A 56,487-nucleotide genomic window follows, 5' to 3' on the forward strand; every position below is an offset into this window, starting at 1 on the left:
TGGGTGTCACCAAACACCCGTCTGAAGCCCTCGAGCACCGGGTTCGCCTGGATCGTCGCGTTGCCAAGGTCTCCGGCCGCCAGCAGGGCGTTGACCAGTGATATTCCCGCGGAGAGCGTGTACTCGTGGTCGTCGCCGAACCACATCGCCGCGTCGTGTTGGTTCTCCCACGCCGTCGAGACCGCCTCGGTGGTCTGCCCGAGCTTGCGCATTGCCATGACCTGGACGCGAATGGCGAGCAGCACCTGTGAGTGCTTGTCGCCGACCACCTCGCGATAGCTGGGCAGCGTCGCGCCGAGCACGTCGAGGGTGTCGCGGTACCGGCCCAACCCGTACAGGTCCCTGGCGAGGTTGCAGCGGGCGAGCAATGCCCTCGGGTAGCGGTCACGTCCCTCCTGCTCCCACTCCGCGACGATGTCCTGGTCGATCCTGTGGGCCTCGGTGAAGCGTCCCAGCAGGCGGTGGGTCACCGCGATGTTGTTGCGGTTGATGCGTGACGTCTCGCGGTCGTCGGGATCACTGCGCTCGAGGTTGTCGGCCTCGATGGCGAGCGCCTCGTCGTACCTACCATCGATGCGCAGATCATGGGCCCGGCGGTTGCGGAGCGTGGTGCGGTACTCGTGGTCCTCGCCGAACACCGGGTGGCGGTCCATGTAGGCCATCGACTCGATGGTCAGCCGTTGGGCCTCGGCGTACTTCCCGAGTGCGCGCAACGCGTTCGCGAGATGGTCATTGGCCAGGACGGTGAACTCGTGGTCCATCTGGTCGTTGCGCTCCAGGGAGTCGGCGGCGAGTTGCCGGCTCAGGGCCATGCTCTCGTCGTAGTGGCCGACCTTGTACAGGTAGCGCGCCTGGTCCAGTACCACGCGCCGGGCCTCGGAGTCGCTGGCGACGGCCAGGTCGGCGCGGTGGATGTGGGGGCCGACGTCGTGGTAGTGCGGCCAGAACCGTGGGTCGTCCGGCTCGCCGGGGTTCGCGGCGGCCAGGATGGCTCTCAGGTTGTCCCGGCCGCGGGTCAGTCTGTCCTTGTCCAGCCAGTCGCGCAGGACGCTCTGGAAGACTCGGTGCATCTGCATGCGTTCGGTGGATGCGTTGAGGACGTCGATCAGGCCGTGGCGTCGTAGTTCGCGCACCGCCTTGTTCATGACCGGTTCCTGGCGGAGGGCGGTGCGCAGTGGTTCGGTCGCCTGGCCGTGTCTGCCTCGGCGGAGCAGCGCCAGCGACACCGGTTCCGACCCCAGCCAGGCGAACAGTTCCAGCAGTTGGGCCGCCGTCGCGGTCAGTTGGGCGAAGGCCACCGTCAGGGCGCTTGCCAGCGTCACCGGGTAGCCGGCCGCCGTCGCCCTGGGGTCGGACAGGATCTCCCGGGACTGTTCGTCCAGGCGGCTGATGAGGGTGGACACCGAGGTTCCCGTGGCCACGTGCCAGTTCGCCACCTGGTCGACGGCCAGTGGCAGGTCGCCCACCTTCTCGGCGACCTTGTTCGCTTCGGTGGTCGCCATGTTCGCGGCTCTGAGGCGTAGCAGGTCGATGCTCTCGGTGCGTTCGAACACCCCGATGTCGAGGGTCGGGCCGTGTTGGTGCCAGTCGGGGTCCCGGGACGTGATCAGCATCTTGCCGGTGCCGATGGGACGGATCAGCTGCTGCCGGTCCGGTGACCGCGCGTTGTCGAAGACCAGCAGCCAGAACTGGGTGCTCCTCCGCAGCTCGTCCAGCACCTGCGCTGCGGGGTGCTGCATCGTGTCGCTGCGCGGGAGGTTCAGGCGGGTGCCCAGTTCCGCCAGTGACGCGCGCAGTGGCGGCGTGTGCTCGGCCGGCACCCACCAGATCACGTCGTACTCGTCGCGGAAGCGGTACACGTACTCGGCGGCCAGCTGTGTCTTGCCGGCGCCGCCTATACCGGTCAGCGTCAGGAGTGGGGCGCCGGTGCGGAGGATCTCGTGGATCGCGCGGAGTTGGTGTTCCCGGCCCACGAACCGGGTGTTCCTGGGTGGTGGGTCGCCGCCCACCTCGTCGCTCACCGGTTGTCTGGTGGGCTCCGGGGGTGCGGGTTCCGGTGCGCGTTCGGGGGTTGTCCCACCGCCTTCGCAGGCCAGCCACAGGCGTTGGAAGCGGGCCAGCACCGTGGGGAGGTCCGGGGCCGGTTCGTCCGGTTGGTAGACCGCGAACTCGGTCAGGTAGCGGACCACGGTCTCGTACTTGAGCCAGCTCGGTCGGGTGGTGCCGCGCAGCATGGCGCTCACCGTTTCGTGGCTCACGGTGTCGCGCAGGTCGTGGCGCTGGCGGATGTCGTGGCTTATCTTTCTCCGGCTCGGCAGGCCGGCGCGGGCGTGTAGTTCGCGTAGTGAGTCGACCAGTTCGCGGGTTGGCGGCTCGGGTTCTTTGCTGTCGGCCACTCGCCACCCCTCGACGGTCCCGGCGTCATGTGTCAGGGACTGTCAAATTGTGTCAGGTGGGTTGGTGCGGTCACAACGGTTGACGCCAGTAGCTGTCAAGTTTTCGCCCTGTTCTGACCGGTAATCGTCCGCCTCTCATGGTTGTCGGAAGAATTGGTGGTGGGCATCGAGGGGAGTGGTCGAGGATGCGGGTCTTCGTTTCCTACGCGCGGCGGTCCGGACGGCACCTACGCCAGGTTCGGGAATTCTGTGAGTTTCTGCTGACGCTGCACATCGATATTCGGTTCGACGAGTTCGCGGGGCTCGAGCGGCGGGACTGGTCTTTGTGGAGCATTCGGGAGGTGCTCGCCGCGGATTTCGTTCTGGTCATCGCGTCGACGGCTTATCGGGCGCGTGCCGAGGAGGTGCTGCCGGCCGGTTCGGGGGACGGGGTGCCCGGCGAGGCCGCCTTCCTGCGTGACCGCCTCGCCTACGACCGGGCTACCTGGCAGCGGAAGATCCTGCCGGTCGTGCTGCCCGGCGGGCGGGTCGACGAGATACCGCTGTTCCTCACGCCCTACTCCAGCACCCGCTACGAGGTCACGGCCTTCACGCCCGACGGGGCGGCGCTGCTGCTGGCGGCGCTGGGGCTGGTGACCGGCTCGACATGACCGCGGCCGACAGCCAGACCAGCGACCCGCCCGCCGCCAGGTGGACGGCGCTCGTCAACGGGGTGTCGGGGAGCTTCGCGGCGATGGCCAGCACCGGGAACGCCACCAGGTACGCCACGGCCGGGACCGTGGGGTGGACCCTCGCGCGGAGCATGGCCGTGCCGAACAGGACCGTACCCGCCGCGAAGATCAGGGCGCTGGCCAGCAACGCCGCACCGGTCGGGCCCTTCAGCAGGTCCTTCACCACCGCGTCGTCCAGGAAGAACAGGGTCGTGTTCAGGGTGAACGCGGCGCCGCCGAACAGGCCGAGGCCCACGGCATTGGCCGTGAACGCGACCGCGCCGAAGGTGCCCGCCGCCGCGCTCTGCCGCAGGTGCAGGACGACGAGCAGCGGGACGGCCAGTGCCGGGGACAGCGCCAGGACGAAACTCGTCGGGGCGGTCTCGCCGGTCACGGCCTCCACCGCGGAGGGCAGCGCGACACACAGGCCGGCGGCCACGCCGCACCACGCACCCAGTCTGGTCAGCATGTGGAACTCCTTGGGGGACAACGGGATACCGCGGCAAACGGTAGGAACCGGGAGGCGTGTGCCGACAGTGCCGGGTGGGCACAGTCCGGTTGGCCGGACGGCACGTGTCGTTGGGCCCGACTTCCGGTCGGTCGCGGTGAACCGCCGTAGGCTCGGGGGATGGTTACGCGGGTCGTGCCGTGGGTGTCCGGCGCGGTGTACGGGATCGTGTTGCTCGCCGGGCTCTACTACGCCCTCGGCGGCCTCGGCGCGGCCGACCCCTTGCGGTTGCTCGGGTTCGTCGCCGCGATCGCGGCCTTGTTCGTCGTCGAGGCGCTCGACCGGACCGGGCCGCGGGCGCTCCTGATCCTCGTGCGGCTCGCGTTGTTCATCGTCGTCGTCGCGTTCGACGAGTCGGGGCTGTCGCGGGTGTTGTTCGTGCTCGTGCCCTTCGCCGCCTACCTGGCCTTCGGGCGGACGGTCGGGCTCGTGCTCGGCGGGGTGTGCCTGGCGCTTCTCGTCGGCGGATTCGCGGTCCGGGTGCCCGGCTGGTACCGCGACGCCAACTACGTCTCCGACGTGCTCATGTTCAGCATGGGGCTCGTCCTGGCGCTCGCCATGGCCGGCGTCGCCGACCGGGAGCGGCGTGGCGCCGCGCGCATCGCCGAGCTGTCCGCCGCGGCCGAGCGGAACCGGCTGGCCCGCGACCTCCACGACAGCCTCGGCCACCACCTCACCGCGATCTCGATCCAGTTGGCGAAGGCCGACGCCTTCGCCTCGCGGGACCCGGCCGTCGCCGGGCAGGCCCTGGCCGACGCGCGGCGCTCGGTCGGGCTCGCGCTCGACGACGTCCGGGCGTCGGTCGGCACGTTGCGGGCCGAGCCGGTACGGCTGGTCGACGCGCTCGCCGGGCTCGCGGACGTCACGCTGCGGGTGGAAGGGGAGGAGCGGGACCTCGACCAGGCCGCGGTCACCGCCCTGCACCGGGCCGCGCAGGAGGCGGTCACCAACGCGCGGCGGCACGGGCGGGCCACGCTGGTGACCGTGACCGTCACGTTCGGTGCCGAGGACACCCGGTTGGTGGTCACCGACGACGGGCGCGGGTTCGCGCCGGACGCACCGCACAGCGGGTTCGGGTTGCTCGGGTTACGCGAACGGGCGGCCTTGCTGGGCGGCACGTCGACGGTCGACAGCTCGCCGGGCACCGGCACGCGGGTGACGGTGACCGTGCCGCGGACGGCGATACTTCACTCATGACCGTGCGGGTGCTCGTCGTGGACGACCAGCGGCTGGTGCGGGAGGGCATCGCGTCGCTGCTCGGCATCCAGCCGGGGATCGAGGTGGTCGGCATGGCGGCCGACGGCAGGGACGCGGTGGAGCAGACCCTCGCGCTGGGCCCGGACGTCGTGCTGATGGACGTGCGGATGCCGGAGATGGACGGGGTGGACGCGGTCGCCGTGCTGCGCCGCCGGGCACCCGGCTGCCGCGTGGTGATGCTGACGACGTTCGACGACGAGGAGTACGTCGTGCAGGCGCTGCGGGCCGGGGCCGCCGGGTACCTGCTGAAGGACCTGCCCGCCGCGGAGCTGGCCGAGGCCGTGCGGCTGGCGCACGCCGGGGTGAACCAGCTCGACCACGCGGCCGCCCGGCACGTCGCGGCGGCGCTCTCGGCGCGCTCGGCGGACGTGCTGACCAGCAGGGAGGTCGACGTGCTGCGGATGGTCGCGGCCGGTGCCACCAACCGGGAGATCGCGGCGCGCCTGTACCTGTCCGAGGGCACCGTGAAGAACCACATCTCGCGCATCCTCGGCCGGCTCGGCCTGCGGCACCGCACGCAGGCCGCGATCTACGCCCGCGACAACGGCCTGTGCTAACGGCCGAGCGGGTTCGCCTCGACGAGCTCCTCGGGGGCGGACAGGCGCCAGGCCTCGTAGACCAGCTCGGTCAGCTCGTCCAGGTCGATCTTCTGGAGGTAGACGACCACCCAGCCGAAGCCGCCCGCGGTGAACTGGATCTCGAAGACGTCCGGGCGCTCGGCGACCAGTGCCAGCTGCTCGGACAGGGTCTGCTTGAGGCCCACCGTCCTGGTGCGAGGCCAGTAGTAGCCGAACCGCCTGCCGCACACGCTGTACGACGTGTAGTCGCGTGCCTGGGCACTCGTGACCTCGGCGAGGTCGTCCACCATACGAAGGAACACACGATCGGGCACACCCACGCCGTCATTCTGGCGTACGGGCCGGGCGCGGCACACGCCCCACGCGGCATGTGGCAGCGTCCACAGCCAGCGAGAAACCCTCATCCGGGGAGGTGGCCGCGCGGCCTGCCGTTTAGGCTCGGCACGCCGAACCGTACGAAGGGGAGTGTGCGTGCAGGAGATCGCGGTCTTCAGTGGCAGTGCCCATCCCGAGCTGGCCGAGGAGATCTGCGAGCACCTGAGGGTCCCGCTGCTGCCGGTGCGGACCACGCGCTTCGCCAACGACTGTCTGGAGGTCCAGCTCCAGGCCAACTGCCGGGAGCGGGACGTCTTCCTCATCCAACCGCTGGTCAAGCCGGTTCAGGAGAACCTCGTCGAGCTGTTGCTCATGATCGACGCAGCGCGGGGCGCCTCCGCCGCGCGGACCACGGTCGTCATGCCGCACTACTCCTACGCACGGTCGGACAAGAAGGACGCGCCACGCATCTCCATCGGCGGGCGCCTCGTCGCGGACCTGCTCGTCGCGGCGGGCGCGAGCCGGGTGCTGGCGATGACGTTGCACTCCCCGCAGGTGCACGGGTTCTTCAGCGTCCCCGTCGACCACCTGCACGCCCTGCGTGAGCTGGCTCTCTACTTCCGCCGCTACGACCTGTCCAACACGATCGTGGTGTCGCCCGACCTGGGCAACGCGAAGGCGGCGTCGCACTTCGCGCGGTTCCTGGACGTGCCGGTCGCGGCCGGCGCCAAGCAGCGGTTCAGCGACGACCGCGTCGAGATCACGTCGATCATCGGCGAGGTGAGCGGCCGGGACGTCATCGTGCTCGACGACGAGATCGCCCGCGGCAGCACGGTCGTCGAGCTGCTGGCCAAGCTGGCCGAGCGCAGGGTGCGGTCGGTTCGCGTGGCCTGCACGCACGGGCTGTTCGCCGACGGAGCGCTCGGCCGGATCGGCGGCCGGTCGGAGGTCGTCGAGATCGTCTGCACCAACACCGTCCCGATCACCGAGCGCTCCACGAAGCTGACGGTGCTCTCCATCGCCCCCGCGCTCGCGGAGGCCATGCGCCGCATCCACGACGGCGAGTCCGTCAGCGCCCTGTTCGACGCGGCTATCGTTGCGGGTTCTGGTTCTGCCGGTTGACGATCGCGGTCGCGCTCTCGCCGGTGTAGGCGGGGCTCTCGACCGGCTCGTGGCTGGCCTGCACCCGCACGCTTGGGGACTCCATCGCCGCCTGGTTCGCGGCCCGGCGTGCCTCCCGCTCGACGCTGACCTGCTCGTACTCCTCGCGGTCGCGGATCCTGGCCAGCGTCGACACCGCGATCCAGTGCGCGACGCCGAGCAGTATCAGGATGATGCCGAGTCGCAGCACGACGCCCTTGACCTGGTCGTCCGTCGGCATTCCGATCGTCGACACCAGCGCCAGCACGCCCAGCGTGCCCAGGTGGAACACCACGGTCACGAGCGTCGTCAACGACGCCGCCGACGCCTTGGGGGTGGCCTGCTGGAGGAACTGGCGGCCGTTGCGGTAGATGATCTGCCCGTCGATCAGGACCAGCACGGTGCCGATGACGAGGAATGCCACATAACTGTTGCTGTTCATGGCTTACGCACCTTCTCGTCCGGTGAGTGGACCTGTGGGTACCCGCCCGTCGTGCGAGGAAACCGTTCAACCGCCGTGTTTATCGCCGGCGTGCCCGGGTAGCCGAGGTCGGGGCACTTTGGAAGAACAGAAAGGCGCGATTGATGCTTCCCCTGCTTTTGGTCCTGTTATTGGTTCTCGTCCTGTTCGGTGTCGGCTTCGCCGTGAAGGCCCTGTGGATCGTCGCAGGCATCCTGCTCGTCGCCTGGCTCCTCGGGTTCGTGTTCCGGTCGCCGGCCGGTACGGGTAGCGGTCGCTGGTACCGCTGGTAGGACGGTTTCACCGCACCGGCGGTCGGGTCCTCGTGACCCGGCCGCCGGTGCCATGTTTGGACTCGCGCGTGGCCGGGGTAATCCGTAGCCGCCCGAGAAACTCTCAGGAGGGTGTGTCATGCGCGAGGACCACGAACCCCAGGCCACCGCTCACCAGCTGGTGAACTGCGTGCTCGAGGCCGACTCCGACGGCCTGACCGAGACGCTGGAGACGGTCATGGACCAGCCGAGCGATGAGCTGCGTCCCTACATTCGCGAGGTCGTCGCGGAGCTGATCAGCGTGGCCACCGCGGCCGTGCGTGGCAGCACCCAGCATGTCCCGGGTACCGCGGCGTTCGCGGTGGACCTGCGGGACGACGCCAACGACCAGGTGGGCATCGACGACCTCGACCCGCCCGTGCGCGCCACGATCCGGGCGATGCTCGCCGAGCTGAACGGCAGCCCGGAGGACGCCTCGTTCCAGCTGGACCTGGCCGTGCACGGCATAGACCGGCGGACCGGCGTCGACACCGTGCGGCGGGCGCTGACGATGACCATCGGGCTACTGCACTGGAGCGAGCAGCCGGAGCGAGTGGAGGCGGTCATGAACCCCGAACCGACCGCCGACGAGGACGACGACCGCTGACGGTCACCAGACGTCCCCGGCCCGCCAGTCGCAGGTGAGGTCCGCGGTCAGCTCGACCGGCCGCACCGGCAGGACGTACACACCGTCGTCGTCATCGGGTGTTCTGGTGATCCCGTTCGGGGTCAACGCCCAGGTTCGGCCCTGCCACCGCCGCCAGCCGCGGGCCAGGTAGAACGGGACGCCCATCTCGGAGCTGCCCAGCGCGCCGAGCTCGTACGCGCCGCGGATGATCCGTTCCACCGGCGCCATCACGGCCGCACCGATGCCGCGGCGTCGCCGGTCGGCCCGCACGGCGACGCCTTCCACGTAACCGGCGCGCAGCGCCCTGCCCTGGTGCAGAAGGCGGCGCTGGACGACGGCCGCGTGACCGACCAGCTCGTCACCGTCCCACGCCATGGCGTGCATGCCGCCGAGTGAGTGATCCCAGTCGGCGTCGCCGAAGCCGTTGTCGAACGCGGTGTCGAGCAACGCGCGAACGGCGGTCAGCGTGGCGGGGGCCAGGTCGGCGGTGTGGGCCACGACGACGTTCACGACCAGACCTCGAACGGTTCCTCGACACGCTCGCCCGCGAGGAAGGCCGCCAGCAGCTCCGGCAGCCGGCCGGGGTAGCAACGTTGTTCCATGGCAAGGACTTCCGCCTGCGGCCACCAGCGGCTGTCGACGTAGGAGGCCCGCTCGTAGTCCAGCTGGCCGCCCACGTCGACCGGCGGCGCGACCCCCGCGACCCGCGCGGTGACCACGACCTCGTCCTGTATCCGGCGACCGTCCCGGAAACGGAAGGTGGCCGTCCTGGTCCAGTTCGGCGGACCGAACCGCAGCGCGGTCAGCCCGGTCTCCTCCCGCAGCTCGCGGACGGCGGTGTCCAGATAGGACTCACCGGGGTCGATGCCGCCGCCGGGCAGCTCCCACCACGTGCCGAGCGCCGGGAGGTGCGGGCTGCGGGTGTGGAACAGCAGGATCTGGCCGAGCTCGTCGAGGACGACCAGCCGGACCGCGGCACGTCGTTCGACAGGCAGGTCGTCCGGCAGCTCCACTGGTCAGCCTCCCCGGAGTCGGCGTCCTCGTGCGTGCGGGCGACCCGGATCCACCGACCCGACCACCGCGTCCCCGGCACGCAAAGCTAGTGTCCCGCGCCGGAAATCAGGCAACTAATTCGGCGGCCCAGCTTCCCGCTGGCGGCGTTGCCGGTTCGCCCAGGTACGACCCAGTACGAGGGCGAACCGGCGTCTTGCCAGCAGAAACCCGGATCCACCGACTTAATCACCGCATTCCCGGCGCGGGACACTAGCCGATGTCCTTGACGCGTTGGGTGAGCGCCATGCGGGTGGCGGCCCAGCGCTCGTTCTCGGCGACCTGCTGGGTGGCGTGGAAGTCCATGGGCCGCAACGGAATGCCCAACGAGTCACGCTTGTAATTGGCGAGCTGGCAGGTGTAGACGGTGAAGTGCTCGTGCTCCTCGGTGTCGCGGACCCGCAGCTTGGCGTAGTGCGCGGCGGCCCCGTCGGCGGCGATCAGGGTCGCGATGCCGTTGCGGGCGAGGTTGGCGCGTGAGTTGACGCTGGCGACCGCGACGAGGATCGCGGCGCGGTCGTTGGTGGCGAGCAGTTCGGCGGTGCACAGCAACATCACGTGCGGGTACCCGTCCTCGTCGACCGTGACGAAGGGGAAGGCCTGCTCGTCCTGGTCCGGCCGCGGCCAGGTCTCCAGCAGCAGGGCCAGCTCCGCGGGCACGCTCATTCCGTCCACACCGGAACTCTAGCGGCAACTTCGGCGAAGTCGATCACCCGCTTACCGTGGGTGGACACGGCTCAGCAGGCTGTCGACAAGTTCCGGCAGGGACCGCTCGCCCGAGCTCTCCAACCACAGCGCGCCCGCGGTGCGGATGGTCGCCAGGTAGTTCGCGGCCATCAGTCGCGCGAGCTCGTCGTCCGCGCCCCGGTCCGTCAGCGCCGCCGCCAGGTCGCGCTCGCGGGCCATCTGGTCGGTCGCCTGGCGTGCCAGCAGCGACGGGTGGCGCCGCAGCAGCCGCAGCTGCTCCACCCACTCCGGGGACGGCACGGCCTGGCCGAGGAACTGGTCGGCCGCCGCGCGGCGCAGTGCCTCCCACGGCCGCTCGTCCGCGGGGCGGGCGCGGAGCAGCGACAGGAGCAGCTCGGTACGCTCGCGGTCCGCGTGGAGGATCGCGTCCTCCTTGTTCGCGAAGTAGTTCGAGAACGTCCGCCGGGACACGCCGGCCTCGTCCGCGATGTCCTCGACCGTCACGCCGTCCAGCCCGCACGCCATCGCCAGGCGCAGTGCGGCCTCGTGCAGCGACTGGCGGGTAGCGGCCTTCTTCCTGGTCCGCAGTGTGTCGACGGCCTCCACGCCGTCCAGCCTAGCGAGGGAATACCCTGCTCATTGCGCAAGTTTGCACATTGCGCAAGAATTAACCCGAACGGAGGGGTCACATGGTGTCGTCCGACGTGGCGGCCGAGCACCGGCGCAGGCTCGAGTCGCTGTCCGGGCTGCTGCTCGCGCTGTTCGTGGCCATGATCAGCTCGACGGTCGTGTCGATCGCGCTGCCGCGGATCATCGGCGAGCTGAACGGCACGCAGACGCAGTACACGTGGGTGGTCACGGCGACGCTGCTGACGGCGACGGCCACCACGCCGATCTGGGGCAAGCTCGCCGACCTGTTCAACAAGAAGACGCTGCTCCAGACCGCGATCGTGATCTTCGTGGTCGGCTCGGTGATCAGCGGGTTCAGCCAGGACACCACCCAGCTCATCGCCGCCCGCGCGTTCCAGGGCATCGGCATGGGCGGCGTGCAGGCACTCGCCCAGGTCGTGATGGCGGCGATCATCCCGCCCCGCGAGCGCGGGCGCTACAACGGCTACCTCGGCGCGGTCATGGCCGTCGCGACCGTCGGCGGGCCGCTGCTCGGCGGCCTGATCGTGGACGTGTCGTGGCTCGGCTGGCGGTGGTGCTTCTTCGTCGGCGTGCCGATCGCGGCCGCGGCGTTCGCCGTGCTGCAGCGGACGCTGAAGCTGGAGACCCTGCGCCGCGAGAACGTCCAGGTCGACTACCTCGGCGCGACCCTGATCGCCGCCGGCGTGAGCGTCCTGCTGATCTGGGTGTCCTTCGTCGACAACTCGTTCGGCTGGCTGTCCTGGGAGACCGCGGCGATGGTGGGCGGCGGCGTCGTGCTGCTCGCGCTGGCCGTGCTGGTCGAGTCGCGGGTGCGCGAACCCGTCGTGCCACTGCGGATCATCGTCCGGCGCCAGCCCGCGCTGGCCATCGTCGCCAGCGTCTCGGCCGGGCTCGCCATGTACGGGGGCGCGGTGTTCCTCGGCCAGTACTTCCAGATCGGCCGCGGCTACACGCCGACGGAGGCCGGCCTGCTGACGATCCCGCTGATGGCCGGCGTGCTGCTCGCCTCGACCCTGAGCGGCCGGCTGATCAGCCGCACGGGCACGGTCAAGCCCTACATCGTCGCCGGTTCGGTCCTGCTGGCGCTCGGGTTCCTCGGGCTCGGCCTGATGGACCACGGCACGCCGCTGTGGATGGTGGACGCCGCGATGGCGGTCGCCGGTATCGGCGTCGGCATGACCATGCAGAACCTGGTGCTGGCGGTGCAGAACGACGTCGCACTGCGGGATCTGGGCGCGGCGACCGGCGCGGTGACGTTCTTCCGCTCGCTCGGCGGCACGATCGGGGTGTCCGTGCTGGGCGCGGTGCTCGCCAACCGGGTCACCGCCGACCTCTCGACGGCTCTGCACGTGCCGGCCGGCACGTCCTCGACGGGTGAGGTCAGCGCGCTGAACCTGACCGCGCTGCCGCCGGGGGTGCAGCAGGTCGTGCACACGGTCTACGGCGACGCGACGGCACACGTCTTCCTGCTGTCCGCGGCGGTGGCCGTGGTCGGCGTGCTCGCGGCGCTCCTGTTGAAGCCGATCACGTTGCGTACCACCATCGACCTGGAGAAGAAGGAAGAGAAGCCCGTTTCGGACCCCGTCGTGGGATAGGGAGGCGAGATGAGCGGCAGCGCGGCCGCCTTCGGTTCCACAGTGGAGCACTTCGGTCCCCGGCCGGAGCCGTCGGCGCGGGCCATCCTGGTCGGCGTCGACGGCTCCGACACGGCGATGCGCGCGGCGGCGTTCGCCGTCGGCCTGGCCAGGCGGCAGGGGTACCGGCTGATCGTCGCGTTCGTCGCGACCCACTCGGCGCTGGCCGCCATGGGCCCGGCCGTCGCGGCGGCCCAGGAGGCGGTCGAGGAGCTCGACTCGGAGCTGCGGTCGACCGCCCGCCGCGCGGCCGAGGAGCTGGACATCCCGATCATGTTCCTGAAGGCCTACGGCGACCCGTTCACCCGGCTGCGCGACGCGGCCGACCAGTGCCAGGTCGACACGGTGGTGGTGGGGGCCTCGATGAGCGCGGGACACCGCTTCGCCGGCTCGGTCGCGACCAAGCTCATCCGCGCCGGCCACTGGCCCGTGCTCGTGGTGCCCTAGAACGAGAGGCTGTCGGCGTCGTCGCTCAGCACCGAGAGGACGCCGTCGATGTCGGCGAGCGCGGCGGTGAGGTCGTTGACCGAGCCCGCGCCCTGGACGTTGAGCCACACGGTCACCGCGCCGGCCTCGTCGTGCTGGTCGATGTCCAGCTCGCCGACGGTGAAGTTCCGTTTCGTGCACGCGGCGAGCACCAGCCGGAGCACGCCGCGGCCGTCCGCGTAGGTCAGGCGCAGGCGGGTCTGGGCGTACCTGGACCGGGGGAGCCGGGCGGCGAGCGGCGTGAAGGCGAAGACCACGAGGAAGTGCGCGGCGGCGACGACGATCGCCAGCAACCACAGGCCGGCGCCGGCGGCCATGCCGACCGCCGTGGTCAGCCAGACGACCGCCGCGGTGGTCAGGCCGCGGACGGCGTCGCGGCGCACGAAGATCAGCCCGCCGCCGATGAACCCGATGCCCGACACGATCTGCGCCGCGATCCGCGACGGGTCGAGGGTGACGTGGTCGCCGAGCACGTCGAAGAAGCCGTACTTGGAGACGAGCATCATCAGCGCGGCGGCGATGCCGACGAGCGTGTGCGTGCGCAGGCCGGCGCTCTTCTGCCGGATCTCACGCTCCAGCCCGATCGCGGCGGACAGCACCAGCGCGAGGCCGAGGTCGAACATCTGCGTCCAACCCTGGCCCATGGCCTCGGTGGGGGAGGGCAGTGCCATCGGTTCAGGCTAAGCCAGTCCGCCCCGCCCCGGACAGTTCTCACCCGCGGCGACCTCGGGATCGGGGGCTGTCACTCTGCGTTAGACTTGACCCACCCTGTGTTGATGGAGGTCCTCATGCGGCGTCGGCGGTTGGTCGCGGGACTGGTCGGCCTGGCACTCGCCGGCGCCACGCTCACCGGCACGGCCGGCGCGGACGAGCGTCTCGTCGCGTACGCGCAGCGGGCGGCCGGACAGCGCGTCGTCTACTCCTACCCGGGGCTGACCCCGCCGGAGAGCCTGCTCGCCCGCATCCGCGCCGGCGAGGCGGCCGGGGTGATCTTCTTCGGCGAGAACATCGCCAGCCGCGCGCAGATCAGCGGGGTGGTGGGGCAGCTGCGTGCCGCCGCCGCGCAGAGTCCCGACCCGTACCCGCTCCTGCTGATGACCGACCAGGAAGGTGGCCTGGTCCGCCGCCTCCCCGGCGAGCCCGCCTTGTCCCACAAGGACATCGGGCAGTCCGCCGACCCGGGCTCCGCCGCGACCGCCGCCGGCCGCGGCGCGGGGCAGAACCTGGCCGGCGTCGGCATGAACGTCAACCTCGCACCCGTGCTCGACGTCTTCCACGCGCCGGGCGACCTGATGGACTCCTACGAGCGGTCGTTCAGCGGCACCGCCTCGGTGGCCGGGACCCTCGGCGCCGACTACGTCACCGCGGAGCAGGCGGTGGGGGTCGCCGCGACCGTGAAGCACTTTCCCGGGCTGGGCAAGGCGAACGCGGACGAGAACACCGACACCCGGCCGGTGACCCTGAACGTGCCGCTGTCCACGCTGCGCGGCGTCGACGAGGCGCCGTACCAGCGGGCCATCGCGGCCGGGGCGAAGCTCGTCATGCTCTCGTGGGCCGTCTACCCGGCGCTCGACGCCGGCCGGCCCGCGGGACTCTCGGCGACGGTCGTGCGGGAACTGCGGTCCCGCACCGGGTTCACGGGCGTCACGTGCACGGACGCGCTGGAGGCCGGTGCACTGCGCGACTACGGCTCGACCGGCGACCGGGCGGTGCTCGCCGCCCAGGCCGGCGACGACCTCGTCCTCGCGTCCGCACGGGACGTGAGCCAGGGCGCCGCGGCGGCGGACGCCCTGGCCGGCGCCCTCACCGACGGCACGCTCGACAGCGGTGCCTTCGGCGAGGCGCTGGCCAGGGTCAACGCGTTGCGTGCCAGCCTGGGCTAGACGCCCACCGGCACCCGCTCGCGGGGCGGCTCGCCGCCGTCACCCGACGAGACCGCGTCCAGGCTGGTGCCCTCGACGTCCACGTTCGGCAGGATCCGGTCCAGCCAGCGCGGTAGCCACCACGCCCGCCTGCCGAGCATCCACATCAGCGCCGGCACGATCGTCATCCGCACGACGAACGCGTCCACCGCGACACCGACCGCCAGCGCGAAGCCGATCGACTGGATCAGCGAGTCCTCCGCGAACACGAAGCCCGCGAACACGCTCGTCATGATCAACGCCGCCGCCACGACCACCCGGGCGCCGTGTGCGAAGCCGGACACGACCGCCTCACGTGGTTCGGTGCCGTGGACGTAGTCCTCGCGCATCCTGGTCACCAGGAACACCTGGTAGTCCATCGCGAGTCCGAAGAGGACGCCGATCAGCAGGACCGGCAGCATGCTCATGATCGGCCCGGTCGACTCGACACCGAGCAGGTCGGTCAGCCAGCCCCACTGGAACACCGCGACCACCGCGCCGAACGTCGCCGCCACCGACGCCAGGAACCCGAGCGTCGCCTTCAGCGGCACGATCACCGACCGGAACACCAGCATCAGCAACAGGAACGCGAGCCCGACGATCAGCGCGAGGTACGGGATCATCGCGTCGGCCAGCTTCTGCGACACGTCGATGTTCGCCGCCGTCTGGCCGGTCACCGAGACCTTCGCGCCGGTGTCGTCACCGACCTTGGCCGCCGCGCCACGGATGTCCGCGACGAGGCCCTCGGTCGCGGCGTCGCTCGGACCGGTCCTCGGGATCACGTTGATGATCATCGTGTCGCCGGCGCGGTTGGGCCGCGGCGGGAGCACGGCCGCGACGCCGAGCTCGTTGATCCGCTTGGTCGTGTCGGCCACGGCGCCCTGGGGGTCACGCGCGCCCGCGGTGTCCACGACGACGATCAGCGGGCCGTTCGCGCCCGGTCCGAAGCCCTTGGTCACCAGCTCGTACGCCTTGTGCTGCGAGCTTTCCGGTGCCGCGGTCGCGTCGTTGGGCAGGCCGAGCTGCATGCTGGCGGCCGGGATGGCGACCACGGCCAGGCCGAGGACCGCGATGCCCAGCACCGCGCCCCGGTGTCGCCCGACGAAGCGGGCCCACCGCTCGCCCATGCTGGCGCTGCCGGGCTTCGGGCCGCCCCGCAGGCCCCGGAGCCGGCCGCGGATCTTGTCACCCGTGAAGCCGAGGATCGCCGGCAGCAGCGTGAGCGCGATGAGCACGGCGATGACCACCGTGGCCGCGGCCGCGAGACCCATCTCGCCGAGGAACGGGATGCCGACGACGGTCAGCCCGCCGAGCGCGACGATCACCGTCAGGCCCGCGAACACCACGGCCGACCCGGCGGTGCCGGCCGCGCGGCCGGCGGCCTGCTCGTGGTCGAGACCACTGGCCAGCTCGGTGCGGTAGCGGGACACGATGAACAGCGCGTAGTCGATGCCGACCGCGAGGCCGATCATCAGCGCGAGCACCGGCGTGTTGTTGTTCAGCTCGGTGAGGCCGGACAGCGTCAGCAGCCCGCTCAGACCGATCCCGACGCCGATGAGCGCGGTGAGCAGCGGCAGGCCGGCGGCCAGCAGCGACCCGAAGGTGATCACGAGGACGATGGCCGCGACGACGACCCCCAGACCCTCGGTGGCGCCCGTCTCGGGCGCGCCACGCACGGCGTCACCGCCGATCTTGGCGTGCAGGCCGGAGGAATGTGCGGCGGCGAGGAGTGCCTCGCGGTCGGCGTCGGTCAGCTCGACCGCCTGTTTGGGGTAGCTGACCTGGATGAGCGCGAGGGTACCGTCACGGGAGAAGGACTGCGCCTGGAACGGGTCGACCGCGTTCGCCACCTCCGGCGCGTTCCGCAGCGCCGTGTAGACCTCGCGCAGCTCGGCCTGGTTGGCCGGGTACTTGACGAAGTTCTGGCCCTCGGGCGCCTGCAGCACGACGCGGGCGGTGCCGCCGCCGATGTGCGCCTCGGGGAAGGTCTTCTTCAGATGGTCGATCGCCTGCTGGGACTCGGTGCCCGGGATCGAGACCGAGTTGGACATCGTGCCGGAGAACCCGACCGCGCCGATGCCGATGCCGATGAGCACCGCCGCCCAGACACCGGTGACGAGCCACCGTCGCCTGAAGGACGCGCGCCCGAGCCGGTAAAGGAATGTGGCCACCCCTGGACCCCCACTCAATCTTTCGTCGTCGTTCGTTACGGTTACCGAAGCTAGCCGATCGGCAAGTAGAGGCCAAGCCGATCGGCAAGTATGTGACTAGCCGAACAGCAAGCAGTGAGCTTGCCGAACGGTAAACTGAGGAGGTACCGTTGAACTCTCAGCGACTCATCGAGGAGGGCGCGATGACGGCCGTGAGAGGTGAGACCCGCGCGCGGCTGCTGGACACCGCACTCGGGTTGTTCACCGTGCACGGCGTCGAGGGCACCTCGCTGCAGATGATCGCCGACGTGCTCGGGGTCACGAAGGCCGCGGTCTACTACCACTTCAAGACGAAGGACGAGATCACCGAGGCGGTCGCGCAGCCCGCGCTGGACGAGCTGGTGGCGATCCTCGACCACGCGGCCACGATGAGCCGCCCCGGCCCGCGCACCGACTACGTGATCGACGAGTTCGTGGACCTGGTCGTGCGCAACAGGGTGCTCGTGGCCGTGCTGTGCAGCGACCCGGGGATCATCCGCGCGACCGACCGGATCCTGGTCGGCGAGGAGAGCATCCTGAGCCGTCTGCAGGCCATGCTGACCGGCCCGAGCGCGGACGAGGGTGCCCAGGTCGCGTGCCAGGTGGCGCTCGCAGGCGTCGCGATGGTCGGCGGCTCGCCGATCCTCGTGGACATGGACGACGAGACCCTCCGCCACCACCTCGTCGACGCCATGCGCCGCCAGGTGGGCCGCCCGCGCAAGCGGGACTAGTGTCCCGCGCCGGGAATGCGGTGATTGAGTCGGTGGATCCGGGTTTCTGCTGGCAAGGCGCCGGTTCGTCCTCGTACTGGGTGGTACTTGGGCGGACCGGCAACGCCGCCAGCGGGAAGCTGGGCCGCTGAATTAGTTGCCTGATTTCCGGCGCGGGACACTAGCTGCGCTTCGACACGCGGCGGAACACCAGCACCAGCGCGACCACGGCCAGCAGCGGGATCAACGGCCGGTGCACCGCCGTCGCCGCCGCCGGGCGGACCCGTTCCGGCAGTCGCTGCGTCAGCTCGTCCGCACGGTGGCGCAGGGCCTCGACCTTGTCGTGGGCGCGGGCCTTGATGTCCACCTTGTCACCGAGCGCGGCCACGGTCCGCGCCAGCTCCTGGCGGGTGAGCTCCGCGTCCATCCGCAGGTCCTCGTCGGTGGGAGGCTGGCCGGGCATCGTCAGCCGCTCCTGTTCGTCGGTCACCGGTGGGCCTCCTTCGCCGCCTGGATGTCGTGCTTGACCGCCTGGATGTCTTCCTTCGCGCTCTCCAGCGCGGGCGAGGGCACCGGAGCGCTCTGCCGCAGCTGCTTGCGGGCGAGCAGGATCGCCACGCCGGCCACGGCGAACAGCGCCCCGGCGACGATCAGCGCCGCACCCCACGCCGGCAGGACCAGCGCCAGCAGCAACACCGCGGCGGCGACCAGGACCGCGCCGCCGTAGAAGGCGAACAGCCCACCCGCACCCGCGATGCCGATGCCCAGGCCGGCGTGCTTCGCCTTGCCCTTCAGCTCCCGGACGGCGAGGGTGGCCTCGGTCCGCGCCAGGTGCTTCAACTGCTCGGTCAGCTCGCGAACCAGCTCGGCCGTCGATTTCTCCGTCGTCGCGGTCATGAACTCCCACCTCCTGCCCGGGTGGCTACCCGCGCGTGTGACCTGCAAACACAGGGGGTACCCGGGCCCCGTGCGAGCACTGATACCGAACGGAACAGGGGACCCGGTCCCGGCCCCGACCACGGCGACACCGATCATGGACGCGAGTGGTCGGCGAAGCGAGTGGTCGGCGAAGACCGTGGTGACGATGGCGGCGAACCTGCACGCGGTCGCGACGGCGCTCACCCGGCAGCCGATTCCGGCCTGACAGAGGAGAAAGCGAGTGAACGTCAACAAGATCATCTACAAACCGGTCGGCATGCTGGTCGGGGTGCTCGGCGGGCTGGCCGCCAACATCGTGTTCAACAAGGTGTGGGCCAAGGTCGCCGGCGGCGACGAGGCCCCGGACGCCACCGACAAGAAGGCGACCTGGGGACAGGTGCTGCTCGCGGCGACCATCCAGGGAGCGATCTTCGGCGTGGTGAAGGCCGCGATCGACCGCGGCGGCGCGGAGGGCTACCGCAAGGTCACCGGCGAATGGCCGGACGACTGAGACTCTCGGCGGAGCGACCCGTTACGGCGGGACGCACGGGCAGCGGAGCGGACGGCCGGCGGCACCTCGACACCGCCGGCCGCGCCCGCTCCGAGGAAAGCCAGGAGGCGTGGACCTGACCGCGGTGCGCATCGCCGGGCCGGAGCCGCACAGCGTCGACTGGCCGTTGCCGGTGACCGCCGGCGCCGCGCTCGACCCCTGGCACCGCCCGGGTTCGGCGGGGCGTGGTTCCCGACCTTTCCGCCGAAGTCTCGGGCGGCGCCGCGGGACGCGGCCCCTCTGTCCTATGTGTACATACGGCCGCGTGGGCTGATCGGGTCACGGCTTGAGCAGGATCTTGATCGCGCCGTCCTGCTTCTTCTGGAAGATCTCGTAGGCATGCGGGGCGTCGGCCAACGGAAGCTGGTGGGTCGCGAGGTCCTCGGTGCCCAGCGGGTCGTCGTCGCCGGCGAGCAGGGGCAGGATGTCGTCGGTCCACCGGTGGACGTTCGCCTGGCCCATGCGCAGCTGGATCTGCTTGTCGAACATGTCCATCATCGGCATCGGGTCGAGCATGCCTCCGTAGACGCCGGACAGCGACACCGTGCCGCCGCGCCGGACCGTCTCGATCGCCGCGAGGATCGCGGCCATCCGGTCGACGCCGGCCTTCTCCGTCACCTTCGCCGCGATCGGCTTGGGCAGCAACGACGTCAGGTCCTGCGCGATCTTGCCGACCCACGAGCCGTGTGCCTCCATGCCCACCGCGTCGATCACCGAGTCCGGGCCGCGGCCCGCCGTGCGGGCCCGGATGGCCTCCACCGTGCCGGGCTTGTCGAGATCGACCGTGGCCACGCCGTACTTCCTCGCCAGGGCAAGACGTTCCGGCACCCGGTCGACGCCGATCACCAGCCCGGCGCCGAGGTGCCTGGCGATCCGGCAGCTCATCTGCCCGATCGGGCCCAACCCGAACACCGCGACGCTGCCACCCTCGGGAACCGAGGCGTACCGCACGGCCTGCCACGCCGTCGGCAGCACGTCGGACAGGTACACGAACCGCTCGTCCGGTGGTCCCTCCGGCACCAGGATCGGGCCGTACTGGGCCTGCGGCACCCGCAGGTACTCCGCCTGCCCACCCGGCACCTGGCCGTACAGCTTGGTGTAGCCGAACAGCGCCGCGCCCTTGCCGGCATCCCGCACCTGCGTGGTCTCGCACTGCGACTGCAGGCCCTGCCGGCACATGAAGCAGTGCCCGCACGAGATGTTGAACGGCACCACCACGCGGTCGCCCGGCTTGAGGTTGGCGACCTCGGTGCCGACCTCCTCGACCACGCCCATCGGCTCGTGGCCGAGCACGTCGCCGGGGTCGATGAACGACCCGAGCACCTCGTACAGGTGCAGGTCCGACCCGCAGATCCCGGACGAGGTCACCCGGATGATCGCGTCGGTCGGCTCACGGATCTCCGGGTCCGGCACGGTCTCGACGCGCACATCCCGTTTTCCTTGCCAGGTAACGGCTCTCACAGCTCCTCCTCGGCCCGCACGGGTCTCGGCGCCGAGGCGGCCAGGACCTCGCCGGTTGGTTCGACGACGGTCGGCTCGCGCGAGGAGAAGGTATGGCGGGGTCAGCTCGACCGGCCCTCGGTCGCGACGTTCGTTCACGTTGCCGAGCCCATGCCGGTCACCACCGGTGAGCAGGACCCGCCTGTGCCGCGACAGCCATGTGCTCCTCCCACGAGTGGATCTCGTCGGACTACCCGAACGCTCCGGCCTCAATCGCTCACCAAGAGTGATAACCCGGATGGGTGGAGGTCATTCGACGAGCCAGCCGTTGCGTGCCGCGAGCACGCCGGCGTGGAAGCGGGTCCGCGCGCCGAGCTGGTCGAGCAGCTCGGCCACCCGCCGGGTCACCGTGCGTGGGCTGATCCCCAGCTGCCGCGCGATGGTCTCGTCCTTCGCGCCCGCCGCCAGCAGTGTCAGCAGCCCCACGTCCGGCTGCGCGGCGACCGGGCCGGGCACCACCGGCGACGACTGCTCCCACAGCAGCTCGAACAGCACGACCAACGCGTCCAGCAACGCGCACTTCCGTACCACCAAAGCGTTTTCCACCATGTCGTCGAGCATCAGCGGCAGCAGCGCGACCGAGCGGTCCGCGATCGCGAGCTTCATCGGCAGCTTCGGGTGCAGCCGCGACTGCTCGCCCTTCTCGATCGCCCGCTGCACCGCCTCCAGCGCGCCGGGCGGTTCCAGCGACTCCGGCGCGTACAAGCCGCGCACCACCACGTCGTCGGACAGCCGCGTCGTGACCTCCTCCTCGGCCGGCTCGACCGGCGCGGCGTACGGTGGCCGGTCGATCACGAGCAGTTCCCTTTCGCAGCCTCGAACCAGCGCCCGGTACCGGTGGCCGACCGCCCGCCGGCCGACGAGGATCTCCAGCAGCTCGTCGGGCTGCCGCGGCCCGCTCATCTCTGCCGCGAGCGCGCGGGCGTTGACCTGCACCGTGGTCAGCTCGCTCTGGCGGCGGGCGACCAGCAGGTCGATGGCCGTGTCGGGACGGGCCGCGAGCAGCCGGACGGGCCGCCCCGGCGCCCGCGTGACCAGGCCCGACTCCTCGAGTTCCGCCACCGCACGCCGGGTCGCCGTCGTCGACCGTGCGAGTGCACGTGCAAGTTCCGTTGCGGTACGGCCGGGATCGGCGAGCAGTGCGCGGTAGACGGACTCGGCGAACTGGCTGATTCCCAGTGCCTCAAGCATCGCGTCATCCTGGCCAGTTCTCGCCATGGCGGCAACACGCCACGCCTGATCGTTCCTTCGCCCATTCGGATGCCGTAGGACTGGGCCATGCATCTGCCGCGAGTTCCCGCACGTCTCGCGGCGCTGCTGACCTGTCTCGTCGCTGGCGTCGGCGTGTCGACGGCAGCGGCAGCGGCCGCACCCACGGCGGCCGCCACGGTGGCCGGCCCGGCCTCGGCTCCCGCCGGGTCGGCCGCCGCGGTAACGCTGATCACCGGCGACACGGCGAACCTGACACGCGACGCCGCGGGCCAACCCAGGGTGAGCGTGACGCCCGCGGGGGATCGCCCGACGTCGTTCACGACCCTGCGCGACGGCGACGACCTGTACGTCGTGCCGTCGTCGGTCGAGCACCTGGTGCCGGACACGCTCGATCTCGAGCTGTTCAACGTCACCGGCCTGCTCGCCCAGGGGTACGGGGACGCGCGGACGGACTCGCTGCCGGTGATCGTCCGCGGCGGGACCGCCGGCCTACGTGCCGCGGACTCGGTTTCCCTGCCCAGCATCGGGGCGACCGCCACGCGGTTGCCGAAGCGGGGCGGGTTCGCCACCACACGGGTGGCTGGTGGCACGAAGGTGTGGTTGGACCGGCGCGTGACCGCCGCCGACCTGGACGCGAACCTCACGCAGATCGGCGCGCCGCAGGCATGGGACGCGGGTCTGTCGGGCGCCGGGGTGGACGTCGCGGTGCTGGACACCGGCATCGACGGCGACCACCCGGACCTGCGCGGGAAAGTCGTGGCACAGGCCAACTTCACCGACGACCCGACCGCCGGGGACGGCCACGGACACGGCACCCACGTGGCTTCGGTCATCGGCGGCACCGGGGCGGCGGCGGGCGGCGCACGCAAGGGGGTCGCGTACGGCGCCCGCCTGCTGTCCGGCAAGGTGCTGGACTCCACGGGAGGCGGCCAGCTGTCGTGGCTCATCCGCGGCATGGAGTGGGCCGCCGCCGAGGGCGCGGACATCGTGAACATCAGCCTGGGCGCCGACGCGGGCAACGGCGACGACCCGACCGCGCAGGCACTCGACAAGCTGACCGCCGAGACCGGCACCCTGTTCGTGGTCGCGGCCGGCAACACCGGTCCCGGCTTCGGATCCGTTGCCACGCCGGGCATCGCGGCGAGCGCGCTGACCGTCGGCGCGGGCGACGCCGCCGGCCTGCGGCCGTTCTTCTCCGGCCAGGGGCCGGCGCGGGGCACCTACCGGGCCAAGCCGGACATCACCGCGCCGGGCGTGTCGGTCACCGGCGCGCTGCACGGGACCGACGGCTACACGCGGATGACCGGCACGTCCCAGGCGACGCCGCACGTCGCAGGCGCGGCCGCGCTGCTGAAGCAGCGCCACCCCGACTGGGACTGGCGCCGGCTCAAGAACGCGCTGATGACGACCGCGGACGCGAAGCTCCCGACGCCGAGCCCGTACGTGGAGGGCGCGGGGCAGCTGGACCTTCCCGGGGCGCTGACCGACACGCTCCAACTCGACCGCGGCAACGTGGACTTCGGCTACCTCAGGTACGGCCAGAACACGGGGCCGCGGTCGGTCACGTTGACGCTGGACAACGACGGCACGGCGCCCGAGACGGTGTCGCTGACCGACGAGGAGCGCGACATCGACGGCGGGCTCGCGCCCGGTGGGATGGTGACCGTGACGCCCGCGTCCGTGACGGTGCCGCCGGGCGGCAGCTCGTCGGTGACCGTCACCCTGACCCCGTCGGTACTCGGCGTGTTCGGCGGCGCGGTGACCCTTACCCGGCCGGGAAAGCAGCCGACGCGGCTGCCGCTGGGCCTGTACGAGGAGGCGCCGCGGCGGGACGTCTCGGTGACCGTGCTGAACCGGCGCGGCGAGCCCGACGCGTACGGGACAGTGTGGCTCGCGAACATGGCGGCGATGTACCCGACGACCGGCGGCGGCTTCGAGATCCTGCAGTTGGACGAGAACGGGCGGGGGACCGCGCGGCTTGCGCCCGGCCCGATCAGCGCGGTGGCGCGGGTCGTGACGCCCGCGTCCGGCGACACACCGGAGACGGTTTCCCTCGCGGGCACACCGGAGCTGACGGTGGACCGCGATGTCTCCTACACGATCGACGCGCGGAAGGCGAAGCCGCTCGGACCGGTTCGCGTCGACGGCGCCCGCACCACGGTGTCCACCGCGTCCGTCCACTATGGACGCGAGGACGCGCTCGGTGACGGCGGCATCAGCGACGGGATCTACGCGACCGGCGACCAGCTGGCGAGTGTCTTCGTCCAGCCGACCGGCCCGGTGCGCACCGGCCGGGCGACGTTCCAGACCCGTTGGGAGCTCGACAGCGGCGACGACACCTACGCGGTCGTGCTCGGCGCGCCGACGGTGCCGGACCCGCCGGCGTACCGGGTGCGGCGGTCGAGCCTCGCCCGCCTGGACGCCGAGTACCGGACGCTGGGGCGTACGGACTCGTACCTGACGTACCGGACGGCGTTCACGGACCTGGTGTACGCCACGGGGGTGTTCGTGCATCCGTTGGCGGCGCCGGTGAAGCGGACGGAGTGGGTGACCGCCGACGTGCGGTGGCGGCAGTGCGTTGCCGGCCCTCAGGAGGGAGTAGCCGTGCTGTGCCAGCCGACCACGACGTACCGGGCGGGGGAGCGGAGACCGGCGGTGTGGTTCCGCGGTCCGGTCCCGGCCGTGACGTCCGCGACGCACAACCGGACGCGGATCGAGCTGCCGGTGGACCTGAGCGACGGCACGCACGAGGGCTCGGTCCGTGTCGTCGCCGCGGCGGGCGACGACGTCTATCGCCTGTACCGCAACGGCGTCGAGCAGCCGAGGTTCGGGGACAGCTGGTACTTCGACACCCCGCCGGAGCCCGCGACGTTCCGCCTGGAGCACACCTCGCGACCGGACAGGTCGCTGCTGGCGATCGGCGCCAGCACGTCGACGGTGTGGACGTTCCCGTCGCAGGCGCCGACGGACCCGGACCAGTTCGCCACGGTGCCCAGGCTGTTGTCGATCGACTACCAGCCGGGCGCCGACGGGATGGGACGGTTGCCGTCCCGGCGCATCTTCGACCTGGGCGTGCGCGTGACGTCCTGGGGCGACGGTCTCCGGCTGGAGCCGGGGACGCTGCGGTTCTGGGCGTCGGTGGACCATGGGCGGCGCTGGCACGCGGGCCTGGTGGTGCCGAACCGGGACGGGACGTACCGAGTGGTGGTGCCCGGGGTGCTGACGCGGTCGGGACAGCCGGTGTCGGTGCGGGCGGAGGCCACGGCCGCGGCGGGCCGCGCGGTCGCGCAGACCGTGATCGACGCCTATCCCGTGCGGTGACCACATCGTGATGGGCTCCTGAGTAGTCGTACGCATCCGCCGGCCGAGGCAGGTTGGTGTACTGGCGGATATGGCTGACCAGATCTCGGCGTCCCTTCCGCGCCTGGCCGAAGCACTCCTGGAGGTCGGCACCCGTCTGGGGGAGATCGGCGCGGAACTGCACGCCCTCACGCCTCGGCCGGACGAGCCCGCCCCTCCCGGCGGCATTCCGTTGGGGCACGGACCTTCCGTGTCCGGCGCGAGCGCACCGGCCGACCGGCCGCGGCCGAGCGAGGCCGGCGCGCGGCCTGGACCCGAGTCGTCCGCGGGTGACCGGCCGCCCGCCGCCGGTCCCGCCGAGCCCGACTCGTCCGCTCGCTCCGCGGCGGGCCAGGCGCCTCCCGCGACCGGCTCTCCGTCCGCGCACGTTGGGCCCGGGGTGCTCGCGCCGGGCCAGTGGTGGCCGGGAGTGCCCACCGGGACGGGCCACCGTGGCCCCGCTCAGCCCGTCGGCGGGTGGCCGGCCACCGCCACCCACGGCCAGCAGCCGCCCCCGGGAACGCCTCCCGGCGGCCTCCCCGGTTGGGGCGCCCCGCAGCCCTACCCGTACGGCCCGCCCACCCCACCGCCTCCGCCCGGTCCCACCCTCTGGGAGCGCCTCAGCCGCGACGGTGCCGGTAGCCGCATCCTCGCCTGGGCAGGCGGCGTCGTCACCCTCGCCGGTGTCGTGCTGCTTCTCGTCCTCGCCATCCAGCGCGGGTACCTCGGACCGCTGCCGCGGGTCCTGCTCGGCGCCGGTCTCGGCGTCGTCCTCACCGCCATCGGCATGTGGCTGCACCGCAGTCCCACCGCCCGCACCGGTGCCTACGCCCTCGCCGCCACCGGGGTCGCCGTCGGCTATCTCGCCGTGGTCGCCGCCACCACGCTCTACGGGTTCCTCCCGCCCTGGGGCGGGCTCCTGGCCGGCCTCGTCGTCACCGCCGCCGGGATCGCCCTCGCCGGGCTCTGGGACTCGCAACCGCTCGCGGTCTTCGTGGTCGTCTGCTGCGCCGTGTCGGCCCCGATCATCACCAATGGGTTCGACGCGCTCCTCATGAGCTTCCTGCTCGTCCTCCTCCTCGGCGCGACACCCGTCCAGCTCGCCAAGCGCTGGAGCGGGCTGCTCCTCGCCGCGGGGTTGCCGCCCGTCGTGGTCTGCCTCGTCGAGATCGGCCTCGCGGCCGACCACCGCCTCGACCGGGACGCGGTGACCACCGCGGTGCTCGCCGGCATCACCAGCGGAGTCGTCATCCTGCTCGCGGTCGTCACCGCGCTGCGCCGCCCCGAGGACGGCTTCACCGTCGTGATGCTGTGCCTCGCACCCGTGCCAGGGCTGATCGCCGCGATCCTGCTGCCCCGCACCGGCGCCACGATCCTCGCCGCCGCCGTCGGTGTGCTGCTCCTCGCCGTCTGGCTGCTCGGCGCCCGGCTTCCGCGCACGTTCGGGCTGATCGCGGGCGGTCTCGCGTCGCTCGCCTTCCTCCAGGCCACCGCCACCTTCTTCGACGGGGACGCCCGTCCCATCGCGTTCCTCGCCGAGGCGTTGGTACTCACCGTGGTCGCCGCCCGGCTGCGGCTCGTTCCGGCGCTCGCGCCGGCCGGGCTCTTCGCGCTCGTCGGGTACGTCCTCGGGCTCGTGTTCACCGCGCGGCCGGACCTGCTCGTGCGACCCCGGCCCGGCGGCACGGACGCCGGCGCGGCCGTGTCCCTCGGGGTGACCGGCGCGTTGTACGCCGCGGTCGCGATCACGTTGTGCTGGGCCGTTTTCCGCCTCGGCGTGCTGGCCGGCGACGATCATGCGCCGCATGGCTGGGTGCCCGCCGGACTGCTGGCGCTGTACGGCTCCACGGCGACGTTCCTGGCCGCCGGACTGCTGGTCTCGCCGGACCGGGACGGCTTCCTGCTCGGTCACGTGCTCGTCACGGTCTCGTGGACCGTCGCCGCGTTCGTCCTGCTGCTACGCGGAATCGACTCGGTGCCGCTGCGGCTCGCCGGGCTGTCGCTGGTGGTCGCGGCGCTCGCCAAGCTCGTCCTGTTCGATCTGTCCTCTTTGGACGGCATGGCACGTGTCGCGGCGTTCCTCGTCGCCGGGCTGGTGCTGCTCGCGGCCGGCGCGCGGTACGCCAAGCTCGTCGCGGGACGTGCCCGGCCGTAACTCTCCGCACGGCGCGGCCGTTCACCCGTGTCGGGTGATTTCGCGGTGGCTCGACACGGACCCCTACGCGTCCGACGGCGGGATGTGCCTGGGACCCGACTGGAGTTTTTCTGGGCGTGCCGGCACGGATGCGGGCGGGTGGTGCACTATCTAGGGGTGAGTCCCGAAGATCCGGAGCGGTTGTACGTGGCGCTGGGGCACAACCGCGGTGACTTCCACCCGGACGCACCCTGGAACCGCGACCTGGTCGACCAGCACCGCATGTGGTGTCTCGACCAGCGCGAACGTGGCTGGTTGCTGCCGGGCGAGGTGCCGGCGGACAACCTGACGATCTTCGCCACGGCCTCCCGGTCCGAGCTGGCGCGGGTGCTGGACCTGGACCCGCTGGTCACGGCCGGCGTACGCCACTACGCCATCACCAGCTGCTTCGCCGTCGAACCCGCGGTCGACCTGCTCAGCGACCCACTCTGCTGACGGTCGCCTGACACAGCCGATCTTCGCGACCGCGCGTTCCTGACCGGTTCGCGTTCGGGGGTCCCGCTTCCGCGGCTCTCCCTCGCCTCTCCGAGGTCAGGCCTTCGGCGAGGTGGAACTTCTCCGAAGCCTTGTCTCCTGGTTCCACTCCTCTGCTCCCGCAACGAAACATCCTGTATTGACTATATAGATGTCCAAATTTTTTGCCTGGGATTGTGGACTGGGGCGAGGGAGGGTGAGTGGGCAACCCAGCACACGCAAAAGCGCACAGAAGGGCGGGGACGCGCGCCAGGGACCGCCGTCGAACGGGGCTTCGAGCGCGCCGGGCCGGTGCTACTGGACCGGTGCGCTCTCGATGACCGTCCAGCCGGTGTGCTTGCCGTTGAGGGCGTCGCCGGAGGAACGGCGGCGGACACGGCGGTAGATCCACGGCAGCACGTGATCCCAGTAGTACCTGGCCTCCCCGAGCGCGCCACGCGGCAGCGGCGACCTGGCGCGGTCACCCGCCGGCGCGTCATACCCGAGGGCCGTGAGCACGCGGCTCGCCACCCGCCGGTGCCCGGCCGCGTTGAGGTGCAGCCGGTCGGCGGACCAGTAGCCCGGCCGCCGCAGCTCGACGTCGCGAAAGCAGTCCACGAACGTGATGTCGTTGGCGGCGGCCAGTTCGGCGGCCCCGATGGTCAGTTCCTCGCCGCGGCGGCGGATCGTCCTGCCGAAAGGCAGCCCGTCCGACGGATCCCCACCGCTGAGCAACACCAGCCGGACACCTGCCTCCGCGCAGCGCCGCACCGCCAGCTCGGTGAGCTCGATCAACCGTGCCACGTCGGTGTTCGGGCGGAGCATGTCGTTGCCGCCGCCGTTGAACGTCATCAGCGTGGGTGCCGGGTCGAGCGTGAGGGCCGCGTCGAGCTGGTCGGTGACGATCGACTCGAGCAGGCGGCCGCGGATCGCGAGGTTGGCGTACTGGACGGTCTCGCGGCCGGCCGCCAGGCCCGCGGCCACCAGGTCGGCCCAGCCACGCACCGTGCCGTCCTGAAGCTCGTCGCCTACCCCCTCGGTGAAGCTGTCACCGATCGCCACGTACCGCACCCGCACACCCTCCCGCCGACCTGCTCCTAACCCCTCAACTCTGCTCCCGGGCGGGTCCGTCCGGCCATATGGCCATGGTCACGCCGCCGCTCGCGGACCGGGTCTGGCTACGTCATTCGTCCCGGGCCGCGGGACCGGGCGAGCTCCTACCCTGGGTGGATGGACGTGTCGTTCGGCACCATCTGGGAGGCCGTCGCCCGGGAGATGCCCGAGGTGGTGGCGGTTTCCGAGCCGGGCGCGACCGCACCTACGCCGAGTTCGAGGACCGGGCCGCGCGCCTCGCGACCGTGCTCACCGACGCCGGGGTCGGGCCGGGGGACAAGGTCGCCTGCTACCTCCACAACTGCGCCGCCTACCTCGAGACCGTGTTCGCCGCGTTCAAGATCGGGGCGGTGCCGGTCAACGTCAACTACCGCTACACCCGCGACGAGCTGACCGACCTGCTCACCGACGCCGACGCCGCGGCCCTCGTCTTCGCCCGTGAGCTCGCCGCCAACGTCGCCCACGCCGTCACGCACGTCCCCACCCTCCGCGTCGCCATCGAGGCGGGTGGCGAGGAGCTGGACCGCCTCCTCGCCACGAGACCACCCAGGCCGGCGGAAACCCGCCCCGGTGACGACCAGCTCTTCATGTACACCGGGGGCACCACCGGCAGGCCCAAGGGCGTCATCTGGCGCCAGAGCGACCTCATGCACGCCGTGGTCGTGCCCATCTACGGTCCCCTGGGCGTCCCCGGCCTCCCCGCCACCCTCGACGAGGCCGTCGCCGTCGCGGTCACCAACGCCGGGAGGGCACCGGTCACGCTGCCCGTCGTCCCGCTCATGCATGGCACCGGCCTGTTCAACTCGATGGGCGCCCTGCTGGTCGGCGGCCGGGTGATCACCACTCGCCCCGGCCGGCTCGACCCCCGGCACGTCTGGGAAACCGTTGCCCGCCAACGGGTCAGCACTCTCATCGTCGCCGGCAACGCCGTCTGCCGGCCGCTCGTCGACGAGCTGGCCGTGCGTACGCACGACCTGAGCTCGCTCCGGTCGGTGATCAGCTCGGGCACCGCGCTCAGCGACCACCTCAAGCACGCACTGCACCGGCGTGCCGAGGTCACGATCTTCGACGCCATCGCGTCCAGCGAGGGCGGTCCCTTCGCGTTCGCCGTCACCTCGTCGGTGGACGACCTCCCGTCCCGGTTCCGCCCGGTCCCTGCCACCAGGGTCTTCGCCGACGGAGATCGGGAGGCCGCGCCGGGAGAGGTGGGCGTCCTCGGCTACAGCGGGCCGATGCCGCTCGGCTACCACAAGGACACGGCCAAGACCGCGGCCACCTTCCGCGTGATCGACGGCGTCCGGTACTCGGTTCCCGGCGACCTCGTCGAGGTCGAGTCCGACGGCGCGATCAGGTTCCTCGGCCGCGGCTCCGGTGTCATCAACACGGGCGGTGAGAAGGTTCACCCACAGGAGGTCGAGGACGTCCTGCTGGCTCACCCGGACGTGACCGACGCGGTCGTCGTCGGCGTGCCGGACGAGACCTGGGGCGAGCGTGTCGCCGCGGTCGTCGCCGTCTCGAACCCCGCGGTGACCGGGCTGCGGGAGCACGTGCGCCGCCACCTGGCCGGCTACAAGGTCCCGCGCACGGTCGTGCTCCTCACCGAGCTGGCGCGGACGCCGACCGGCAAGGTGGAGATCGCGTGGGCGAGGCGGGTCGCCTCCTCAGCGGGCGATCAGCAGGGCGACCACCGCGAGCGCGGCGGGTAGCGCCTGGACGAACAGGATCCGCTTCGTGGCCGTCGCGGCGCCGTACAGCCCGGCGACGATCACGCAGACGAGGCCGTAGAGCGTGAGCTGGAACTGATCCGCGACCAGGCCCCACACGAGCGCCGCGGCGAGGAAACCGTTGTACAGGCCCTGGTTCGCGGCCAGCACCTTGGTCTCCTCGGCGAACTCCGCGGTCAGGCCGAAGCCCGCGCGGGTGCGTGGTGCGGTCCACAGGAACATCTCCAGGACCAGGATGTAGACGTGGATCAGGGCGACGAGCCCGACCAGTACGTCCGCGACGACGCTCACACGCGTTCCTCTCCTCAAAGGGGTGACCGGACGGTATCGCTGTCAGGGTGGCTTCGTCGTGTTACCGGCGTGTGCGTGTCGTGTCAGCGCCGAGGTCGATCGTTGCCGGCATGACAGCTTTTGTGGAGTGCGAGGGCCTGGTGAAGCGGTACGGCCGTACGACAGCACTCGCCGGTGTCGATCTCGCCGTGCCGCGCGGCACGGTGTCGGGGCTGCTGGGACCGAACGGCGCCGGGAAGACGACCGTGGTGCGGATCCTGGCGACGCTGCTCGACCCGGACGCCGGCGCGGCGCGCGTCGGCGGGTTCTCGGTGACCGAGGACCCGGAGCGGGTGCGTGGGCTGATCGGGTTGACCGGGCAGTTCGCGGCCGTGGACGAGGCGCTGACCGGGTTCGAGAACCTGGTGCTCGTGGGGCGGCTCTTGGAGCTGCCCCGGCGGCTCGCCCGCGCGCGGGCGAGCGAGCTGGTGGACCGGTTCGGGCTGACCGAGGCCGCGGGACGGCTGGTGAAGACGTACTCGGGCGGGATGCGCAGACGGCTCGACGTCGCGGCCAGCCTGGTGGCGGCCCCGGCGGTGCTGTTCCTGGACGAGCCGACGACGGGCCTGGACCCTCGGTCGCGGGGCGAGGTGTGGGACCTGGTGCGCTCGCTCGTCCGCGAGGGGACGACCGTGCTGCTGACGACCCAGTACCTGGAGGAGGTCGACCAGCTCGCGAACGGCATCGTGGTGCTCGACGAGGGGCGGGTCGTGCGGACCGGCACCCCGGCCCAGCTGAAGGCGGCCGTCGGTGGGCAGACCCTGCACGTCCGCCCGGCGGACCACGACCGCCTGGCGGAGGTCCGGAGGATCGTGGTCGCCGCGGTCCGGGGGAACCTCCACGAACAGGACTCGCCCGACGAGACGTCCGTGTCGGTGGCGTTGCCGCCCGGTGGTTCCGCCGGGGCCGTGTTGGCCGAGATCGGTACCCGGCTCGGCGGGGCCGGGATCGAGGTCGCCGAGCTGGGGGTTCGGCTGGCCAGTCTCGACGAGGTCTTCCTCGCGCTCACGGGACAGGGCGCATGAGCCCCGTCCGTGCCGCCCGGCACTCGCTCACGCTGGCCCGGCGCAACCTCACGAAGTTCCGGCACACACCGGACCAGCTGCTCGACGTCCTGCTGATGCCGGTCACCTTCGTTCTCATGTTCGTCTTCCTGTTCGGCAACGCGGTGTCCGGCGACTGGCGCACCTACCTGCAGTTCGTCATCCCCGGGATCGCCGTGCAGGCCCTCATGTTCGCCACGCTCGGCACGGCCGTCTCCCTCAACACAGACCTCCGCACGGGGATCTTCGACCGCTTCCGCAGCCTCCCCGTCGCCCGGTCCGCGCCGCTCGTCGGCCACATTCTCGGCGACGCGCTCAAGTACGTGCTGTCGATCGCGCTCGTGTTCGGGTTCGGCGCGGTACTCGGCTTCCGGCCGCACGGCGGCCCACAGGCCCTGCTCGCCGCCCTCGGGTTGCTGCTCGCGTTCGCGTTCGCCATGTGCTGGATCGCCACCCTGATCGGGGTCGTGGCGCGGACGGCGGAGGTCGTGCAGGCGTTGAGCCTGGTGCTGATCTTCCCGTTCACCTTCGGCAGCAACGTCTTCGTGCCCACCGGCAAGCTCCCCGGCTGGCTTCAGGCCTGGGTACGCGTCAACCCGGTCACCCAGGTCTCCGACGCCGTGCGGGCGTTCGTGCTCGACCGGCCCGCCGGCGACTCGGTCACCTGGTGTCTACTGTGGACAGTGGCCATCATCGTGGTGTTCGCGCCCCTCGCGGTGCTCGCCTACCGCCGGCGGTAGCAGCTCGGCGCGGGCCGCCGCCGAGTCCACTGTGGACGCTGTGGTGAACTCCTCGTCGAAGGCCGGCCCCAGTGCCGCACGGGCCGCCGACTCCGTGTCCCGGACGTCGGGGTCGCCCATGTCCACCCCGCCACGCACCGCGGCGGCCAGGCCCAGCAGCCGGGCCGCCGCGTGCGCGTCGTCACGAGCCATCGCCACCTGGGCCATGGCCTCCGCCGCCTCGGCGGTCAGCGACCCCGCCGCGAGGTTGACACCCGCCAGCCGCAGCGCCCGGGTCAGCCGCTCGTCCGCCGCGGCGGGATCACCGGCGGCCGCGGCACCGCGGCCGGCCTCGATCAGCGCGTGCACGAGCAGGTACGTCTCCGGCCATCCCGGGTTGCCGGCCAGTTCGGACAGCAACCCGGCGAGGGTGGCCGGCCTGCCGGTGCGGCGCGCCAGCGCGGCAAGACCGATCCGGGCCATGGCCACGACCGCGCTCGCCCGGCTGTCCTCGCCGGCACGCGTCAGGTCGGCCCTGGCGCCCTCGATGTCCCCCGCCCGCAGCCGGTACCGGCCGCGTTGCGCCCGCAGCCACAGCGCGTCCGTCGTCGCACCGAGCGACTCCGTCAGCGACAGGGCCCGGTCGACCGCCTCGATCGCCTTCTCGTGGCGGCCGTACACGCTGTGCACGCCCGCCACACTGCTCGCCGCCGACGCGATGCCCCACCGGTCCCCGGACGACTCGAACCTCGTCAGCGCCGCCGCGTAGTGAGCTGCCGACGCCGGCAGTTCGCCGCGGGCGCCCGCCGTGTGGCCGGCCATCAGTTCCGCCTGTGCCGCGACCCAGTCGTCGGGGTGGGACGCCAGCTCCGCGGTGGCGGCGGCGCCGGCCGGTCCACCCAGGACCAGTGTCATGAACGCCACCGCCGGATGCCACGTGCGCGGGTCCGGCCCCGCGCACCGGCGAGCGGCCTCGGCGGCGGCCCGGCCGCGCTCGGGATCCTTCTCCGCGTGGTACATCGCGTCGAACGCGTGCACCGCCGGTGGGATCGTGCCGGCGGGCAGTGCCAGTGCCCGCCGCAGCCAGCCGGCCGCCTCGTCGTGGCTGTCGCGCAGGGTCCAGTACCAGCCCAGCGCCGCGATCAGCCGCAGCGCCGTCGCCGCGTCGCCCGCGTCCACCGCCCACCGCAACGCCGCGGACACGTTGCCGTACTCACGGTCCAGCTCCGCGAACCACCGCAGCTGCGCCGGCCCGCGCAGGTTCGGCTCTGCTTCCTCCGCCAGCGCGAGGAAGTACGCGGCATGCGCGCGGCGCACCCGCGCCGCCTCGTCGTCGGTCAGCTCGCCGGCCACGAACGCGCCGATCGTGTCGAGCATCCGGTACCGCGGCGGCCGGCCCGGCACGTCCAGCAGCTGCAGGAACGACCTGTCCACCAGGCTGGCGAGCAGGTCGTCGACGTCGCCGCACACCGCCCGCGCCGCCGCGAGCGTCGCCCCGCCCGTGAACACCGCCAGCCTGCGGGCCAGCGCCCGCTCCTCGCCGGTCAGCAGCCGCCAGCTCCAGTCGACCACCGCGAGCAGTGTCCGGTGGCGTGGCAACGCGGTCCGGTTCCCACCGGTCAGCAGCCGGAACCGGTCGGACAGCCGGGCGGCGACCTCGGCCAGCGGCATCGAGCGCAGCCGCGTGCACGCCATCTCGATCGCCAGCGGCAACCCGTCCAGGCGCCGGCAGATCTCCGCCACCGCGCCGGCGTTGTCCGCGGTGACGACGAAACCGGGACGCGCGGCGGCGGCCCGGTCGGCGAACAGCCGGACCGCCGGGTAGCCGGCGGCGGCCACGCCTTCCGGCGGCGTCGCGAGTGGACCGACCGGATGCAGGAACTCACCGCCGATGCCCAGCGGCTCACGGCTCGTCGCCACGATCCGGACGCCGGGGCACGCGGCCAGGATCCGGTCGGCCAGCCGGGCGCAGGCGTCGACGAGGTGTTCGCAGTTGTCCAGTACCAGCAACGCCTGCCGGTCGCCGAGGTCGGTGGTCAGCATCGCGACCGGGTCGCCCGCGCGGGTGCCGGGCAGGCCGGCGTGGCGCGGGCCGAGCGCACCGGACACCACGGCCGGCAGCCGGTCCGCGTCGGCGACGTCGGCCAGCTCGGCCCACAACACGTCGGTGTGCCGGCCGGCCAGCTCGGCCGCGAGCCTCGTCTTGCCCGCCCCGCCGGGGCCGACGAGCGTGACGAGCCGGGCGTCGGCCAGCAGCGCGTGCAGCCGGTCCATGTCGTCCTCGCGGCCGACGAAGCTGGTCACCGGAGCACGCGGGCCGGCGCGCCTTTCGTTGCCGCCACGCAGGATCGCGGTGTGCAGGTCCCGGATCTCGGGGGAGGGGTCGGTGCCGAGCTCGGTGGCGAGCGCGCGGCGCAGGTCCGCGTAGACGGTGAGCGCCTGTGCCGGGCGGCCGGCCGCGACCAGCGCGCGCATGTAGGTGGCGGCGAGCCGTTCCCGGAGCGGGTGCGCGGCCACGAGGCCGGCCAGCTCGGCGATGTCCTCGCCGCCGGACGTCAGGTCCGCCAGGTCCTCGACCGTGCGCAGCCGCAGCTCGGTGAGCCGGGTGGCGTCGGGCAGGTCGGCCCGTGGGTCACCGCGCCCCAGTCGCAGTGCCTCGGTGAACCGGTCCCGCGCGGCGGCCGGGTCCCCGGCGTCGCGGCTGGCCCGGCCCTCGGCCGCGAGCCGCTCGAACGTGGTCACGTCGGCGTCGACGCCGGCCAGCCGGTAGCCGGCGGCCGAGTGGGCCAACTGGAGGCCGGGGAGGGTTCGGCGCAGGCGGGAGACCAGGGTCTGCAGGGCGTTCGCCGCACCCCGCGGGGGATGCGCACCCCACACGGCGTCGATCAGCTCGGCGCCGGACACCGGCCGCCCCGCGCCGAGCACGAGCCGGGCGAGCAACGTCCGCAGCCGCGTCCCGGGCACCTCGACCGGGCGGCCGGCGTCGTCGCGTACCTCCAGCGCCCCCAGCAGTCCGACTCGCACGCCGCCAGGCTCTCACACCCCGGGCGCGGCACAGGGCGACTCAGGCGCCTATGTACTCGTCGTTGGTGACGTGGTCGCCCCACTCGGTCTCCGTGCCCTCGCCCGGGGACTCCCACATGGCCAGGTGGACCATGAAGTGGCCGGGCGCCGCGCCGTGCCAGTGCCACTCGCCGGGCGGGGTGTGGATCGTGTCGCCCGCCCGGATCTCGAGCACCTCGCCGCCACGGGCCTGGATCCGGCCCACGCCGTCGACGACGTGCAGCGTCTGGCCGACGGCGTGCGCGTGCCACGCGGTGCGCGCGCCCGGCGAGAACCGGACCGTGTTGACCCGCAGGCGGGACGGCTCCTCGCCGCGCGCGATGACGTCGAACCACACGTCCCCGCTGAACAGCTCGGCCGGACCCTTCACGGTCTCCTGCTTGGGCAGGATCTCCACTCGCTCTCTCCTTTCGTCGTGACCTCCGCGCCCAGTTCTACGCTGTCGGCCGTCCGGCGGCAGGTTCTGGCATCGCGGGGCCCCTAAGCTTCTCGGCGTGGAGACCGACCTCACCCTCGCCGACGGCAGCACGTTGCACGTCTACGACACCGGCGGCGCCGGGCTCACCGTCTTCTGGCACCACGGCACCCCCAACATCGGCGCACCGCCCAAGCCTCTGTTCGCCGCCGCCGACCGCCTCGGCATCCGCTGGGTGGGCTACGACCGGCCCGGCTACGGCACCTCGACCCCACGCCCCGGCCGCGACATGGCCTCGGCCGCCACCTACGTCACCGCCGTCGCCGACGCACTGGACATCGGCGAGTTCGCGGTCATGGGTCACTCCAGCGGCGGCCCCCACACCCTCGCGACCGCTGCACTGTTGCCTGACCGCGTCCTGGCCGCCGTGAGCGTCTCCGGGCTCGCCCCGTTCGACGCCGACGGTCTCGACTGGTTCGCCGGCATGGCACCGGGCAGCGCGGGATCCCTACGCGCGGCCGCCAGCGGCCGCGCCGCGAAGGAGGCCTACGCGGCCGAGTTCGACCCCGAGACGTTCACTCCCGCCGACCACGCCGCACTCGACGGCCCGTGGTCGTGGTTCGGCGAGATCGTCCCACCGGCCATCGCGGCCGGACCAGCCCCACTGATCGACGACGACCTGGCCAACGTCGGCCCCTGGGGCTTCGACCCTGCCGACATCACCGCCCCCGTCCTCCTCATGCACGGCGACGCCGACCGCATGGTCCCCGCATCCCACAGCATCTGGCTAGCCAACCAAATCCCATCCGCCGAACTCTGGCTACGCCCCGGCGAAGGCCACATCTCCACCCTGAACCACGCCGAACCCACCCTAACCTGGCTAACCACCCATTCCCCCTAGCCAACCCCACCCGCCCAAACCACCCGCGAGTCCCGCGTTGAAACACCGCGAGTCCCGCGCTCAGACACCCCGAGTTGCGGTTTCGTGCAGGTGGCGGGTCTGTCCCAGAGGGACTGTCGCGGGAACGGCTCTGGCGCACTTTCGGTGGTGGCGTGCTGTGTTCAGCCGGGCAGGATGCGGAAGCGAAGGAGCCACCGCGCCGGAACCAGCGCTGCACAGAGTGTCCATCGTCAGGGAGATCAGCCCTGTCGGCAGGTGATGGCTGACGCACCTGAGCACCGATCCCCCGCAACGAGACATGACGTTGGGTGGTCGATCATGCTCGCCCGCACCGCCGGCCGCTTACCGTCAACGTCGACTGAAGCGATCACCTGCGGCAACACCCTCCGAACACGCAGGCGGGCGGAAATCGTGGCCACACTCACAAGCTGATCTTGCTGTCACGCTTCGCGACCACCGAATTGCGCCAGAGCCGTTTCTGCGATAGATCCGTCCCAGATCTTGGAACCGCCCCAGGGTGCGTGTGCACGAAACCGCAACTTGGTATGTGCGAACGCGGGACTCGCTATGTTTGGGCGCGGGACTCGCGGGTGGGTTGGTTGGGTGGGGTTGGGGGTGTCATGGGGGTTGCGGCGGTTTGGGTTGTGGGGAGGATGTTTTTTGTTGCTATGTGGGCTATGTAGCCGTCGGGGCGGATTAGGAGGAGGGTGTCGGTGGTTAGGCCGTAGAGGCGGGTGAACTCTGGGGAGTTGGTGGCTGCGATGGACTTCAGTGGGGCGCCTGTTGTCGGCCAGAGCAGGCCCGCCAGGGCTGTGGTTGCGCGGTCGCCGTGGGCGATGGCGGTGAAGTGGGGGCCACGGAAGGCGTCGAACAGGCGGATTTGTTCGCCCTTCGCGTCGACCAGTTCCGCGTTCGGGGCGCGGTCGCCGACCCGCAGGGTCGAGGTGCTCTCGGCGCCGGCCGGGGCCAGCGGGCCGCCGCGGTAGGTGAGCTTGAGCTGCTGCACCTCCTTGCCCCGCTTGACACTGGACGGGTCGAGCTTCGCGATGCCCTCGTACTTCTTGGTGGACAGGCCGATCACGCTCGCGGCGATCGGCAGCCGCTCGGCCTCGTAGGTGTCCAGGAGTGCCGGGTTGGCGCCGGCCAGTACCTGCGCGAGCTTCCACCCCAGGTTGTACCCGTCCTGCATGCCGGTGTTCAGCCCCTGCGCGCCCGCCGGCGTGTGCACGTGCCCGGCGTCGCCCGCGAGAAAAGCGCGGCCGCGGCGGAACGCCTCGGCCAGCCGGATGTTGGGCCGGAACAACGACTTCCACCGGATGTCGTGCACCCTGACGTCGTACCTGGCGAGGCGCCGGTTGATCTCGTCCTCGTCGGCGGGCGGCTCCTCGTCTAGCTTCAGCTGGAACATCCACTGGAACAGGTCGCCGCCGGGCAGCGGGCACGCGCCGGCCTTGATCCTGGCCCACACATGCCACCGGTCACGGGACAGCCCGGTGGTCCGGGCGTCGAAGAGCAGCACGCGTTCCAGCTCGTCGGTCGACCCGAGGAACCCGATGCCGAGCTGGTGGCGGACCGTGCTCGACCCGCCGTCGGCGCCGACGAGGTACCGGGCCGTGATCCGCTCGCCGCTCGCCAGTGTCGCCGTGACCGTCTCGTCGTCCTGGGTCAGCCCGACCAGCTCCGCGCCGAACTCCACGCTGTGGCCCAGGCTCGCCAGCCGGGCGTGCAGCGCGCGGTCGGTGCGGAACTGCGGGACCAGCCAGGTGTTGGGGTACGGGACGTCCGTGGTCGCCTCGTGGTGGGGGAACATCCGCCATGGCACGACCCACCGGCCCATGTGCACGCCGAGCTTCGGGTACTCGCTGCCGCCCGCCAGGACATCGTCGACCGCGCCGAGGTCGTCGAGGACCTCCAGCGTGCGTGGCTGCACACCCTTCGCGCGTGAACCGTCGAAGGCGTGCGGATCCTTGTCGATGACGCGAATGCCGACACCGCGGCGGGCGAGGTCGATCGCCAGCGTGCTTCCGGTCGGTCCGGCGCCGACGATGAGCACATCGACCGTTTTGTCGGCATGAGCCACCGCGAACCCCCACTGAGCACGATCAGGACGCACGAACAGCGCCAGATCGTACTCGGCGGGGGCTCACCACGTCACTACGACAACTTGAGTACCGGCTTGTACATGTCCAGCCACAGCGCGATGTCCAGCATGCGCTCCAACCCGGACCGGACGGGCTGGTCGATCCGCTCGGCCCGCGCCGCCTCGCGTACCCAGTTCCGGTCCGCGATGTCGAACACCTGATGGTCGGTCGACAGGTACTCGCGGACGTTCCGCTGCAGCCGCCGCGCGTACTCGGGATCCTGCGTGGACGGGTACGGCGACTTGACCCGGTCCACCACGGACCGCGGCAGCACGTCGGCCGTCGCCGCCCGCAGGAGGGACTTCTCCCTGCCGTCGAAGGACTTCATCGACCACGGGGTGCCGTAGACGTACTCGACGAGCCGGTGGTCGCAGAAGGGCACCCGCACCTCGAGCCCGACGGCCATGGAGGCGCGGTCCTTGCGGTCCAACAGGATCCGCACGAAATGGGTGAGGTGCAGGTAGCAGATCTCCCGCATCCGCGACTCCAGCGCCGACTCGCCCGGCAGAGCCTCCACTTTGGACAGTGAGGTGCGGTACGCGTCGCGGACGTACTCGTCGAGCCGCAGGTTCTCGACCAGCGCGGGGTTCAGGATCTGCCCCCGCGCGCCGCGCTGCCGCGCGAGCAGCGCGAGCCACGGGAAGGTCGCGGCCCTGCGGGCTTCCGGGTCGAAGAACTGGCGGTACCCGCCGAACACCTCGTCGGCGGACTCGCCGGACAGCGCGACCGTCGAGTGGCCGCGGATCGCCGTGAACAGCAGCAGGAGCGACGTGTCCATGTCACCCATGCCGTTGGGCAGGTCGCGGGCGCGGATGACCTGACGACGCACCGCCGGGTCGGCGAGCTGTTCGGCGCTCAGCACGATGTCCTCATGCTCGGTGCCGGCCAGCTCGGCGACGTCGTGCACGTACGGAGTGTCCGGAGTGGACCGCATCTCGTCCGGCACGAAGTTCTCGGTCTGCCCGACGAAGTCGACGGCGAAGCTGCGGACCCGCTCGTCGAGCTGCCGGGCCGCGAGGGACGTCAACGCCGAGGAGTCGAGGCCGCCGGAGAGCAGGACGCAGCGCGGCACGTCCGCGACGAGCTGGCGGCGCACGATGTCGTCGAGCAGCTCCCGGACGCGGGCGACGGTCGTGTCGCGGTCGTCGGTGTGCTCACGGGTCCGCAGTGCCCAGTACCGCCTGGTGTGTGAGCCCGTGCGGTCGACGGTGACGATCGTGCCCGGCTCGACCTCACGCATGCCGTCCCACACCGCGTGTCCGGGGGTCTTGACGAACGCGAACAGCTCGCGGATGCCGTCGAGCGTGACGGTCGGCTCGACACCCGGGTTGGCGAGGATCGCCTTGGGCTCGGAGCCGAAGAGGACGCCGTCGGCGGTCTCGTGGAAGTAGAAGGGCTTGATGCCCATGCGGTCGCGGACCATGACGAGCTTCTCGTGCCGGCCGTCCCAGATCGCGAACGCGTACATGCCGTTGAGCCGGTCGGCGAGCGCGAGGTCCCATTCGAGGTAGGCGTGCAGGACGACCTCGGTGTCGGAGGAGGTCGTGAACCGGTGGCCCCGCCCGGCCAGCTCCTCGCGCAGCTCGGTGAAGTTGTAGGTCTCCCCGGAGTACACCATCGCGACCGGGCCTTCCGGTGTGTCCACCCGCATCGGCTGGCGCCCACCGGGCAGGTCGATGACGGCGAGCCGCCGGTGCCCCAGCGCGGCGTGCTCGGTGGTGAACGTGCCCCGGTCGTCCGGTCCCCGGCACGCCATGGTCTCGGTCATCGCGTCGAGCGTGGCCTGTTCCCCCCGCAGGTCGTGCTGGAAGGCGACCCAGCCGGTGATCCCGCACATATTCCCTCCTTGCGTACACGGCAAGTCACTGAACGTGCAGGTCCATTAGACACCTATGTAACTCTGGGATGGCGACTGTGTTACACCGAGATGTCGTGAATGCCGGAAACAAGGCGTGTGAGCTGCGCCACCTCGGTGGCTCAGTGGTCGCGCCCCAACAGCACCCGCTGCACCCACATCGCCAGCTCCGGGCGGCTGTTCACACCGCCCACCTTCTGGTAGATGCGCGTGATGTGCGTGTTGACGGTCCGCGTCGAGCGCCCGGTCCGCCGCGCGATGTCGTTGGTACGCAACCCTTCCGCGACCATCCGGGCGATCTGTGCCTCCGCGGGCGTCAGGTCGGCCAGCGTCATCTCCTCGGTCATCTCCTCGGTCCGCGGCAGGGCAGGCGGCCGCGGGCCCTCCAGCGGCCGCATCGCCAGCTCGTACACCTCGGCCGGCCCCATTTCGCGGCCCCGCCGGTACTCCTCCTCGAAGATCGCCGGGCCTGTCTGGTCCACCACGATCCGCCGGGCTATGTCGGTCTGGTTCCGGAACGGCTTCAGGCCCGTCGCCTTCGAGCCGACCCGTTCCTGCTGGCGCGTCGACGCCCCGTGCAGCACCGCCGCCCGCCGGCCGCGTGCCGCCCGCGCCAGTGCCCAGCAGATGGCCGTCGCCGTCCACACCGTGCCCCAGCGGTCGCCGATCTCCACCTGCGTCCGCAGGCCCTCCTGGAAGTACGCCAGCGCCTCCGCCGGATCCTCCTTGAACAGCAGTGCCACCACGCCCATGTCCCAGCGGGCCCAGCTGGTCGCGGACGGTGCGTCGGCCGCCAGCGCCTCCGCCAGGACGGCCGAGTTGACCTCCTCGGCCTCCCGCCGGTCGGTGCCGATCAGGCCAACGGCCAGGCCGAGGATCATGTGCGCCTGGTGGCGGTCGCCGGCCAGGGGCAACCCGGACTCGACCGCGGCGGTCAGCTTCGCCACCGCGCGGCGGAGCAGGGGGAGCGCGGTCTCCGCGTCGGCGCGCACCAGCAGCGCGTGGGCACCCTCCAGGAAGTCGAGCATCGCGGGCGGCTCCCCGTCGACCAGCCGCCGGCACGCCGTCAGTGCCGCGGCCGCGCCCTCCTGGTCGCCCTGGCAAAGCACCATCCAGCTGCGCATCGCCGTCGCCGCCACGCGCAGCGGCGTCGGGTCCGGCGGGCACTCGTCCAGCAGGCGCCGCAACAGGTTCGCGCCTTCGGCAAGCAACCCGCTGAACCACCAGAACCGCAGCCGCGCCAGGTTCAGCGCGATCTCGAGTGCCGTCCACGGGCTGCCGTGGTCACGCAGCCACGCCATGGCCGCACGCAGGTTGTCCAGCTCACGGCCGACGACCGCCAGCCACGCCAGCTCGCGCGACCTGTCCAGCCAGGTGTCCGCCGCCTGCCGCGCCAGCGTCGCGAAGTGCTCGGCGTGCGCCCGCCGCACCTGGTCCTCCTCGCCGCACTCCCGCAGCTTCCGCACCGCGTACTCGGCGATCGGCGGCAGCATCCCGTACCGGCCGGTGGCCGGATCCACCGTGCAGAGCGCCTTCTCCGTCAACCCGCCCAGCAGGTCGATGACCTCGGCCGGCGCGATGCCGTTCCCCGCGCACACCGCCTCGGCCTCGGCGAGGTCGAAACCGCCGGCGAAGCACGCCGTGCGCAGGAACAGCGTGCGCTCGGCGGCCAGGCACAGCTCGAACGAGTCGTCGAGGACCTGGCGCAGCGTCCGCTGGTGCGGCTGCGCCCGGCGCCGGGTGCCGTGCGTGGTCAGCAGTCCGCCGCCGTCGAGCCGGCGCAGCACCGTGTCCGGGGTCAGGCCCGACCGCAGCCGTGCCGCGATGAACTCCAGCACCAGCGGCAGGCCGCCCGACCACCGCACCAGCGCGCGGGCCTGTGCCGCCTGGTCCGCCGGGATCCGCATGCCACCGGAGCTCACCAGGTGCTCCAGCAACGACATCGCCTCGGAGCCGGCCGAGTCGTCCGCGTCGCCGGCCGGGATCGACAGTGGCCGCAACGGGATCAGGCGCTCGACCGGCAATCCCAGCTCGGCCCGTGAGGTCGCCAGCACCTGCAGGCCCGGCGCGACGTCCAGCAGGATCGCCACCAGGTCCCCGACCGCCGTGCGGATCCGCTCACAGTTGTCCAGCACCAGCAGAAGCGGCTCGGTGTCGCCGCTGAGGTGTGACACCAGCACCTCGACCGGATCGGACGAGGAGATGTGCGTGACCCCCAGCGCCGACTGCACCGCCCGCGCGATGCTCTCCAGGTCCGGCGCGTCGTCGTAGTCCCACCCCTCCGGCGGTTCACCGTCCACGTCGACGAGGTACGCGAACGCCGTGCGCCGGCCCTGACCGGCCACCGCGGACAGCACCTCCACCGCCATGCGGGTCTTGCCGATGCCGGGTGGCCCCTGCAACGTGACCAGCCGCTCGCCGGCCAGCGCGGTGAGCACCTCCTCGACGGCCTCGGCGCGCCCCACCAGGAGCGACGACATCGTGCTGGCGAGCCGGTAGTTCACCGTCATGAGCCCGAAAGGCTAGCGCCACCCGGGACCGTGCTCGTCCGGCCCGTCCGTGAAGTCGATCCCCGGCCCCGGCGTCAGCACCCCCGCGGGATCCCACCGCAGCTTGGCCACCCGCACCGCGGCCCACGTCTCGCCGTAGTGCTCGGCCCAGTCCGCGGCCGTCCACCGCAGCGAGCCGATCGGGTACACGTACCCGCCCAGTGCCCGCGCTTCCCGCGTCCACGTGGCGTTGCGGGCCAGCGCCCGCTCCGGGTAGGTGGCGGCGGGGCCCTCGTCGGCCGAGTCCGTGCTCAGCACGTCGCACAGGTACACCCGCCGCGTGCCCGCCGGCACGCGCAGCCGCGGCCGGGTGAACCCGTCGGCGTTGTGCGGGAACACCAGCACGAAACCCGTGCCCGGGGCGAAGTCCGCCAGGGTCATCCGGTCCACCACCGACGTCATGAACGGCGCGGCGTGCTCCTCCGGCACGAACACGTCGAACCACGGCTTGCGCAGCCCGTCCCACGTGCCGTCGGCGCGGACGGCGTCGATCATGACGTCGTTGCTCAGCGCGTAGTCCAGGTAGGGCATGTCCAGTTCCTGTCGGGCGGCCGGCTCCGGCACGCCGCCGAACAGGTCGGCGGGGGCGCCGAACTCGGTCACGAACAGCCGGTAGACCGGACCCGGCAACACCATGCAGTACAGCTCGTCGGCCTGTCCCTTGTCGCACAACAGCTTCATGGCCGCGAACGCGTCGGCGCCGGAAGCGTAGTCCAGCAGGTGCAGGCGCACCGACGCCGGCACGGAGGCCATCCGGAGGCGGACCCGCGTGATGATCCCGACCTGCCCCAGCCCCGCCAGCGCCGCCTCGAACAGGTCCCGTTCGTGCTCCCGGGAGCACCACACCGCCGCACCGCGACCCGTCACGATCTGTAGCTCCCGCACCAGATCCACCTGCGCGCCGAGCTTGTACGCCGGCGAGATTCCGCCGACGCTGAGCGTGCCGCCGACGGTCAACCGCAGATATCCCGTCAGCGCGGGGAAACGGGCGCCGACCGAGTGCGCCTGCGTCACGAGGTCCCGCCACAGCACACCGGCGTCCACGTCCGCGCCGTGCTGGTCGACGTGGTGGATCCGGTCGAGCCCGCGCATGTCGACCGCCAGGCCGTGCGGGGTGAGCCCCTGGCCGAAGGTCGTGTGCTTCTCGCCCCGCGCGGCCGTCCGGATGCCGTGCGCGGCGCAGAAGCGGACCATCGCCTCGATGTCGCGGACACTGCCCGGCAGCAGCACCGCCGACGGTTCGCCGAACACCAGGTTGCCCAGGTCGCGGCCGTGCTCGGCGAGCGCGGCCGGGGTCGCCACCAGCGTCCCGTCCAGCTGGGGAATCAGTTTCTGGAGCAACGGTTCTCCTGTGGGTTCGGTGCTCACCGGCCGTGCCACCACCTGGCGAGCGCGGCCAGCACGCCGGAACGGACCCGCACGGCGGACGACGCACGGGGCTCGCTGTGTCTGGCCGGTGTGGTGGCCGGCGCGCCGGTGATGGCACGGCCGGTGAGCACCGGGGCGGGTGGGAAGGTCACGGGCAGCGCCCGTATGCCGCGGCTGAACGGGCTGACCCGCCACGGCAGCTGGTCGACCGGGCAGCCCAGCGTCAGGCCGGGCAGCCGCTCGACCACCCGCTCGATCGCGGTCGAGGCCAGGAGCAACGCCATCTGTGGCACCGGGCAGCCGTGCGCGCCGGTGCTGAACGCGAGATGCGCCCGGTTGCCGGCACGGTCACCGGCCACCGCCGGGTCGGCGTTGGCCGCGGCGAGGCTGACCACCACCGGCTCGCCGGGTGGCAAAACCTGTCCGTACAAGGGATACGGCCGTACCGGGTAGCTGATGCAGTAGTTCGACATCGGCGGCCGCCGCCACAGGATCTCGTCGATCGCGGCGTCGACGGCGACCGTGCCGCCGGCGAGGCCCTCGGACAGGTCCGGGTTGGTCAGCAGCTCGACCAGCGCGCCGCCGACGAGGTTGGCCGCCGGCTCCGACCCGGCGCCCATCAGCACCAGCACGGTCTGCTTCAGCTCGTCCTCGGAAAGGTTGGCGCCGCTCGCCATCAGCGCAGACACCACGTCGTTGCCCGGCGCGGCGCGCTTGTGGTCGAGGAGGTCCCGCATGGTCTCGTTCAGCCGGCGGTCGGCCTCGACCGGGTCGTCGCCGTCGAACAGGGCCTGCACGCCCAGCATGATCCGCTCGGCCAGCTCGTCGGTGCAGCCGAACATGCGGGTGAACACGATCATCAGCAACGGCAGGGCGTAGCCCGCCATCAGGTCCGCGCGGCCCTCCGGGGCGACCCGGTCGATCAGCCGGTCGGCCACCGCGACGACGTCGCGGCGCAGCGCGCCGTGGTTGATCTGCCCCAGCGCCTCGGTGATCGCGCCACGCAGCCGGCGGTGGTCGTGCCCGTCGGCGAACATGGCGTTCGGCCGGTAGATCATCGTGCCCAGGACAGGACTGTCCCGCGGCGCGCTGTACTGCCACGGCCGCGGGTCCCGCCGGAACGACACCGGGTCCCGCAGCACCCGCAGCGCCGCGCGGTAGCTGAGCACCAGCGTCGCACGCACCCCTGGCGACAGCTCCACCGGCGCGGCGTCGCCGAAGGTGACCCGCAGCTCCTCGTAGGTGCGCTCCGGATGCGCGGTGAACTCCGGCCCGAACAGCCGCGTGGCCGGGGCGTACTGCTGTGTCATGAAGCCTCCTGCCTGGCGACCAGGAGGTACTCGACCAGCGCGATCAACGCACGCAGGACCGAGCCGTGGTCGCGGGCGTCGCAACGCACCAGCGGTGTCGTCGGGTCCAGGTCGAACGCCTGGCGGTACTCGTGGTCGGGATGGTGTGGCGCGTCGTCGAACTGGTTGACCGCCACCGCGTACCGCAGCCCCATCTCCTCCAGCCGCGTCATGGCGGTGAAGGAGTCCTGCACCCGCCGCGGGTCGGCCAGCACGAGCGCGCCCAGCGCGCCGTGCGCGAAGTCGTGCCACAGTGGGACGAACCGCTCCTGACCCGCCATGCCGAACAGGTACAGCGCGAGCGCGCCGCCCGGCAGCGTGCGGCGGCCGAAGTCGATGGCCACGGTGGTGGTCGACTTTCCCCGCATGCCGACGAGATCGTCCACCAGCTCGCCGCGCTGGGTCATGACCTCCTCGGTGCGCAACGGCGGGATCTCCGACACCGTGCCCACCAGCGTGGTCTTGCCGACCGCGAACGGCCCGGTGACGAGGATCTTCACCGGGTGCACCCCGCCGCTCAGGTAGCGCGGCTCAGACGAGCGCATTCAGGCCCTCCAGGACTTGGCGGAGCAGGTCGACGTTGACCCCGCGGTCCGGGGGCCTTTCGGGACCGGTCAGCAGGTGCCCGCTCACGACCAGGTCGGCCACCAACACCTTGACGACACTGGACGGCAGCGCGAGATGGGCGGCGATCTCGGCGATGGACAGCCACCCGCCGGCGCACAGCCGCATCAGGGCACGCTGCTCCGGCGAGTGCGAGTGCTGGTTCTGCTCGGTGCCGACGGTGACCAGCGTGACGTGGTCCAGCGTGCCCAGCACGGGCGCGGCGCGCCCACCGGTGATCACGTGGGAACGCACCAGCGCCGGCCGCCGCCGGGCGGTCACTGGCCGGCTCGGGGCGCGGCCGCCATCGCCTGCCCCAGCCGCTGCACCACCTGCTGGACCCGTACCGACAGCGTCTCCATGTCCACCTCGCGGCCCGCGACCACGGCCAGCACGGTGTTCCGCGCCGCCGCGACCCGCATGAGGTAGCCCCACGGGTACTCGTCGAGGCCCTGCCACCACTGGCCGGCGTCCGAACGCAGGGTGCGCTCGCAGTTCTTGGCCAGCGAGACCAGCCCGGAGACGGCCGCGGCCAGCGAGTCGGCCCGGTCGCGGGGGAGGTCGCCGCGCGAGCTGTGCAGGAGGCCGTCGCTGGTGACCAGGATGGCGTGCTGGACATGCGGCACCCGCAGCACCTCGTCGAGCATCCAGCTCGTGTCCTGCTCGATCGTGGTCGGCATCAGGGCGTCCTCTCCTGGGGCTGTACCTCGCGTCCGGTGGCGGTGCCCCGCTGCCACGCCCCGAGCACGGCCGGGCGGATGTCCGGCGGGGTCACCCAGTGCGCGCCGTCCGTCCGGTCGGGCTCGGTGGCCCGCTGCCGGCGCCGCATGGGCAACCCGCCCGGCGTGGTGTCCCCGTGCGGGATCGGCGGCGGCGACGGCACGACCACCCGGGCGGCGGGGACGGGCGCCGGTTCCGGCACCTGCTCCGGCGCGGGGACGAGGATGGCGCCCGGCACCAGCACGATCGCCTGCGTGCCGCCGAACGGCGAGGGCCGCCCGACCGTCACGGTCAGCTCGTACTGGGCCGAAAGCACGCCACAGACCGGGAAGCCGACCTGCGCCGGGTTGCCCAGGTCGCGCACGTCCACCGGCTGCTGGCCGGACAGCAGCCGCGCGGCGCGCTCGACCTGCTCGGCCGCCATCCCGACCCCGGCGTCGTCGATCTGCACGACCACGCCCCGGTCGACCTGGAACAACGCGACATGCACGCGGGTGCTGGGCGAGGAACAGCGGGCGGCGTTGTCCAGCAGCTCGGCCAGCACGAGCGCGACGGCCTCGACGGCCTGGCCGCGCACGGCCCACGGCACCGGCGGACCCAGCTCGACGCGCTGGTGGTCGCGGATGCGGCCCATGGCGCCGCGGATGACCTGCTCGACCGTGGTGTCGTCGCGCTGGATGCCCGTGCCGGAACCACACAGCACGCCGACGCCGACCACGCGGCGGGCGAGCTGCCCGGCGGTGAGGTCGATGTCCATGAGACCGGCCAGGACGTTCGGGTCGTCGAACGCCCGCTGCATCTGCTCGATGGCCGACTGCTGTTCGGTGACCAGCGCGCGGAGCGTGCGGGTGACACCCATGAGGGCGGCCTGTGCGTCCTCGGCTCCTCGGGTCGCCGCCGTGGTGGCCGCGGCGCGGGCGAGGGCCAGGATCTGCTCGCCGTACCCGTCGAGGTCCGGGGCGCCGCCGTGGAACCGGCCGGCGGGGTCGAGCGCGGCGGGCAGCTGGCGTTCGGCGAGGTCCCGGAGCCCACGCTGGTAGGCGGCCACGCGCGCGCCCAGGTTCCGGGTGATGTTGTGCTGCCGGGCCAGCAGGAGACCGAGTACCAGCAGGGCGAGCACCGCGACCGCGATACCCGGTGACGGGAGGAGCACGCGCGGTATTTTCGCAGTCAAGATCACCTGGCGCGTCGGTACTTTTCCGCCTTCTGTTCGGCGCACGGCGGGTACGTACTACGACTTTCTACGTACCCGGGCCGGGGAGAGGCTCACCGGGTACACACCCGCCGGTTGCTTCACTGGACGGAATCGGCTCGGCGACCGGGGGTGCCATGAGTCTGGGTGGTTTCAGCGCGCCGTGGTGGTTGCTGCTCTTCGTGTTCGTCGCCGCGCTGATCGCCGGTTACGTCGTGGTCATGGCCGAACGCAAGCGGCGGTTGCTGCGTTTCGCGAACCTGCCGTTGCTGGAACGCGTGGCACCGAAGGGACCGGGCGGGATCCGCCATGTGGCACCGGCTCTGCTGCTCGTGTCGCTGATCTTCTTCGTCATCGGCATGGCCGGCCCGACCGCCGAGCAGCGGCTGCCCCGCAACCGGGCGACGGTGATGCTCGTCGTCGACGTGTCGCTCTCGATGGAGGCCACCGACGTGCGGCCGAGCAGGCTCGCCGCGGCCCAGGCCGCCGCCACCTCGTTCGTCGAGAACATGACGCCGGGCATCAACCTCGGGCTGATCTCGTTCGCCGGGACCGCGACCGTGCTGGTGTCGCCGACGACCGACCGGGACGGCGTCGTCCGGGCCATCGAGCGCCTCGAGCTGGCCGAGGCAACCGCCACCGGTGACGCGATCTTCGCCGCCCTCAACGCCATCGACGGCTTCGCCACGGTCATCAGCGGTGCGGACGGACCACCGCCGGCACGGATCGTGCTGATGACCGACGGCAAGCAGACCGTGCCGAACACCGACCCGGACAGCCCGCGCGGCGGTTTCGCCGCGGCGCGGGTGGCGAAGAACCGCGGCGTCCCGATCTCCACCATCTCGTTCGGCACCGAGAACGGCACCGTCACCATCAACGGCAAGACCACGGACGTCCCGGTGGACGACGCCGCGATGCGGGAGATCGCCGAGCTGTCCGGCGGCGAGTTCCACAAGGCCGCCAGCGCGGAGGAGCTGAGACAGGTCTACGAGACGCTGGGCGAGCAGATCGGCTTCGAGATCAAGCACATGGACGCCAGCCGCCCCTGGCTGATCCTCGGCACCCTGGTCCTGCTCTGCGCGGTCGCCGGCTCGCTGGTGATCAGCCAGCGGGTCCCGTGAGCGCCAGGATCGGGCCGGCGAGCAGGCCGACCAGCACCGACGCCGGCGCGGCGAGGTAGGCCGTGAGGCTGGCGGCACGGTCGGGCCGGGGGAACTCGTCGCGCGTGCGCAGCGCCGGCACGAGCCAGCGCAGGTAGTAGAAGAGACTCGCGACGGTGTTGACCGCCGCGACCACCACCAGCCACCCGAGGCCCGCGTCGAAGGTCGCGGTGAAGATCGTGAGCTTGCCGGCGAACACGCCGGTCGGCGGGGTGCCGACCAGACCGAGCAGGCACACCGCGAGACTCACCGCGAGCCACGGCCGGTGCCCGCGCAGACCCGCGTAGTCGTCCAGGGTTCTGGCCCGGGGGAGCGCGCAGACGACCGCGAAGGCGCCGAGGTTCGTCACCGCGTAGGCGGCGAGGTAGAGCAGCAGGCTCGGCAGCGCGAGGGACGCGCGCGCGGCGGCCACGGCCATCAGCAGGTAGCCGACCTGGCTGATCGTCGAGTAGGCGAGCAGGCGGCGGACGTCCCGCTGGAAGAACGCCGCCAGGTTGCCCAGGGTCATCGTCGCCGCGGCCAGCACGGCGATCAGGAGCGGCCAGTTCAGCGGCAGGACCGTCACGAACCGGTGGATCGCGACGACCGCGCCGATCTTGGGGATCGTGGTGACCGTCGCGCCGACCGCCGGGTGCGTGCCCTCGGTGACGTCCGGCACCCAGAAGTGACCGGGCACCGCGCCGGCCTTGAACACGAGCCCGCCGAGCACGGCGACGGCCCCGACCGCGACCGCCGCGGCGGGCGCGCCGGGCAGCATGTGGTGCAGCGTCGGATAGTCGCTGCCCCGGCCGGCGCCGGCCAGCAGCATGACGCCGAACAGCATCGTGGTGCCCAGCAACGCGCCGAGCAGGTAGAACTTGAGGCTCGCCTCGGTGCCCGGACCGTCCTTGGCGAACCCGGTGAGCGCGTAGAGCGGCACGCTGGCCAACAGGTACGCGGCCGCCAGCAGGAGCAGGTCGTTCGCGCCGGCCAGCACGACCGCCCCGAGCGCGGCGAGCAACAGCAGGACGACGAACTCGGTCTCCCTCGCGTGGCCGCCGATCCGCGCCATGGCGAGCACCAGCGGCACCGACACGCACACCACGATCCTGGTCGTGTTGGTGGCGGTGTCGACGGCATAGGTGTCCGCGAACACCATCCCGGTCCCGCCGGTGACCGTCCACACCAGACTCGCCACGCACGCGACCACCGCGAGCACCCTGACCACCCACTGGCGGTGCCGCGGCAGGAACGACCCGAGCAGCAGCCCCACGACCGACGCGCAGGCGAGGATGATCTCCGGCAGCAGGCGGCCGAGGTCGGTGGCCATGTCCAGCCCGGCGTTCACCGGCGCACCAGCGTGCCGAGCACGCGGGCGGCGGGCTCGACGAGGTCGAGCAGGAAGCGCGGGAACAGCCCGAGCACCACCGCGAGCGCCATCAGTGGCGCGATCGACAGCGTCTCGGTCACGGTCAGGTCGCCGACCCCGCCGGCCGGCTCGCCGAGGAACAGCCGCTGGTAGGCGCGGAGGAACAACGCGGCCGTGACGAGAATCCCGAGGAACGCCAACGCGGTCGCGACCGGCGCGCCGGGCAGCGAACCGGTGAGGATCTGGAACTCCGCGACGAACCCGGAGAACCCGGGCAGCCCGAGCGACGCGAACGCGGCGACCGCCGTGAGGCCGGCGAAGCGGGGCGCGCCGGCGGCGATGCCGCCGTACGCGTCGAGGTCGTAGGTGCCGCCCCGCTCGTACAGTACGCCGGCCAGCAGGAACAGCGCCCCGGTGATCAGGCCGTGGCTGACCATCTGCGTCACCGCGCCCGCCACGGCCAGGTCGTGCGCCAGTGGGTCCGAAGTGGACAGCAGGCCGGCCGCGCCGACGGCGAGGACGACGTACCCCATGTGGTTGACCGAGGTGTAGGCGACCATCCGCTTGAAGTCCCGCTGCGCCAACGCGACCAGCGCGCCGTAGAGCACGCTCACCACGCCGACGGCGACGACCACCCCGGCCCAGTCGCGCCACGCGTCCGGCAGCATCGGCATGGCGATGCGGACGAAGCCGTACGTGCCCAGCTTCAGCAACACCCCGGCCAGGATCGCGGAACCCTCGGCCGGCGCCTCGGTGTGCGCGGGCGGCAGCCAGGTGTGGAACGGCACGGTCGGCGTCTTGATCGCGAGCCCGACGCCGATGGCCACGAGCACGAGCGTCGCGACGGTCCCCTTGCCCTGTAGGGGGTTCTGCGCGGTGAGCTGGACCATGTCGAACGTGTGCGGCGCGGCGGCGAGGTAGAGGCCGATGAACCCGAGCAGCAGCGCGAGTGAGCCGAGGAACGTGTAGAGGAAGAACTGCAGTGCCGCCCGTGCCGCGTTCCGGTGCCCCCAGCCGGCGATCACGAAGTACATGCCCACGATGGACAGGTCGAAGAACACGAAGAACAGCACGAGGTCCAGCGAGACGAACACGCCCATGCAGACTGTCTCGAGGAACAGGAACAACGCCGCGAACGACCGGATCCGGTCGTTGTCGGGCTGCCTCGGCCCGCTCGGCGCTTCGCGGCCCGTGCCCGACCCGGTGCGGCGCAACGCGTAGATAGCGCAGGCGAGGAACAGCACGGCCGTCACGGCGACCAGCGGCAGGCTCAGCCCGTCGACACCGAGGTGGTAGCCGGAGCTGACGGTGGGAATCCACCGCCGGTTGACCTCGTAGCCGTAACCCGGACCGTCGTAACCCAGCCACAGCACGACGACGAGCACCAGCTCGACCGCGCTGGCGCCGACCCACGCCCACCGCACCACGGCGTCGCCGGCCTTCGCCACGAGCAGTGCCACGGCCACCGCGACCGGCAGGAAGACGACGATGCTGAGCACGCTCACCTCACCAGGAGTAGCAGGACGGCGAGCGCGGCGAGCGCGACCACCGCCTGGGCGTAGTAGTGGTGGAGCTGCCCGGTCTGCGGACGCCGCGCGAGCCGGCCCACCGCGCGAAACCCCCGCGCGACGAGTCGGACGACTCCGTCGACCGACCACTCGACGCGCCGGTCGACCAGCCGCGCGAACGCCGTGCCGACCGCGGCCGTCGTCCGGACGGTGCCGGCCACGGCCCTGTCGTCGAACCGCGCGAGGCCGTTCGCGAGTGCCAGGGTGGGCCGCGCGACGACGGCGTTCGCGAGCCTCTCCAGGCCCAGCCAGCCGAGCAGGGGAGCGGGTGCGGGGAGGTCCCGCCGGCTGACCACCCGTGCCGTCAGCCCGGCGGCGAGCAGGGCGAGCACACCGGAGACGACCAGCTCCCACCAGGCGGGCTCGGTGCCGCGTTCCGTCCACAGGCCAGGCAGGGCAAGGAGACCGAGCCCGGCGGCGCCGGCCGCGAGCGGTGGCAGGGCCGCCAGCTGCGGCCGGGGGACCGGCTTCTTCGCGCGCCCCGTGGGTGCCCAGACCAGCGCCAGCGCCCGGCCGGCGTACGCGGCGCCGAGCGCGGCGGCGGCGAGTCCCACCAGGTACAGGGGCACGGACTCGTGCAGCGCCGCGGTGAGCACGTGATCTTTCGTCGCCCACAGGGAAAGCGGCGGAACCCCGGCGAGCGAGAGGGCGCCCACGGTGAAGGCGATGCCGACGAGCCGGTACCCGCGGGCCGCGCCGCCCAGCCCGGCGAGGTCCTTCGTCCCCAGCGCGGTCAGCCACGCGCCGGCGCACAGGAACAGCAGGCTCTTGGTGAACGCGTGCGCCACCAGCTGCCAGGTGCCGGCCGCGACGCCGCCCGTGCCGGCCGCCAGCACCATGAAACCGACCTGCGCGCACGTGGATGCCGCCAGCAGCTGCTTGAGATCCCGCTGCACCACCGCCACCGCGCCCAGCGCCACCGCCGTGGCCGCGCCCACCCACGCGACCGTCACCGCCGCCCATGAGGTGGCATCGAGCAGAGGCTCCATGCGTAGCAACAGGTACGCGCCGGCCGCGACCATGGTCGCCGAGTGCAGCAGCGCGGAGACCGGGCTGGGGCCGTCCATCGCGCGCGAAAGCCAGAAGCTGAACGGCAGCTGGGCCGACTTGCCGAGCGCGGCGACCACCAGCCCGGCCGCCACGACGTCGCGCCAACCGGCCGGAAGCCCGGCCAGCCGGTCGAGCTCGAGGCCGTGCGCACCGCCCGCGAGCGCGGCGCCCGCAGCGAGGTACAGCCCGAGGTCCGCGGCCCGCGTGGTCAGGAAGGCGACGAGCCCCGACCGGACCCGGCGCGGTTCCCGCCACCAGAAGCCGATGAGCGCGTACGAGGTGGCGCCCATGACCTCCCAGGCCATCAGGAGCGTGAGCAGTGTCGTCGCGGTGACGGTCACCAGCATCGCGGCCGCGAAGAGCAGCATCAGACCGTAGAAGCGGACCGACCGCAGCTCCCCGGCCGCGAACACCAGCACCGCGAGCAGGACCACCAGGACCGTCACGATCATCACCGCGGACAGCCCGTCCACGCCGAGCTCGAAGGAGATCCCGTCCAGGAAGGCCATGTCAGTCCCGGAGATCCGCGGCCAGGTCGGTCATGTCGACGTCCCTGGCGCGGAAGATCGCGGTGGTGACGGCGAAACCGGCCGCCATCTCGACGGCCATCGCGGTGATCGCGACGACGATCACGACCTGGCCGTCGGGCCGGTCCGGCGCGGTGTAGTACCAGAACGCCGCACCCCCGACGATCACCGCGTTGATCATCAGCTCCAGCCCCATCATGATCATCACGATGGACTGCTGCGAAAGCGCGCCGTAGAGCCCGATGCTGAACAGCGCGGAGGCGAGGAGCAGGTACTCGGTCATCGCCCCAGTCCTCCCCGGACGGGGTCGTCGGGCGGTCTCCGGTCGAGGCGGTCACCGTACCGGTCGTAGCGACCCCGGTGCGTGGCAAGCACGACGGTGGCGACGATCGTGGCGAAGAGGGCGAGGCCGAGGACCACCATGGTGAGCATCCTGGGCCCCATGAGCGCCTGGCCGAGCGCCATGGTGGGGTCCGCCGGGCGCGCGGCGTCGGTGCCGGGCCAGTCGACGAGCACACTGCCGGCGGCGAGCACCCCGAAGGTGGCCACCGAGATGACGAGCGCGCCCTTCTTGTTGTGCACCATGGTCATCGGCATCAGTCCGGCCGGGTTCATCATGTACATGACCATGAACACGACCATGATCACCATCTCCATGACCATCATGAGGATGACCAGGATGCCCAGGTAGGTGAGGTCGGCGAGCAGAACCGTCACGCTCGCGAAGACGAACGAGGCGAGGAGCGCGAAGGTGGCCCGAGCCATGGAGTCGACCCGGAACACAGCGATGCCCGAGGCGACGGCGCCGGCGGCACACACCCAGAAGACGACGTCCATGATCCTCCGTTCAGCTGACCACGATGGACACGAAGAGGGCCTGCAGGAGGGTGGCGGGGATGAGCACCATCCAGGCCACCTCCATGAACCGCTCGACGCGGACGGTCGGCATCCGGCGCCCGGCGAGGACGAGGAGCGCGAGCACGGCGGCGGTCTTGACGAGCGACCACGACCAGTCCGGCAGCAGCGGACCGGCGCCACCGCCGAGGAAGAGCGGCACGGCCATGGCGGCGCCGGAGACGAGGAGAACCTGCCGCCCGGCGAGGAACACCAGACGGTCCACACCGGACAGTTCGGCGCCGGCGCCCCCGGCGAGGTCGCTGCCGGTCGCCTGGTCGAACGGCCTGGAGAACGACATCGCGAGCACGGACACCAGGTACCCGAGGAAGGCGACCGGCATCCACACGACGAACCAGAGGCCGCGCTGCGCGCCGGCGATGTCGGCGACCCGCAGCGACCCGGCCCCGATGGCGACGGTGGTGAGCGCGAACATGTGCGGCAGCTCGTAGGCGAGGCCCTGCGCCACGAACCGGTACCCGCCGACGAGCGAGAACGCGGAGTTGGGCCCCCAGCCGGCGAGCCAGACGGCCGCCCAGGCGACGATCTCCATGGCGTTGAACCACACGACCCCGACGTCGAGGTCCGCGACGGCCCACCGCCCGAGTGGTGTGACTCCCGAGGCCAGCACGGCGGCCACGAGCAGCACGAGCCCGGCGCCCCGCCAGAGGAGACCGTCGGCGGCGAGGGTGCGCCTGCGCTGCTGCACGAGCAACCCGGTGACCGTCCGCAGAGGCTCGAGGGCGGCGCTCCTGGTGGACCGCCCCGCCGCACGGGCCGCGAGGACGGCGTCGAAGGCGGTGGCCGCGAAGGCGAACAGGCAGAGCAGGGCGAGCAGTGGGAGCGCGCTCCACCAGGCGGTCGGCTCGACCGCGGCATCCGTCGTCGCGACCCTAGCCATGCAGGCTCGCGACGGTGAGACGGGCGGCGGCGAACTCGGTGCCCGCGAGGAGGTCTGGGAGCCCCGTGACCGTCCACTGTGGCTCGTCGCGGCGGTCGAGCCAGCCGTGGAGGCGGTCCAGTGCGTCCCCGGACTCGGTCCGGCCGACGCCGGCGAGCAGCCACCGAAGCGACCGGG

54 protein-coding genes (1 of these 54 only partly in view) are annotated in these 56,487 nt (G+C 71.9%); 20 read left to right on the forward strand and 34 right to left on the reverse strand.

The genetic code is table 11. From position 1 onward, the window contains the following. On the reverse strand, positions 1-2,396 hold a 2,396-nt coding region (gene fxsT / locus VET29_RS09105; RefSeq protein ID WP_324917477.1), incomplete at its 3' end, for an FxSxx-COOH system tetratricopeptide repeat protein. A gap of 185 nt (positions 2,397-2,581) precedes the next feature. On the opposite strand from fxsT, the gene VET29_RS09110 reads away from it, so the two are divergent. After that, positions 2,582-3,046, forward strand: coding sequence for an SEFIR domain-containing protein (locus VET29_RS09110; protein ID WP_324917480.1), 465 nt, complete (start codon positions 2,582-2,584; stop codon positions 3,044-3,046). Here VET29_RS09110 and VET29_RS09115 read toward each other — a convergent pair. Then, entirely contained in the window at positions 2,985-3,575 is a 591-nt protein-coding gene (locus VET29_RS09115) for a hypothetical protein (RefSeq protein ID WP_324917483.1), read from the reverse strand. The two genes, VET29_RS09110 and VET29_RS09115, sit on opposite strands and share 62 nt — an antisense overlap. Positions 3,576-3,734: 159 nt before the next feature. Here VET29_RS09115 and VET29_RS09120 point away from each other — a divergent pair, with 159 nt between their 5' ends. Then, the gene (locus VET29_RS09120) at positions 3,735-4,811 is read left to right on the forward strand and encodes a sensor histidine kinase (protein WP_324917487.1); all 1,077 of its coding nucleotides are present in this window, start codon (positions 3,735-3,737) and stop codon (positions 4,809-4,811) included. Further along, positions 4,808-5,428 (forward strand): response regulator transcription factor, encoded by a 621-nt coding sequence (locus VET29_RS09125; RefSeq protein WP_324917491.1) that lies wholly within the window; start codon positions 4,808-4,810, stop codon positions 5,426-5,428. The genes VET29_RS09120 and VET29_RS09125 overlap by 4 nt, the downstream gene beginning before the upstream one ends. Here VET29_RS09125 and VET29_RS09130 read toward each other — a convergent pair. Further along, positions 5,425-5,739 (reverse strand): MmcQ/YjbR family DNA-binding protein, encoded by a 315-nt coding sequence (locus VET29_RS09130; RefSeq protein ID WP_324917494.1) that lies wholly within the window; start codon positions 5,737-5,739, stop codon positions 5,425-5,427. The two genes, VET29_RS09125 and VET29_RS09130, sit on opposite strands and share 4 nt — an antisense overlap. A gap of 181 nt (positions 5,740-5,920) precedes the next feature. Here VET29_RS09130 and VET29_RS09135 point away from each other — a divergent pair, with 181 nt between their 5' ends. Continuing rightward, the gene (locus VET29_RS09135) at positions 5,921-6,886 is read left to right on the forward strand and encodes a ribose-phosphate diphosphokinase (RefSeq protein WP_324917497.1); all 966 of its coding nucleotides are present in this window, start codon (positions 5,921-5,923) and stop codon (positions 6,884-6,886) included. On the opposite strand, the gene VET29_RS09140 is transcribed toward VET29_RS09135, so the two are convergent. Continuing rightward, entirely contained in the window at positions 6,855-7,346 is a 492-nt protein-coding gene (locus VET29_RS09140; RefSeq protein ID WP_324917500.1) for a hypothetical protein, read from the reverse strand. The two genes, VET29_RS09135 and VET29_RS09140, sit on opposite strands and share 32 nt — an antisense overlap. Positions 7,347-7,489: 143 nt before the next feature. Here VET29_RS09140 and VET29_RS09145 point away from each other — a divergent pair, with 143 nt between their 5' ends. Further along, positions 7,490-7,657 carry a hydrophobic protein gene (locus VET29_RS09145; RefSeq protein ID WP_324917503.1) on the forward strand — a complete coding sequence of 56 codons (168 nt, stop codon included), beginning with the start codon at positions 7,490-7,492 and terminating at the stop codon, positions 7,655-7,657. A gap of 118 nt (positions 7,658-7,775) precedes the next feature. Then, a complete protein-coding gene (locus tag VET29_RS09150) occupies positions 7,776-8,282 on the forward strand; it encodes a hypothetical protein (RefSeq protein WP_324917505.1) in 507 nt (168 codons plus the stop codon). Positions 8,283-8,285: 3 nt separating this feature from the next. Here the strand turns inward: VET29_RS09150 and VET29_RS09155 are convergent, their stop codons facing one another. The 4 genes from VET29_RS09155 to VET29_RS09170 form a co-directional block, all read right to left on the reverse strand. Then, the gene (locus VET29_RS09155) at positions 8,286-8,819 is read right to left on the reverse strand and encodes a GNAT family N-acetyltransferase (RefSeq protein WP_414636469.1); all 534 of its coding nucleotides are present in this window, start codon (positions 8,817-8,819) and stop codon (positions 8,286-8,288) included. Next, on the reverse strand, positions 8,810-9,316 hold the full coding sequence (locus VET29_RS09160; RefSeq protein WP_324917511.1) for an NUDIX hydrolase: 507 nt from the start codon (positions 9,314-9,316) through the stop codon (positions 8,810-8,812). The genes VET29_RS09155 and VET29_RS09160 overlap by 10 nt, the downstream gene beginning before the upstream one ends. Positions 9,317-9,566: 250 nt before the next feature. Next, a complete protein-coding gene (locus tag VET29_RS09165; protein WP_324917514.1) occupies positions 9,567-10,028 on the reverse strand; it encodes a hypothetical protein in 462 nt (153 codons plus the stop codon). Between the two features lie 42 nt (positions 10,029-10,070). After that, a complete protein-coding gene (locus tag VET29_RS09170) occupies positions 10,071-10,646 on the reverse strand; it encodes a TetR/AcrR family transcriptional regulator (protein WP_324917518.1) in 576 nt (191 codons plus the stop codon). An 83-nt stretch (positions 10,647-10,729) separates the two neighbouring features. On the opposite strand from VET29_RS09170, the gene VET29_RS09175 reads away from it, so the two are divergent. Both VET29_RS09175 and VET29_RS09180 read left to right on the forward strand, forming a co-directional pair. Then, positions 10,730-12,286: an MDR family MFS transporter gene (locus tag VET29_RS09175; RefSeq protein ID WP_324917521.1), complete on the forward strand. Its 1,557-nt coding sequence runs from the start codon at positions 10,730-10,732 to the stop codon at positions 12,284-12,286. Between the two features lie 9 nt (positions 12,287-12,295). Continuing rightward, positions 12,296-12,772: a universal stress protein gene (locus tag VET29_RS09180; RefSeq protein WP_324917524.1), complete on the forward strand. Its 477-nt coding sequence runs from the start codon at positions 12,296-12,298 to the stop codon at positions 12,770-12,772. Here the strand turns inward: VET29_RS09180 and VET29_RS09185 are convergent. Beyond that, entirely contained in the window at positions 12,769-13,482 is a 714-nt protein-coding gene (locus VET29_RS09185) for an MgtC/SapB family protein (RefSeq protein WP_324917527.1), read from the reverse strand. The two genes, VET29_RS09180 and VET29_RS09185, sit on opposite strands and share 4 nt — an antisense overlap. Positions 13,483-13,587: 105 nt before the next feature. Between VET29_RS09185 and VET29_RS09190 the strand changes: the two genes are divergently transcribed. Then, complete coding sequence (locus VET29_RS09190) at positions 13,588-14,694, forward strand: glycoside hydrolase family 3 N-terminal domain-containing protein (RefSeq protein ID WP_324917531.1); 1,107 nt, start codon at positions 13,588-13,590, stop codon at positions 14,692-14,694. Here VET29_RS09190 and VET29_RS09195 read toward each other — a convergent pair. After that, positions 14,691-16,883, reverse strand: coding sequence for an MMPL family transporter (locus VET29_RS09195; protein ID WP_324917534.1), 2,193 nt, complete (start codon positions 16,881-16,883; stop codon positions 14,691-14,693). The genes VET29_RS09190 and VET29_RS09195 overlap by 4 nt on opposite strands. Positions 16,884-17,065: 182 nt before the next feature. On the opposite strand from VET29_RS09195, the gene VET29_RS09200 reads away from it, so the two are divergent. Further along, entirely contained in the window at positions 17,066-17,632 is a 567-nt protein-coding gene (locus VET29_RS09200; RefSeq protein WP_324917537.1) for a TetR/AcrR family transcriptional regulator, read from the forward strand. Positions 17,633-17,792: 160 nt separating this feature from the next. On the opposite strand, the gene VET29_RS09205 is transcribed toward VET29_RS09200, so the two are convergent. Together VET29_RS09205 and VET29_RS09210 are read right to left on the reverse strand one after the other, a co-directional pair. After that, the gene (locus VET29_RS09205) at positions 17,793-18,101 is read right to left on the reverse strand and encodes a DUF3618 domain-containing protein (RefSeq protein ID WP_324917540.1); all 309 of its coding nucleotides are present in this window, start codon (positions 18,099-18,101) and stop codon (positions 17,793-17,795) included. Further along, a complete protein-coding gene (locus VET29_RS09210) occupies positions 18,098-18,508 on the reverse strand; it encodes a phage holin family protein (RefSeq protein WP_324917543.1) in 411 nt (136 codons plus the stop codon). The genes VET29_RS09205 and VET29_RS09210 overlap by 4 nt, the downstream gene beginning before the upstream one ends. A gap of 70 nt (positions 18,509-18,578) precedes the next feature. Between VET29_RS09210 and VET29_RS09215 the strand changes: the two genes are divergently transcribed. Together VET29_RS09215 and VET29_RS09220 are read left to right on the forward strand one after the other, a co-directional pair. Continuing rightward, positions 18,579-18,755 carry a hypothetical protein gene (locus VET29_RS09215; RefSeq protein ID WP_324917546.1) on the forward strand — a complete coding sequence of 59 codons (177 nt, stop codon included), beginning with the start codon at positions 18,579-18,581 and terminating at the stop codon, positions 18,753-18,755. 15 nt (positions 18,756-18,770) lie between these two features. Beyond that, the gene (locus VET29_RS09220; protein WP_324917550.1) at positions 18,771-19,040 is read left to right on the forward strand and encodes a DUF4235 domain-containing protein; all 270 of its coding nucleotides are present in this window, start codon (positions 18,771-18,773) and stop codon (positions 19,038-19,040) included. Positions 19,041-19,358: 318 nt separating this feature from the next. Here the strand turns inward: VET29_RS09220 and VET29_RS09225 are convergent, their stop codons facing one another. Together VET29_RS09225 and VET29_RS09230 are read right to left on the reverse strand one after the other, a co-directional pair. Continuing rightward, positions 19,359-20,540 (reverse strand): zinc-dependent alcohol dehydrogenase, encoded by a 1,182-nt coding sequence (locus VET29_RS09225; protein ID WP_324917554.1) that lies wholly within the window; start codon positions 20,538-20,540, stop codon positions 19,359-19,361. 288 nt (positions 20,541-20,828) lie between these two features. Next, positions 20,829-21,770 (reverse strand): helix-turn-helix transcriptional regulator, encoded by a 942-nt coding sequence (locus VET29_RS09230; RefSeq protein ID WP_324917557.1) that lies wholly within the window; start codon positions 21,768-21,770, stop codon positions 20,829-20,831. Between the two features lie 87 nt (positions 21,771-21,857). Between VET29_RS09230 and VET29_RS09235 the strand changes: the two genes are divergently transcribed. From VET29_RS09235 to VET29_RS09245, 3 genes are all read left to right on the forward strand, one after another. Further along, positions 21,858-25,112 carry a S8 family peptidase gene (locus VET29_RS09235; protein WP_324917560.1) on the forward strand — a complete coding sequence of 1,085 codons (3,255 nt, stop codon included), beginning with the start codon at positions 21,858-21,860 and terminating at the stop codon, positions 25,110-25,112. 70 nt (positions 25,113-25,182) lie between these two features. Further along, the gene (locus tag VET29_RS09240) at positions 25,183-27,285 is read left to right on the forward strand and encodes a DUF2339 domain-containing protein (protein WP_324917565.1); all 2,103 of its coding nucleotides are present in this window, start codon (positions 25,183-25,185) and stop codon (positions 27,283-27,285) included. A 156-nt stretch (positions 27,286-27,441) separates the two neighbouring features. Next, positions 27,442-27,759, forward strand: a complete 318-nt coding sequence (locus VET29_RS09245; protein ID WP_324917569.1) for a hypothetical protein — start codon at positions 27,442-27,444, stop codon at positions 27,757-27,759. A gap of 333 nt (positions 27,760-28,092) precedes the next feature. Here the strand turns inward: VET29_RS09245 and VET29_RS09250 are convergent, their stop codons facing one another. Next, positions 28,093-28,848, reverse strand: coding sequence for an SGNH/GDSL hydrolase family protein (locus tag VET29_RS09250; protein WP_324917572.1), 756 nt, complete (start codon positions 28,846-28,848; stop codon positions 28,093-28,095). Positions 28,849-29,003: 155 nt separating this feature from the next. On the opposite strand from VET29_RS09250, the gene VET29_RS09255 reads away from it, so the two are divergent. Beyond that, positions 29,004-30,596, forward strand: coding sequence for an AMP-binding protein (locus VET29_RS09255; RefSeq protein WP_324917574.1), 1,593 nt, complete (start codon positions 29,004-29,006; stop codon positions 30,594-30,596). Here VET29_RS09255 and VET29_RS09260 read toward each other — a convergent pair. Continuing rightward, complete coding sequence (locus VET29_RS09260; RefSeq protein ID WP_324917577.1) at positions 30,552-30,905, reverse strand: DUF1304 domain-containing protein; 354 nt, start codon at positions 30,903-30,905, stop codon at positions 30,552-30,554. The genes VET29_RS09255 and VET29_RS09260 overlap by 45 nt on opposite strands. 110 nt (positions 30,906-31,015) lie before the next feature. Between VET29_RS09260 and VET29_RS09265 the strand changes: the two genes are divergently transcribed. Both VET29_RS09265 and VET29_RS09270 read left to right on the forward strand, forming a co-directional pair. Further along, positions 31,016-31,969, forward strand: a complete 954-nt coding sequence (locus VET29_RS09265; RefSeq protein ID WP_324917580.1) for an ATP-binding cassette domain-containing protein — start codon at positions 31,016-31,018, stop codon at positions 31,967-31,969. Further along, positions 31,966-32,727 (forward strand): ABC transporter permease, encoded by a 762-nt coding sequence (locus tag VET29_RS09270; RefSeq protein WP_324917584.1) that lies wholly within the window; start codon positions 31,966-31,968, stop codon positions 32,725-32,727. The genes VET29_RS09265 and VET29_RS09270 overlap by 4 nt, the downstream gene beginning before the upstream one ends. Here VET29_RS09270 and VET29_RS09275 read toward each other — a convergent pair. Continuing rightward, entirely contained in the window at positions 32,659-35,730 is a 3,072-nt protein-coding gene (locus VET29_RS09275; protein WP_324917587.1) for a BTAD domain-containing putative transcriptional regulator, read from the reverse strand. The genes VET29_RS09270 and VET29_RS09275 overlap by 69 nt on opposite strands. Before the next feature lie 40 nt (positions 35,731-35,770). Continuing rightward, positions 35,771-36,166 carry a (R)-mandelonitrile lyase gene (locus VET29_RS09280; protein WP_324917591.1) on the reverse strand — a complete coding sequence of 132 codons (396 nt, stop codon included), beginning with the start codon at positions 36,164-36,166 and terminating at the stop codon, positions 35,771-35,773. A gap of 97 nt (positions 36,167-36,263) precedes the next feature. On the opposite strand from VET29_RS09280, the gene VET29_RS09285 reads away from it, so the two are divergent. Further along, positions 36,264-37,085 (forward strand): alpha/beta hydrolase, encoded by an 822-nt coding sequence (locus VET29_RS09285; protein WP_324917594.1) that lies wholly within the window; start codon positions 36,264-36,266, stop codon positions 37,083-37,085. Positions 37,086-37,650: 565 nt separating this feature from the next. Here VET29_RS09285 and VET29_RS09290 read toward each other — a convergent pair. The 9 genes from VET29_RS09290 to VET29_RS09330 form a co-directional block, all read right to left on the reverse strand. Next, positions 37,651-39,165, reverse strand: a complete 1,515-nt coding sequence (locus VET29_RS09290) for an FAD-dependent oxidoreductase (RefSeq protein WP_324917597.1) — start codon at positions 39,163-39,165, stop codon at positions 37,651-37,653. 74 nt (positions 39,166-39,239) lie between these two features. Continuing rightward, positions 39,240-41,063 carry an asparagine synthase (glutamine-hydrolyzing) gene (gene asnB, locus VET29_RS09295; RefSeq protein ID WP_324917601.1) on the reverse strand — a complete coding sequence of 608 codons (1,824 nt, stop codon included), beginning with the start codon at positions 41,061-41,063 and terminating at the stop codon, positions 39,240-39,242. Positions 41,064-41,203: 140 nt separating this feature from the next. Beyond that, entirely contained in the window at positions 41,204-43,591 is a 2,388-nt protein-coding gene (locus tag VET29_RS09300; RefSeq protein WP_324917603.1) for a LuxR C-terminal-related transcriptional regulator, read from the reverse strand. Positions 43,592-43,603: 12 nt separating this feature from the next. Next, positions 43,604-44,971, reverse strand: a complete 1,368-nt coding sequence (locus tag VET29_RS09305) for an FAD-binding protein (protein ID WP_324917606.1) — start codon at positions 44,969-44,971, stop codon at positions 43,604-43,606. 23 nt (positions 44,972-44,994) lie between these two features. After that, positions 44,995-46,308 carry a cytochrome P450 gene (locus VET29_RS09310; RefSeq protein ID WP_324917609.1) on the reverse strand — a complete coding sequence of 438 codons (1,314 nt, stop codon included), beginning with the start codon at positions 46,306-46,308 and terminating at the stop codon, positions 44,995-44,997. Beyond that, positions 46,305-46,892 carry a GTP-binding protein gene (locus VET29_RS09315; protein ID WP_324917612.1) on the reverse strand — a complete coding sequence of 196 codons (588 nt, stop codon included), beginning with the start codon at positions 46,890-46,892 and terminating at the stop codon, positions 46,305-46,307. The genes VET29_RS09310 and VET29_RS09315 overlap by 4 nt, the downstream gene beginning before the upstream one ends. Next, positions 46,879-47,232: a DUF742 domain-containing protein gene (locus tag VET29_RS09320; RefSeq protein ID WP_324917615.1), complete on the reverse strand. Its 354-nt coding sequence runs from the start codon at positions 47,230-47,232 to the stop codon at positions 46,879-46,881. Before VET29_RS09320 ends, VET29_RS09315 begins: the two co-directional genes overlap by 14 nt. Further along, positions 47,229-47,630, reverse strand: coding sequence for a roadblock/LC7 domain-containing protein (locus VET29_RS09325; RefSeq protein ID WP_324917618.1), 402 nt, complete (start codon positions 47,628-47,630; stop codon positions 47,229-47,231). Before VET29_RS09325 ends, VET29_RS09320 begins: the two co-directional genes overlap by 4 nt. Continuing rightward, positions 47,630-48,823, reverse strand: coding sequence for an ATP-binding protein (locus tag VET29_RS09330; protein ID WP_324917621.1), 1,194 nt, complete (start codon positions 48,821-48,823; stop codon positions 47,630-47,632). The genes VET29_RS09325 and VET29_RS09330 overlap by 1 nt, the downstream gene beginning before the upstream one ends. A 176-nt stretch (positions 48,824-48,999) precedes the next feature. On the opposite strand from VET29_RS09330, the gene VET29_RS09335 reads away from it, so the two are divergent. Continuing rightward, the gene (locus tag VET29_RS09335; protein ID WP_324917624.1) at positions 49,000-49,983 is read left to right on the forward strand and encodes a VWA domain-containing protein; all 984 of its coding nucleotides are present in this window, start codon (positions 49,000-49,002) and stop codon (positions 49,981-49,983) included. Here VET29_RS09335 and VET29_RS09340 read toward each other — a convergent pair. The 7 genes in view from VET29_RS09340 to VET29_RS09370 are tightly spaced (at most 10 nt apart) and all read right to left on the reverse strand, a layout consistent with a single transcriptional unit that may run on beyond the window. Continuing rightward, on the reverse strand, positions 49,964-51,349 hold the full coding sequence (locus tag VET29_RS09340; RefSeq protein WP_324917627.1) for an NADH-quinone oxidoreductase subunit N: 1,386 nt from the start codon (positions 51,347-51,349) through the stop codon (positions 49,964-49,966). The genes VET29_RS09335 and VET29_RS09340 overlap by 20 nt on opposite strands. Beyond that, on the reverse strand, positions 51,346-52,869 hold the full coding sequence (locus VET29_RS09345) for an NADH-quinone oxidoreductase subunit M (protein ID WP_324917707.1): 1,524 nt from the start codon (positions 52,867-52,869) through the stop codon (positions 51,346-51,348). Before VET29_RS09345 ends, VET29_RS09340 begins: the two co-directional genes overlap by 4 nt. Before the next feature lie 2 nt (positions 52,870-52,871). After that, positions 52,872-54,497 carry a proton-conducting transporter membrane subunit gene (locus VET29_RS09350; protein WP_324917630.1) on the reverse strand — a complete coding sequence of 542 codons (1,626 nt, stop codon included), beginning with the start codon at positions 54,495-54,497 and terminating at the stop codon, positions 52,872-52,874. A gap of 1 nt (position 54,498) precedes the next feature. Beyond that, positions 54,499-54,798 (reverse strand): NADH-quinone oxidoreductase subunit NuoK, encoded by a 300-nt coding sequence (gene nuoK, locus VET29_RS09355; protein ID WP_324917633.1) that lies wholly within the window; start codon positions 54,796-54,798, stop codon positions 54,499-54,501. Further along, the gene (locus VET29_RS09360; RefSeq protein ID WP_324917636.1) at positions 54,795-55,352 is read right to left on the reverse strand and encodes an NADH-quinone oxidoreductase subunit J; all 558 of its coding nucleotides are present in this window, start codon (positions 55,350-55,352) and stop codon (positions 54,795-54,797) included. Before VET29_RS09360 ends, nuoK begins: the two co-directional genes overlap by 4 nt. Before the next feature lie 10 nt (positions 55,353-55,362). Then, complete coding sequence (locus tag VET29_RS09365; RefSeq protein WP_324917639.1) at positions 55,363-56,310, reverse strand: complex I subunit 1 family protein; 948 nt, start codon at positions 56,308-56,310, stop codon at positions 55,363-55,365. Then, positions 56,303-56,487 carry the 3' portion of a hypothetical protein gene (locus VET29_RS09370; RefSeq protein ID WP_324917642.1) on the reverse strand. It continues 973 nt past the right edge of the window, so the window shows 185 of its 1,158 coding nt (coding positions 974-1,158); its start codon lies beyond the right edge, outside the window; its stop codon occupies positions 56,303-56,305. The genes VET29_RS09365 and VET29_RS09370 overlap by 8 nt, the downstream gene beginning before the upstream one ends.

The organism is Actinophytocola sp. (assembly GCF_035634895.1).
GTDB lineage: Bacteria > Actinomycetota > Actinomycetes > Mycobacteriales > Pseudonocardiaceae > Actinophytocola.

What these genes read in the sequence shown, in the direction of transcription:
- VET29_RS09235 (WP_324917560.1), top strand. Translation starts at nt 21,858, where the DNA reads ATGCATCTGCCGCGAGTTCCCGCACGTCTCGCGGCGCTGCTGACCTGT.
- nuoK (WP_324917633.1), bottom strand. Translation starts at nt 54,798, where the DNA reads ATGACCGAGTACCTGCTCCTCGCCTCCGCGCTGTTCAGCATCGGGCTC.
- VET29_RS09115 (WP_324917483.1), bottom strand. Translation starts at nt 3,575, where the DNA reads ATGCTGACCAGACTGGGTGCGTGGTGCGGCGTGGCCGCCGGCCTGTGT.
- VET29_RS09270 (WP_324917584.1), top strand. Translation starts at nt 31,966, where the DNA reads ATGAGCCCCGTCCGTGCCGCCCGGCACTCGCTCACGCTGGCCCGGCGC.
- VET29_RS09110 (WP_324917480.1), top strand. Translation starts at nt 2,582, where the DNA reads ATGCGGGTCTTCGTTTCCTACGCGCGGCGGTCCGGACGGCACCTACGC.
- VET29_RS09350 (WP_324917630.1), bottom strand. Translation starts at nt 54,497, where the DNA reads ATGGCCTTCCTGGACGGGATCTCCTTCGAGCTCGGCGTGGACGGGCTG.
- VET29_RS09175 (WP_324917521.1), top strand. Translation starts at nt 10,730, where the DNA reads ATGGTGTCGTCCGACGTGGCGGCCGAGCACCGGCGCAGGCTCGAGTCG.
- VET29_RS09130 (WP_324917494.1), bottom strand. Translation starts at nt 5,739, where the DNA reads ATGGTGGACGACCTCGCCGAGGTCACGAGTGCCCAGGCACGCGACTAC.
- VET29_RS09120 (WP_324917487.1), top strand. Translation starts at nt 3,735, where the DNA reads ATGGTTACGCGGGTCGTGCCGTGGGTGTCCGGCGCGGTGTACGGGATC.
- VET29_RS09185 (WP_324917527.1), bottom strand. Translation starts at nt 13,482, where the DNA reads ATGGCACTGCCCTCCCCCACCGAGGCCATGGGCCAGGGTTGGACGCAG.
- VET29_RS09210 (WP_324917543.1), bottom strand. Translation starts at nt 18,508, where the DNA reads ATGACCGCGACGACGGAGAAATCGACGGCCGAGCTGGTTCGCGAGCTG.
- asnB (WP_324917601.1), bottom strand. Translation starts at nt 41,063, where the DNA reads ATGTGCGGGATCACCGGCTGGGTCGCCTTCCAGCACGACCTGCGGGGG.
- VET29_RS09190 (WP_324917531.1), top strand. Translation starts at nt 13,588, where the DNA reads ATGGAGGTCCTCATGCGGCGTCGGCGGTTGGTCGCGGGACTGGTCGGC.
- VET29_RS09240 (WP_324917565.1), top strand. Translation starts at nt 25,183, where the DNA reads ATGGCTGACCAGATCTCGGCGTCCCTTCCGCGCCTGGCCGAAGCACTC.
- VET29_RS09310 (WP_324917609.1), bottom strand. Translation starts at nt 46,308, where the DNA reads ATGACACAGCAGTACGCCCCGGCCACGCGGCTGTTCGGGCCGGAGTTC.
- VET29_RS09145 (WP_324917503.1), top strand. Translation starts at nt 7,490, where the DNA reads ATGCTTCCCCTGCTTTTGGTCCTGTTATTGGTTCTCGTCCTGTTCGGT.
- VET29_RS09315 (WP_324917612.1), bottom strand. Translation starts at nt 46,892, where the DNA reads ATGCGCTCGTCTGAGCCGCGCTACCTGAGCGGCGGGGTGCACCCGGTG.
- VET29_RS09230 (WP_324917557.1), bottom strand. Translation starts at nt 21,770, where the DNA reads ATGCTTGAGGCACTGGGAATCAGCCAGTTCGCCGAGTCCGTCTACCGC.
- VET29_RS09125 (WP_324917491.1), top strand. Translation starts at nt 4,808, where the DNA reads ATGACCGTGCGGGTGCTCGTCGTGGACGACCAGCGGCTGGTGCGGGAG.
- VET29_RS09150 (WP_324917505.1), top strand. Translation starts at nt 7,776, where the DNA reads ATGCGCGAGGACCACGAACCCCAGGCCACCGCTCACCAGCTGGTGAAC.
- VET29_RS09180 (WP_324917524.1), top strand. Translation starts at nt 12,296, where the DNA reads ATGAGCGGCAGCGCGGCCGCCTTCGGTTCCACAGTGGAGCACTTCGGT.
- VET29_RS09140 (WP_324917500.1), bottom strand. Translation starts at nt 7,346, where the DNA reads ATGAACAGCAACAGTTATGTGGCATTCCTCGTCATCGGCACCGTGCTG.
- VET29_RS09300 (WP_324917603.1), bottom strand. Translation starts at nt 43,591, where the DNA reads ATGACGGTGAACTACCGGCTCGCCAGCACGATGTCGTCGCTCCTGGTG.
- VET29_RS09335 (WP_324917624.1), top strand. Translation starts at nt 49,000, where the DNA reads ATGAGTCTGGGTGGTTTCAGCGCGCCGTGGTGGTTGCTGCTCTTCGTG.
- VET29_RS09200 (WP_324917537.1), top strand. Translation starts at nt 17,066, where the DNA reads ATGACGGCCGTGAGAGGTGAGACCCGCGCGCGGCTGCTGGACACCGCA.
- VET29_RS09325 (WP_324917618.1), bottom strand. Translation starts at nt 47,630, where the DNA reads ATGCCGACCACGATCGAGCAGGACACGAGCTGGATGCTCGACGAGGTG.
- VET29_RS09265 (WP_324917580.1), top strand. Translation starts at nt 31,016, where the DNA reads ATGACAGCTTTTGTGGAGTGCGAGGGCCTGGTGAAGCGGTACGGCCGT.
- VET29_RS09365 (WP_324917639.1), bottom strand. Translation starts at nt 56,310, where the DNA reads ATGGCTAGGGTCGCGACGACGGATGCCGCGGTCGAGCCGACCGCCTGG.
- VET29_RS09360 (WP_324917636.1), bottom strand. Translation starts at nt 55,352, where the DNA reads ATGGACGTCGTCTTCTGGGTGTGTGCCGCCGGCGCCGTCGCCTCGGGC.